Origin of the sequence: Pseudonocardia xishanensis (assembly GCF_039541715.1) — a bacterium.
Lineage (GTDB): Bacteria > Actinomycetota > Actinomycetes > Mycobacteriales > Pseudonocardiaceae > Pseudonocardia > Pseudonocardia xishanensis.
The window spans coordinates 1-50,559 of the sequence record NZ_BAABGT010000109.1; the positions used below are offsets into that span (position 1 = coordinate 1).

59 protein-coding genes and 1 pseudogene are annotated in these 50,559 nt (G+C 73.0%); 30 read left to right on the forward strand and 30 right to left on the reverse strand.

Annotated features, from left to right (window positions below):
- Nucleotides 1-57: 57 nt before the first annotated feature.
- The 3 genes from ABD993_RS32020 to ABD993_RS32030 form a co-directional block, all read right to left on the reverse strand.
- A complete protein-coding gene (locus ABD993_RS32020) occupies nucleotides 58-771 on the reverse strand; it encodes a hypothetical protein (RefSeq protein ID WP_345426651.1) in 714 nt (237 codons plus the stop codon).
- 14 nt (nucleotides 772-785) lie between these two features.
- The gene (locus ABD993_RS32025) at nucleotides 786-1,853 is read right to left on the reverse strand and encodes an IS110 family RNA-guided transposase (protein WP_345426653.1); all 1,068 of its coding nucleotides are present in this window, start codon (nucleotides 1,851-1,853) and stop codon (nucleotides 786-788) included.
- 240 nt (nucleotides 1,854-2,093) lie between these two features.
- Nucleotides 2,094-2,258, reverse strand: a complete 165-nt coding sequence (locus tag ABD993_RS32030) for a hypothetical protein (protein ID WP_345426655.1) — start codon at nucleotides 2,256-2,258, stop codon at nucleotides 2,094-2,096.
- Nucleotides 2,259-2,768: 510 nt separating this feature from the next.
- Between ABD993_RS32030 and ABD993_RS32035 the strand changes: the two genes are divergently transcribed.
- The gene (locus tag ABD993_RS32035) at nucleotides 2,769-3,989 is read left to right on the forward strand and encodes a PP2C family protein-serine/threonine phosphatase (protein ID WP_345426657.1); all 1,221 of its coding nucleotides are present in this window, start codon (nucleotides 2,769-2,771) and stop codon (nucleotides 3,987-3,989) included.
- Between the two features lie 140 nt (nucleotides 3,990-4,129).
- Entirely contained in the window at nucleotides 4,130-4,471 is a 342-nt protein-coding gene (locus tag ABD993_RS32040) for a hypothetical protein (protein ID WP_345426659.1), read from the forward strand.
- Nucleotides 4,472-4,484: 13 nt separating this feature from the next.
- On the opposite strand, the gene ABD993_RS32045 is transcribed toward ABD993_RS32040, so the two are convergent.
- The gene (locus ABD993_RS32045; RefSeq protein ID WP_345426661.1) at nucleotides 4,485-5,741 is read right to left on the reverse strand and encodes a sensor histidine kinase; all 1,257 of its coding nucleotides are present in this window, start codon (nucleotides 5,739-5,741) and stop codon (nucleotides 4,485-4,487) included.
- A 17-nt stretch (nucleotides 5,742-5,758) separates the two neighbouring features.
- Here ABD993_RS32045 and ABD993_RS32050 point away from each other — a divergent pair, with 17 nt between their 5' ends.
- From ABD993_RS32050 to ABD993_RS32060, 3 genes are all read left to right on the forward strand, one after another.
- A complete protein-coding gene (locus ABD993_RS32050; protein WP_345426663.1) occupies nucleotides 5,759-6,415 on the forward strand; it encodes a response regulator in 657 nt (218 codons plus the stop codon).
- A gap of 83 nt (nucleotides 6,416-6,498) precedes the next feature.
- The gene (locus ABD993_RS32055; protein WP_345426665.1) at nucleotides 6,499-6,870 is read left to right on the forward strand and encodes a serine hydrolase; all 372 of its coding nucleotides are present in this window, start codon (nucleotides 6,499-6,501) and stop codon (nucleotides 6,868-6,870) included.
- Nucleotides 6,871-7,100: 230 nt separating this feature from the next.
- Nucleotides 7,101-7,721, forward strand: coding sequence for a GIN domain-containing protein (locus ABD993_RS32060; protein WP_345426667.1), 621 nt, complete (start codon nucleotides 7,101-7,103; stop codon nucleotides 7,719-7,721).
- Nucleotides 7,722-7,813: 92 nt separating this feature from the next.
- Here ABD993_RS32060 and ABD993_RS32065 read toward each other — a convergent pair whose 3' ends face one another.
- The gene (locus tag ABD993_RS32065; RefSeq protein WP_345426669.1) at nucleotides 7,814-8,863 is read right to left on the reverse strand and encodes a hypothetical protein; all 1,050 of its coding nucleotides are present in this window, start codon (nucleotides 8,861-8,863) and stop codon (nucleotides 7,814-7,816) included.
- Nucleotides 8,864-9,042: 179 nt separating this feature from the next.
- Between ABD993_RS32065 and ABD993_RS32070 the strand changes: the two genes are divergently transcribed.
- Nucleotides 9,043-9,606, forward strand: coding sequence for a hypothetical protein (locus tag ABD993_RS32070; RefSeq protein ID WP_345426671.1), 564 nt, complete (start codon nucleotides 9,043-9,045; stop codon nucleotides 9,604-9,606).
- A gap of 3 nt (nucleotides 9,607-9,609) precedes the next feature.
- Nucleotides 9,610-10,866, forward strand: coding sequence for a cupin domain-containing protein (locus ABD993_RS32075; protein WP_345426673.1), 1,257 nt, complete (start codon nucleotides 9,610-9,612; stop codon nucleotides 10,864-10,866).
- Here the strand turns inward: ABD993_RS32075 and ABD993_RS32080 are convergent.
- From ABD993_RS32080 to ABD993_RS32090, 3 genes are all read right to left on the reverse strand, one after another.
- A complete protein-coding gene (locus tag ABD993_RS32080; RefSeq protein WP_345426675.1) occupies nucleotides 10,842-11,087 on the reverse strand; it encodes a hypothetical protein in 246 nt (81 codons plus the stop codon). The two genes, ABD993_RS32075 and ABD993_RS32080, sit on opposite strands and share 25 nt — an antisense overlap.
- A gap of 417 nt (nucleotides 11,088-11,504) precedes the next feature.
- On the reverse strand, nucleotides 11,505-11,738 hold the full coding sequence (locus ABD993_RS32085; protein ID WP_345426677.1) for a hypothetical protein: 234 nt from the start codon (nucleotides 11,736-11,738) through the stop codon (nucleotides 11,505-11,507).
- Between the two features lie 231 nt (nucleotides 11,739-11,969).
- A complete protein-coding gene (locus ABD993_RS32090; RefSeq protein WP_345426755.1) occupies nucleotides 11,970-12,110 on the reverse strand; it encodes a hypothetical protein in 141 nt (46 codons plus the stop codon).
- A 287-nt stretch (nucleotides 12,111-12,397) separates the two neighbouring features.
- Here ABD993_RS32090 and ABD993_RS32095 point away from each other — a divergent pair, with 287 nt between their 5' ends.
- Nucleotides 12,398-12,583, forward strand: a complete 186-nt coding sequence (locus tag ABD993_RS32095) for a hypothetical protein (protein ID WP_345426756.1) — start codon at nucleotides 12,398-12,400, stop codon at nucleotides 12,581-12,583.
- Here ABD993_RS32095 and ABD993_RS32100 read toward each other — a convergent pair.
- Nucleotides 12,505-12,825 (reverse strand): annotated as a pseudogene (locus ABD993_RS32100) (alpha/beta hydrolase); the annotation flags it as partial. The gene ABD993_RS32095 and the pseudogene ABD993_RS32100 overlap by 79 nt on opposite strands.
- Nucleotides 12,826-13,103: 278 nt before the next feature.
- Here ABD993_RS32100 and ABD993_RS32105 point away from each other — a divergent pair.
- Nucleotides 13,104-13,346, forward strand: coding sequence for a hypothetical protein (locus ABD993_RS32105; RefSeq protein ID WP_345426679.1), 243 nt, complete (start codon nucleotides 13,104-13,106; stop codon nucleotides 13,344-13,346).
- Nucleotides 13,347-13,452: 106 nt separating this feature from the next.
- On the opposite strand, the gene ABD993_RS32110 is transcribed toward ABD993_RS32105, so the two are convergent.
- Nucleotides 13,453-13,917 carry a phage tail protein gene (locus ABD993_RS32110; RefSeq protein ID WP_345426681.1) on the reverse strand — a complete coding sequence of 155 codons (465 nt, stop codon included), beginning with the start codon at nucleotides 13,915-13,917 and terminating at the stop codon, nucleotides 13,453-13,455.
- A gap of 182 nt (nucleotides 13,918-14,099) precedes the next feature.
- Between ABD993_RS32110 and ABD993_RS32115 the strand changes: the two genes are divergently transcribed.
- From ABD993_RS32115 to hypF, 3 genes are read left to right on the forward strand one after another with little or no spacing between them, the layout of a single operon-like run.
- Nucleotides 14,100-14,432, forward strand: coding sequence for a helix-turn-helix transcriptional regulator (locus ABD993_RS32115; protein WP_345426682.1), 333 nt, complete (start codon nucleotides 14,100-14,102; stop codon nucleotides 14,430-14,432).
- Complete coding sequence (locus ABD993_RS32120; RefSeq protein ID WP_345426684.1) at nucleotides 14,420-14,635, forward strand: HypC/HybG/HupF family hydrogenase formation chaperone; 216 nt, start codon at nucleotides 14,420-14,422, stop codon at nucleotides 14,633-14,635. The genes ABD993_RS32115 and ABD993_RS32120 overlap by 13 nt, the downstream gene beginning before the upstream one ends.
- Before the next feature lie 10 nt (nucleotides 14,636-14,645).
- Entirely contained in the window at nucleotides 14,646-16,904 is a 2,259-nt protein-coding gene (gene hypF / locus ABD993_RS32125; RefSeq protein ID WP_345426685.1) for a carbamoyltransferase HypF, read from the forward strand.
- 3 nt (nucleotides 16,905-16,907) lie between these two features.
- On the opposite strand, the gene hypB is transcribed toward hypF, so the two are convergent.
- The 14 genes from hypB to ABD993_RS32195 all read right to left on the reverse strand — a co-directional run bounded on the left by hypB (nucleotide 16,908) and on the right by ABD993_RS32195 (nucleotide 30,290).
- Nucleotides 16,908-17,657: a hydrogenase nickel incorporation protein HypB gene (gene hypB / locus ABD993_RS32130; protein WP_345426686.1), complete on the reverse strand. Its 750-nt coding sequence runs from the start codon at nucleotides 17,655-17,657 to the stop codon at nucleotides 16,908-16,910.
- Nucleotides 17,609-18,001: a hydrogenase maturation nickel metallochaperone HypA gene (locus ABD993_RS32135; protein ID WP_345426687.1), complete on the reverse strand. Its 393-nt coding sequence runs from the start codon at nucleotides 17,999-18,001 to the stop codon at nucleotides 17,609-17,611. Before ABD993_RS32135 ends, hypB begins: the two co-directional genes overlap by 49 nt.
- 4 nt (nucleotides 18,002-18,005) lie before the next feature.
- Nucleotides 18,006-19,082, reverse strand: coding sequence for a hydrogenase expression/formation protein HypE (hypE, locus tag ABD993_RS32140; protein ID WP_345426689.1), 1,077 nt, complete (start codon nucleotides 19,080-19,082; stop codon nucleotides 18,006-18,008).
- Nucleotides 19,079-20,206, reverse strand: a complete 1,128-nt coding sequence (gene hypD / locus ABD993_RS32145; protein WP_345426691.1) for a hydrogenase formation protein HypD — start codon at nucleotides 20,204-20,206, stop codon at nucleotides 19,079-19,081. Before hypD ends, hypE begins: the two co-directional genes overlap by 4 nt.
- A 10-nt stretch (nucleotides 20,207-20,216) precedes the next feature.
- Nucleotides 20,217-20,501, reverse strand: coding sequence for a HypC/HybG/HupF family hydrogenase formation chaperone (locus ABD993_RS32150; protein ID WP_345426693.1), 285 nt, complete (start codon nucleotides 20,499-20,501; stop codon nucleotides 20,217-20,219).
- A 116-nt stretch (nucleotides 20,502-20,617) separates the two neighbouring features.
- Nucleotides 20,618-21,121, reverse strand: coding sequence for a hydrogenase maturation protease (locus tag ABD993_RS32155; RefSeq protein ID WP_345426694.1), 504 nt, complete (start codon nucleotides 21,119-21,121; stop codon nucleotides 20,618-20,620).
- Nucleotides 21,118-22,335 (reverse strand): hypothetical protein, encoded by a 1,218-nt coding sequence (locus ABD993_RS32160; protein ID WP_345426696.1) that lies wholly within the window; start codon nucleotides 22,333-22,335, stop codon nucleotides 21,118-21,120. The genes ABD993_RS32155 and ABD993_RS32160 overlap by 4 nt, the downstream gene beginning before the upstream one ends.
- Nucleotides 22,328-22,957, reverse strand: coding sequence for a DUF6084 family protein (locus ABD993_RS32165; RefSeq protein WP_345426698.1), 630 nt, complete (start codon nucleotides 22,955-22,957; stop codon nucleotides 22,328-22,330). The genes ABD993_RS32160 and ABD993_RS32165 overlap by 8 nt, the downstream gene beginning before the upstream one ends.
- Complete coding sequence (locus ABD993_RS32170; RefSeq protein WP_345426700.1) at nucleotides 22,951-23,511, reverse strand: DUF5947 family protein; 561 nt, start codon at nucleotides 23,509-23,511, stop codon at nucleotides 22,951-22,953. The genes ABD993_RS32165 and ABD993_RS32170 overlap by 7 nt, the downstream gene beginning before the upstream one ends.
- Nucleotides 23,508-24,005: a hypothetical protein gene (locus ABD993_RS32175; RefSeq protein WP_345426702.1), complete on the reverse strand. Its 498-nt coding sequence runs from the start codon at nucleotides 24,003-24,005 to the stop codon at nucleotides 23,508-23,510. The genes ABD993_RS32170 and ABD993_RS32175 overlap by 4 nt, the downstream gene beginning before the upstream one ends.
- A complete protein-coding gene (locus ABD993_RS32180; RefSeq protein ID WP_345426704.1) occupies nucleotides 24,002-25,804 on the reverse strand; it encodes a nickel-dependent hydrogenase large subunit in 1,803 nt (600 codons plus the stop codon). The genes ABD993_RS32175 and ABD993_RS32180 overlap by 4 nt, the downstream gene beginning before the upstream one ends.
- A 4-nt stretch (nucleotides 25,805-25,808) precedes the next feature.
- Nucleotides 25,809-26,876 (reverse strand): NADH-quinone oxidoreductase subunit B family protein, encoded by a 1,068-nt coding sequence (locus tag ABD993_RS32185; protein ID WP_345426706.1) that lies wholly within the window; start codon nucleotides 26,874-26,876, stop codon nucleotides 25,809-25,811.
- Nucleotides 26,877-26,991: 115 nt separating this feature from the next.
- On the reverse strand, nucleotides 26,992-29,295 hold the full coding sequence (locus ABD993_RS32190) for a heavy metal translocating P-type ATPase (protein ID WP_345426708.1): 2,304 nt from the start codon (nucleotides 29,293-29,295) through the stop codon (nucleotides 26,992-26,994).
- Nucleotides 29,295-30,290, reverse strand: coding sequence for a hypothetical protein (locus tag ABD993_RS32195; protein WP_345426710.1), 996 nt, complete (start codon nucleotides 30,288-30,290; stop codon nucleotides 29,295-29,297). Before ABD993_RS32195 ends, ABD993_RS32190 begins: the two co-directional genes overlap by 1 nt.
- A gap of 274 nt (nucleotides 30,291-30,564) precedes the next feature.
- On the opposite strand from ABD993_RS32195, the gene ABD993_RS32200 reads away from it, so the two are divergent.
- The 3 genes from ABD993_RS32200 to ABD993_RS32210 all read left to right on the forward strand — a co-directional run bounded on the left by ABD993_RS32200 (nucleotide 30,565) and on the right by ABD993_RS32210 (nucleotide 32,291).
- Entirely contained in the window at nucleotides 30,565-31,062 is a 498-nt protein-coding gene (locus tag ABD993_RS32200) for a helix-turn-helix domain-containing protein (RefSeq protein ID WP_345426712.1), read from the forward strand.
- Between the two features lie 213 nt (nucleotides 31,063-31,275).
- On the forward strand, nucleotides 31,276-31,599 hold the full coding sequence (locus ABD993_RS32205; protein WP_345426714.1) for a hypothetical protein: 324 nt from the start codon (nucleotides 31,276-31,278) through the stop codon (nucleotides 31,597-31,599).
- A gap of 551 nt (nucleotides 31,600-32,150) precedes the next feature.
- Nucleotides 32,151-32,291 carry a hypothetical protein gene (locus tag ABD993_RS32210; protein ID WP_345426715.1) on the forward strand — a complete coding sequence of 47 codons (141 nt, stop codon included), beginning with the start codon at nucleotides 32,151-32,153 and terminating at the stop codon, nucleotides 32,289-32,291.
- A gap of 129 nt (nucleotides 32,292-32,420) precedes the next feature.
- On the opposite strand, the gene ABD993_RS32215 is transcribed toward ABD993_RS32210, so the two are convergent.
- Nucleotides 32,421-33,338, reverse strand: coding sequence for a CPBP family glutamic-type intramembrane protease (locus ABD993_RS32215; protein WP_345426717.1), 918 nt, complete (start codon nucleotides 33,336-33,338; stop codon nucleotides 32,421-32,423).
- Nucleotides 33,339-33,583: 245 nt separating this feature from the next.
- Between ABD993_RS32215 and ABD993_RS32220 the strand changes: the two genes are divergently transcribed.
- On the forward strand, nucleotides 33,584-34,126 hold the full coding sequence (locus tag ABD993_RS32220; RefSeq protein ID WP_345426719.1) for a hypothetical protein: 543 nt from the start codon (nucleotides 33,584-33,586) through the stop codon (nucleotides 34,124-34,126).
- Entirely contained in the window at nucleotides 34,123-34,401 is a 279-nt protein-coding gene (locus tag ABD993_RS32225) for a M23 family metallopeptidase (RefSeq protein ID WP_345426721.1), read from the forward strand. Before ABD993_RS32220 ends, ABD993_RS32225 begins: the two co-directional genes overlap by 4 nt.
- 11 nt (nucleotides 34,402-34,412) lie before the next feature.
- Here the strand turns inward: ABD993_RS32225 and ABD993_RS32230 are convergent, their stop codons facing one another.
- Both ABD993_RS32230 and ABD993_RS32235 read right to left on the reverse strand, forming a co-directional pair.
- Nucleotides 34,413-34,934 (reverse strand): TetR/AcrR family transcriptional regulator, encoded by a 522-nt coding sequence (locus ABD993_RS32230; RefSeq protein ID WP_345426723.1) that lies wholly within the window; start codon nucleotides 34,932-34,934, stop codon nucleotides 34,413-34,415.
- Entirely contained in the window at nucleotides 34,900-35,073 is a 174-nt protein-coding gene (locus tag ABD993_RS32235; protein WP_345426725.1) for a hypothetical protein, read from the reverse strand. Before ABD993_RS32235 ends, ABD993_RS32230 begins: the two co-directional genes overlap by 35 nt.
- Here ABD993_RS32235 and ABD993_RS32240 point away from each other — a divergent pair.
- The 7 genes from ABD993_RS32240 (at nucleotide 35,066) to ABD993_RS32270 (ending at nucleotide 41,769) form a co-directional block, all read left to right on the forward strand.
- Nucleotides 35,066-35,263: a fumarylacetoacetate hydrolase family protein gene (locus ABD993_RS32240; RefSeq protein WP_345426727.1), complete on the forward strand. Its 198-nt coding sequence runs from the start codon at nucleotides 35,066-35,068 to the stop codon at nucleotides 35,261-35,263. The two genes, ABD993_RS32235 and ABD993_RS32240, sit on opposite strands and share 8 nt — an antisense overlap.
- A 241-nt stretch (nucleotides 35,264-35,504) precedes the next feature.
- Nucleotides 35,505-36,911 (forward strand): amidohydrolase family protein, encoded by a 1,407-nt coding sequence (locus ABD993_RS32245; protein ID WP_345426729.1) that lies wholly within the window; start codon nucleotides 35,505-35,507, stop codon nucleotides 36,909-36,911.
- An 81-nt stretch (nucleotides 36,912-36,992) separates the two neighbouring features.
- Nucleotides 36,993-38,393 (forward strand): MFS transporter, encoded by a 1,401-nt coding sequence (locus ABD993_RS32250; RefSeq protein ID WP_345426731.1) that lies wholly within the window; start codon nucleotides 36,993-36,995, stop codon nucleotides 38,391-38,393.
- Nucleotides 38,390-39,337, forward strand: coding sequence for a fumarylacetoacetate hydrolase family protein (locus ABD993_RS32255; protein WP_345426733.1), 948 nt, complete (start codon nucleotides 38,390-38,392; stop codon nucleotides 39,335-39,337). The genes ABD993_RS32250 and ABD993_RS32255 overlap by 4 nt, the downstream gene beginning before the upstream one ends.
- Nucleotides 39,334-39,867 carry a cupin domain-containing protein gene (locus ABD993_RS32260; protein WP_345426735.1) on the forward strand — a complete coding sequence of 178 codons (534 nt, stop codon included), beginning with the start codon at nucleotides 39,334-39,336 and terminating at the stop codon, nucleotides 39,865-39,867. Before ABD993_RS32255 ends, ABD993_RS32260 begins: the two co-directional genes overlap by 4 nt.
- A complete protein-coding gene (locus ABD993_RS32265) occupies nucleotides 39,864-40,892 on the forward strand; it encodes an amidohydrolase family protein (RefSeq protein WP_345426737.1) in 1,029 nt (342 codons plus the stop codon). Before ABD993_RS32260 ends, ABD993_RS32265 begins: the two co-directional genes overlap by 4 nt.
- Nucleotides 40,849-41,769, forward strand: a complete 921-nt coding sequence (locus tag ABD993_RS32270) for a LysR family transcriptional regulator (protein ID WP_345426739.1) — start codon at nucleotides 40,849-40,851, stop codon at nucleotides 41,767-41,769. The genes ABD993_RS32265 and ABD993_RS32270 overlap by 44 nt, the downstream gene beginning before the upstream one ends.
- A gap of 57 nt (nucleotides 41,770-41,826) precedes the next feature.
- Here ABD993_RS32270 and ABD993_RS32275 read toward each other — a convergent pair whose 3' ends face one another.
- Genes ABD993_RS32275 through ABD993_RS32285 form a run of 3 tightly spaced genes read right to left on the reverse strand, consistent with a single transcriptional unit; the run spans nucleotide 41,827 to nucleotide 44,964 of the window.
- Entirely contained in the window at nucleotides 41,827-42,366 is a 540-nt protein-coding gene (locus ABD993_RS32275) for a GntR family transcriptional regulator (protein WP_345426741.1), read from the reverse strand.
- Nucleotides 42,339-43,505: an RsbRD N-terminal domain-containing protein gene (locus ABD993_RS32280; RefSeq protein WP_345426743.1), complete on the reverse strand. Its 1,167-nt coding sequence runs from the start codon at nucleotides 43,503-43,505 to the stop codon at nucleotides 42,339-42,341. Before ABD993_RS32280 ends, ABD993_RS32275 begins: the two co-directional genes overlap by 28 nt.
- A gap of 22 nt (nucleotides 43,506-43,527) precedes the next feature.
- The gene (locus tag ABD993_RS32285; protein ID WP_345426745.1) at nucleotides 43,528-44,964 is read right to left on the reverse strand and encodes an amidohydrolase family protein; all 1,437 of its coding nucleotides are present in this window, start codon (nucleotides 44,962-44,964) and stop codon (nucleotides 43,528-43,530) included.
- A 182-nt stretch (nucleotides 44,965-45,146) separates the two neighbouring features.
- Here ABD993_RS32285 and ABD993_RS32290 point away from each other — a divergent pair, with 182 nt between their 5' ends.
- From ABD993_RS32290 to ABD993_RS32315, 6 genes are all read left to right on the forward strand, one after another.
- Nucleotides 45,147-45,953 carry an IclR family transcriptional regulator domain-containing protein gene (locus ABD993_RS32290; protein ID WP_345426746.1) on the forward strand — a complete coding sequence of 269 codons (807 nt, stop codon included), beginning with the start codon at nucleotides 45,147-45,149 and terminating at the stop codon, nucleotides 45,951-45,953.
- Nucleotides 45,954-46,024: 71 nt separating this feature from the next.
- On the forward strand, nucleotides 46,025-47,209 hold the full coding sequence (locus ABD993_RS32295) for a CaiB/BaiF CoA transferase family protein (RefSeq protein WP_345426747.1): 1,185 nt from the start codon (nucleotides 46,025-46,027) through the stop codon (nucleotides 47,207-47,209).
- Entirely contained in the window at nucleotides 47,202-48,029 is an 828-nt protein-coding gene (locus ABD993_RS32300; RefSeq protein WP_345426748.1) for a citryl-CoA lyase, read from the forward strand. Before ABD993_RS32295 ends, ABD993_RS32300 begins: the two co-directional genes overlap by 8 nt.
- Complete coding sequence (locus tag ABD993_RS32305; protein WP_345426749.1) at nucleotides 48,022-48,885, forward strand: DODA-type extradiol aromatic ring-opening family dioxygenase; 864 nt, start codon at nucleotides 48,022-48,024, stop codon at nucleotides 48,883-48,885. Before ABD993_RS32300 ends, ABD993_RS32305 begins: the two co-directional genes overlap by 8 nt.
- On the forward strand, nucleotides 48,882-49,241 hold the full coding sequence (locus ABD993_RS32310; protein ID WP_345426751.1) for a hypothetical protein: 360 nt from the start codon (nucleotides 48,882-48,884) through the stop codon (nucleotides 49,239-49,241). Before ABD993_RS32305 ends, ABD993_RS32310 begins: the two co-directional genes overlap by 4 nt.
- Nucleotides 49,241-50,185, forward strand: coding sequence for a quinone oxidoreductase family protein (locus ABD993_RS32315; protein ID WP_345426754.1), 945 nt, complete (start codon nucleotides 49,241-49,243; stop codon nucleotides 50,183-50,185). The genes ABD993_RS32310 and ABD993_RS32315 overlap by 1 nt, the downstream gene beginning before the upstream one ends.
- Nucleotides 50,186-50,559 lie beyond the last annotated feature (374 nt).

A 50,559-nucleotide genomic window follows, 5' to 3' on the forward strand; every position in this document is an offset into this window, starting at 1 on the left:
GCACGAGGCATGGCCGGAAAACTACACCAGTGTCACTCTAACTGAACGGTATTGGCCCTAGCCCGCCCCCTCGGTCCGGGCGCGGAGGTGGGCGGCCATCGTGCGGGCACGGTGCGCGGCCTGCTCGTGGTCGGGGCGGTCGGCGGGATCGGCGGCCGCGGCGAGGTGCTCCTCGACCAGGGCCTCGCGTTCGACGAGGTCGAGGAGCTGCGCGGGGGGTGTCGCGCCGTCGTGCAGGGCGGCGAGCCTGCGCCGGACGGCCGCGAGGTGCATCAGCTCGTGGTGGGGGTCCATCCGTCCGAGCGCCGCGGACACGGGCCGGTCGTCCCCGGCCGGGTCGGGATCGCGGTGGTGGACGACCCAGGCGTCCAACGCGGCGAGCGTGTCCTCGACGGGGGTGTCGTCCCGGTCCCCGGGCACCGCGGCCTGCTCGACGGCCGCGTCCCACTGCCGGACCATCGGCTCCCAGCGCGCGCGGGCCTGCGCGGTCTCCTCGCCGGCGGCCGCCGCGATGTCGGCCCAGGGCGTCCCGTCCGCGCACTCGACGGCGACGGCCGCGGCCAGCGCCCGCCCGGCCAGCGCAGTGAGCTGGCGGGCCTCGGCGACCAGCGCCCCCGCGTAGGACTCCCGGACGGGCCCGACGGGAACCAGCGCGCGGGCGAGATCGGACATCTCGCGGGCGGCGACGGCCAGCGCGAGTTCCGCGCTCGCCCGGGTGGTGAGCGGGGCACCCGCGACGGGCTCGGGCCACACGTCGCTCGTCTCGGTCATGAGTTGCTCCTATGTCAAGCAGCGACCGGACGGCTGCCGGTCGTGCTGGTCGTGGGGGTGGTCAGGAGGGTGAACACGACGCGAGCGAGACGCCGTTTGAGGGCGCGCATGGCTTCCATCTTGGTGTTCCCCAGGGCGATTCGTCGTTGGTAGTAGGTGTGTCCGAGGGTGTTGGGCATGCGGGCCTGGGTGACCGCGATCCGATGCAGCGCGGCGTTGAGCTGCCTGTTTCCGCCGCGGGCCAGCCGGTGCCGGTTCGTGCGCCCGGATGAGGCCGGGATCGGCGCTACCCCGGCGTGCATGGCGAAACACGCCTCGGACCGGAACCGGGTCATGTTCGCGACCTCACCGACGATCTTCGCCGCGGTCAGCCCGGCGACCCCGGGCAAGGTCTGTAGGTGCGGAGCGACCCGCTCGACGCGTTGGGAGATCTCCCGCTCCAGGGCGTTGACCCGTACGGTCACCGCTCGGATGTCGGCCAGGAGCTCCGCGGCGATCCGCGCCACCATCTCCGACTCCGGGGCCGGGTGAAAGTCCTGCAGCCGGCTCTGCAGCCGGTCCAGAACGCGCAAGCGGTCCAGCCCGCGCGACGGGATGTCCAGATCGGGGTCGAGCTCGTGCAGGTGCCAGCGCACCCGACTCTGCATCCGGGTCCGCTCGGTCACGAGATCCTCACGATGGTCGACCAGCAGTTTGAGCTCCCGCGAGGTGCGGTCATGCTCGGCGACCGGCAGGTTCGGCTCACGCAGCGCCGCCCTGGCGATCGCCAACGCGTCGATCGGGTCGGACTTGCCCCGAGTGCGAGCCGAGGCCCGTGCGCCGGCCATCAGCTTCGGAGGGACCCGCACCACCCGCTCACCCGCAGCGAGCAACGCCCGCTCGAGACGGGTTGAGACGTGGCGGCAGTCCTCGATCGCCCACACTCGTTGTCCGTCCGCATGCTCGGCGCGGGCCCAGCGGACCAGCGCGGCGTGGCCCGCGTCGCGTGCCTTCACCGTCTTCTGTCCGACCTCGCGGCCCACCTGATCGACGGCGACCGTCGTGTGGGTGTCCTTGTGGACGTCGACTCCCAGCACCACCATGGTGGCGTCACCTCTTTCGTCGGAGGGACGGCTGGGCCGGCCGGCGGACACATCTCAGTGGGGGCGCGGCCACGCTCCTATCAAGTCACGCCGGTCGGCCCTGACCAGCGGTGACCGGCACAACTCATGAACTCCAGCCCCGCGAACGAGGCGGCACGGACGCTACGAGCCAGGTCACCACCAGCCAGGATCCCAACCACCGCAACAGCGGCGTCCTCACCCTGACACTGAGACACGACGCTAGCCCGCCCGAGACGATGGTGAGGGCGTCGCGGCCGGGCCGGGGCGGGTGGGTACGCCCTCGATGCGGGAGCGCACGGACCCGTCGCCGTCCGGCACGAGGATCCCGCCCTCGGTGAGGCGGTGGGCGAGCAGCTCGCCGACGGTGCCGATGTGGGCGGTCATGGCGTCACGCGCGGTGCACGATCGGCGGGCTCAGCTTCCGGGCCGGGTCCTGGGGGCGGCCGACGCTCCCGCCCTCGGGACCTCGCTCACCCCGCCCTCACCATCCCCGAGAGGGTGGTCGGCCGTGGTCGGTGCACGATGACGCCGCGCAGATTCCGGCCGGAGAGCAGGTCCTCGTCGCCCTCGTCGACCTGCTCGAGGATGGAGGTGCGGGTGATCAGCTCGTCGTCCGCCGATCCCGGCCGTGATCGCGGGAGGGCGGTAGGAATCCCTCGAGGAGTTCCTCGAGACGAAGGCCGTCCAGCTCCGAGGGCGCACCGCAGGAGATCATCTCTATCGTCGAGATAGTCGACGGCGGGACCATTCCGTGGGATCGGGCCCGCCCGGCCCGACGTGTCCGCGCCGCCCGGCCCGCTGGTCACATCGGGTCCCGGGTGAGAGGATCGCCGCGGACCGGTTGAGGTACCAGCCCTTCCCTGCTCGTGGTGTCGGTTTCTGAGGGGTCGGTGCATGGAGGACGACAGGTGGCCCGTCGGGCGGGTCCTGACCCGCGCCGTCGAGAGCGGCGCCGTCGCCATGGCCACCCTGGCCCCCCAACCCGCCGACGCGGTGCTGGCCGAGATCGTGGACCAGGCGCGGGACCTGCTCGGCGCGGACACCGCCGCGGTCCTGCTCGCCGATCCCTCCGCCCGGTGGCTCGTCGCCGCCGCCGCGCGCGGCATCGCGGGCGAGGTGCAGCAGGGCGTGCAGATCCCCGTCGGGCGCGGGTTCGCAGGCCGGGTGGCCGCCGAGCGGCGGCCGGTCTCGGTGGACCGCGTCGACCCGGACACGGTGCTGAACCCGCTGCTGTGGCAGGCGGGCATCCAGTCCCTGCTCGGGGCCCCACTGCTGGTCGAGGGCGAGCTGATCGGCGTGCTGCACGTCGGGAGCTTCGCCCCGCGGCGCTTCACCGCGGGGGACGAGGAGTACCTGCAGCTGATGGCGGACCGGGCCGCGCTCGCCATCCACGCCGAGCTGACGAAGGCCGAGCGGGAGACCGCGGTGATGCTGCAGCGGTCGTTCCTGCCGGAGCGGCCGGTGGAGCTCGAGGGCTTCGAGCTGGCCTCCCGTTACGTGGCGGGGGACCGGCGGGGGGTCGTGGGCGGCGACTGGCACGACACGGTCCTGCTGCCCTCCGGCGCCGTGCTCGCCGTCGTCGGGGACGTGATGGGCCGCGGCCTCGGCGCCGCCCAGACGATGATCGGGGTACGCACGGCCCTGCGCGCCCACGCGCTGGAGACGGACGACCCGGCCGAGCTGCTGACCCGGCTGGACCGCCACGTGCAGACCTTCCATCCCGGACAGCTGGCGACCGTGTGGTGCGCCGTGCTCACGGGCGACCGGCTGCGGATGTCCTCCGCCGGGCACCCGCCGCCGGTCCGCAGCCGCCGCGGGGCGGGCGCGAGGCTCGTCGACCTCCCGCCGGACGTGCCGGTGGGGGTGGCGTTCTCCGTCCCACGCCGGACGACCACGCTCACCGTCGAGCCGGGGGACGTGCTCTGCGCGTTCACCGACGGCCTCATCGAGCGCCGCGGCCACTCCCCGGACGTCGGGCTGGACCGCCTGGTCGGGGTGGTCGGCCAGGGCGGCGGCTCCGCCGACGGGCTCTGCGCGCGGATCATGGCCGAGATGGTCGGCACCACCCCGGCGGACGACGACATCGCCCTGCTGGTCGTCCAGCGGTCCGCGTAGCGGGAACGGGTCGGGCGATCGGGGGACACCCGTGTCCCCCGCAGCGTCCGCCGGTCACCCGATCCTGCCGCGACCCCGTCCGCGAGACGGTGCTCCCAGGCCGGACGGACCGGACCACAGACCGCGGGGAGATGTCGACGATGACGAGGAAGACGCTGGTCGCAGGCGGAGTGGCAGCACTGCTGGTGACCCTGTTCACGATCGTGACAGCGGGGACGGCGACGGCCGCCGAGGCCGCCGCCACGAAGGGGGTCATCACCCGGGACTCGCACTCCTTCTCGGCCCCGACGGTGTACAGCCCGCCGGTGTCGGCGCTGAAGAAGGACCAGGTCGTGGAGACGCTGTGCTTCCTGGAGGGCCAGCGGCACCCGGGTGACGGCAGCATCTACTGGTTCCGGATCCGGGACGACAACGGCTCGTCCTTCGTGCCGCGCATCGCCCTCAAGCCGCCGACCGACATCCGGCAGTGCCCGATCCCCTGAGGGGGTCGCGTGATCAGGCGCCGGGGTCGGGTCCGGTGGGGTGACCCGAGCCCGGCGTCGCGGTGGGCGGCACGGGCAGCACGACCGTCACCACCGTGCCGGGGCGACCGGGCGCGACGGTCATCCGCCCGCCCGCCGCCTCGATGCGGACCGCGTGCGAGGGCAGGCCGATGTGGCCGCCCGCCGGGCCCGCAGCGGCGGCATCGATGCCGACGCCGTCGTCGGCGACCACGAGCCGGGCCCGGCCGCCGACCCGCTCCAGCGTGACGTGCACGGTCTCGGCCCCGGCGTGCTCGGCCACGTTGGCCAGCAGCTCGCGGGCAGTGCGGTGCAGCAGCGGATCGAGCGGCGTGCGCGCAGGCCAGTCGGCCTCGACGTCCACGGCGAACCCGCCGCGGGCGGCCGCGGCGGTGGCGAGCTCACGCACCGCGGCGGCCAGCCCGGCCTTGTCGAGGACCGCGGGGTGCAGCTCGGCGACCGTGGAGCGGAGCAGCCGGGTGGTCTCGGTGAGGGCGTGGTCGAGGCGGTCGAAGACCTCGGGCCCGCCGCCCTCGCGGGCGTCCTCGAGGTCCATGCGGGCGGCGAGGACGTACTGCAGCGCGCCGTCGTGCAGGTGCTCGGAGATCCGGGTCCGCTCCCGTTCCTCGAGGGCGCCGAGCCTGCCGAGCAGGTCGCCGCGGACCCGGACCAGGGACCCGATCGTCGCCACGCGGGAGTGCTGGATGCGGGAGAGGCCGACGGCGCCCGCGGCGACCCCGGCGGCGATCGCGGTGCGGAGCAGCAGGGAGGCCCACGGCTCCTCGTTGGAGTCCTGGGTGGCGATCCCGGCGACCATATAGACGAGCGTCGTCGGGACCACCACGGCGGCGCACACGCGCGGCCGCAGCTGCGTCGCCGCGAGGACCGGCAGCAGCAGGAACCCCGTGGTGACGACGTCCGACGTCCAGCTGTCCGGGGTCCGCACGCCCGTGAGCAGGGTCAGGGCGGCGAGCACGGCGAGGTCGACGAACAACGCCGCCCACGCCCAGACGAGCGCGCGCGGACCGCTGTGGGTGGACCAGCGGCCCACCACCAGCGCGAACACCGCGTACCCGGCCGCGATCAGCGCGCACGCCACGCGATCGTGCGCGGGCGGGACGAACGCCACGGTCAGCGCGACGAACGCCACCAGCACCCAGCGCAGCGCCACCTGCAGCAGTACGCCGCGGCGCGCGTGGTCCCTCGCGACGGTCTCGACGTCCTGTGTGGTCGGTGCGGAGGATTCGCTCACGGGCCTATCCTCCCCCCGTGACCGCAGGCCGAGGAGGCGATCCGCGCGTCCGCGTGGTGATCGCCGACGACCACCCGTTCTTCCGCGACGGCGTGGCCCGCGGCCTCGAGCGCAGCGGCCGGATCGAGATCGTCGGCGAGGCCGCGGACGGCCGCGAGGCCCTCGCGGCGATCCGTTCCGCGTCACCGGCCGTGGCGCTGGTGGACTACGAGATGCCGGATCTGGACGGGCTCGACGTCGTCCGGGCCGTCGTGCGGGACGGGCTGCCGACCCGGGTGCTCCTGCTGTCCTCCCACACGGAGAGCGCGGTGGTCTACCGGGCGTTGCAGGAGGGGGCGGCCGGTTACCTGGCCAAGGACTCCCGCCGGTCGGAGATCGTCGAGGCGGTGGTGGACGTCGCCCGCGGCCGGACCGTCGTGCCGCCCGCCCTCGCCGAGGGCCTGGCGGGTGAGATCCGGCTGCGCGCGGTCGCCGAGGGCCCGGTGCTGTCCGACCGGGAACGCCAGGTGCTCGCCGGGTTCGCGCGCGGCCTGTCGATCCCGCAGGTGGCCGCCGAGCTGGTGATCGGGGTGTCGACGGTGAAGACCCACACCCAGCGCCTCTACGAGAAGCTCGGGGTGTCCGACCGGGCCGAGGCGGTCGCGGTGGCGATGCGTCGGGGCTGGGTGGAGTAGCCGGTCAGCGGGTGAGGTAGCGGACCACCGCGAGCACGCGGCGGTGGTCGTCCGCGTCCGCGGTGAGGCCGAGGGTGTCGTAGATGCGCCTCGTCACCGCGCTCACGGGCGCGGTCCTGGCCCTCGCCGCCTGCTCGACCGCCCCGGCCCCCGCCGCCACCGCCCCGGACTACGCCGCGGCCCTGGAACCGCACGTCACCGCCTTGATGGCGCAGCTGCAGATCCCCGGCGCGAGCCTCTACGTCGACGTCCCCGGGCGGGGGACCTGGCAGGCCGCGCTCGGGTCCACGACGGACCAGGGCCGCCCGGTGACCGTCGAGGACCACTTCACGATCGGTAGCGTGACGAAGACGCCGGCGGACCCGGTCACGAAGTACTCGAGCACCTCCTTCGCCGAGGCGCCGTCCGCCGAGCGGATCGCCGGGCTGATCCGGGAGGCGGTGATCTCGGAGTGAGAGTCCGGCGCACCGGCTCGGGGGTTGCGCGGGCGTCGTCGAACCCCTCCCGACCGATCGCGGCTGGAGGGGACGGGACCTCCGTCGCTGTCCGCGGCGAGCCCGATGTCCTATCTTCGGCCGCTGTCGACCCCCTGGATCGCTCCGGCGGTCGGCTCCGCACGTCCGTACCGGGAGGTCAGCGAATGCATCAGCCACGTCGACGCGGAGCATCGGCCGTCGTCGGAGCCGTGCTCCTGCTCCTGGCGGTGGGGGCGTGCGGCTCCGGAGTCGCGGCGTCGGGGTCCGTGAAGACCGAGGACCGCCACCTCCAGGGGTTCGACTCCGTGGAGTTCGCGTCCGCGGGGACACTGACGATCGAGCAGACCGGTACCGACTCCGTCGCGATCAGCGCGGACGAGGCGTACCTGTCCTCGCTGACCAGTGAGCTCGACGGCCGCACGCTCCGCCTCGGGGTGCGGCCGGGGACGAGCATCGACGGCGGCCGGGACATCCGCTACACGGTCACCGTCGCGTCGCTGACCGACCTCGAGGTGGCGGGGGCGGGCGACGTCACCGTCAGCGGCGTCGACACCCCGTCGCTCGCGGTCGTGCAGAGCGGGGCGGGCCGGATCACGATCACCGGCCGCACCACCTCGTCCACCGTCGAGCTCAGCGGGACCGGCGCCTACGACGGACGCGGGCTCGCGGCGGAGTCCGTCGACGTCTCGGTCAGCGGCGCGGGCAGCGCCGAGGTCACCGCGACGACGACGCTGAAGGCGCGGGTCAGCGGGGTCGGCGACATCGGGTACCTCGGCGACCCCGCCGTGACCCGAGAGGTCTCCGGGGTGGGTGAGATCAAGAAGCTCTGACCCGTGCTCAGGGGCGCGAGTGCGGGCCGAGGGTGCCTCTGCGTGTGGGGCTGACGACCATGCCCGGCGGAGATCATCAGTCCCTGACGCGACTACTGCGGCAGGGCTGCCACCACCTTCCGCAGGACGGGCTCGTACGCGGCGCCACCCAGCCGTTCGAAGCTGCTCATCGTGACGGTGAAGCCGTAGCGGGAGCCGATCACGACGGCCTCCGCCTGCAGGTCGCGGTAGGCGAGGTAGCCCTTGGGCGCGAGGTCGTCGACCGTGTCGTAGCTGCGCGTCGCGACGTCTCGGCTGTACTCGTAGGTGACCTCGCCCGAGGAGGCCGAGCTGCCGGTCACCGAGAGCTGGGCGACGCCGTTGCCGTCGCCGAACAGGCAGCTCCCGGAGTCCACCATGGGCTGGCCCACCAGCTGGGAGACCTGCGCGGCGGTGAACGGGCAGGGCGGCGGTGTGACCACGGCGGCGAAACCGGTGTCGTCCTCGCCGCCGGTCGCCGGGTCCGCCGCGGGGTCGGCGGCCTGGTCCGTGGTGGAGCCGCCGACGAGGCCGCCGAGCAGCGGCTGGAGCGGGCCGAGCGGGCCGCCGAACGCCACGTACGCCACCCCGCCCCCGATCACGAGGACGGCGGCGACGAGGACGGCGATCAGGGCCGTCGGCCGCTTCGGGCCTGCGGTCGACGGCGGCCCGAGCTGCGGTGGGGGTCGACGACCCGGGGGAGGGGTGGCCCCGTGGCCGGGATACGGGTCGGGTCCGACGCCCTGCTGCGGCACCCGGCCCCACTCCGGGTCGCCGCCCTGCTGAGGCCCGTACCCCTGCTGAGGTCCGTATCCCTGGGCGGGCCCGTACCCGTGCGGCGGTGGTCCCTGGTGCGGAGGCGCCTGCGACGGCCCGTAGCCCTGCGGCCCGTAGCCCTGCGGCCCGTAGCCCTGCGGTCCGTAGCCCTGCGGGGGCGGCCCGTAGCCGGGCGGGGGTCCCTGCGGGGGGCCGTACCCGGGCGGAGGTCCGTACCCCGGCCGGGGGTCCTGTCCCCGAGCAGGCCCGTATCCCTGCTCCGGGCTCTGCTGCGGACCGCGATCCCGCGGGTCGTACCCCGGTGGCGGCCCGGGGAAGTGCTCGGCCTGGTCCGGGTCGTCCGCCATCGGGCACTCCTTCTCGGGAGATCGCGGGCCGGGCCCGGCCGTCGTCGAGGACTCGACGGAGCTCGCACCGCCGTGACCAGGGTGTGATGCAGATCACATCTATCCGACGATCGGAGTATCACCGGTGCGGCGCCCGTGCTCCTGATGGTCGTCACCGCCGCCCCGTCACGGAGGTCCCCATGCTCGATGACTCCCCCCGACAGCTCACCGACGACCAGATCGACTCCACGTTCCTGCTCCCCGAGGACATCGCCCGCGAGGCCGTCGGGCTGGCCCGCGGGTTGGTCGAGACCGCCGACCGGGCGCCGGACGACGTCGTCGCGGTGCCCGCCGCCGAGTTCCGCACGCTGGTGCGCTCGCTCGGCATGATGCACAAGACGCTGATCGAGTCCCTGCGCACGCGGGTGGGCGAGCCCGGGACCGCCCCGCCGGACGGCTCCGCGGGCGGGGCCCTGAGCCTCGCGGGTCGGCTGCTCAAGGCTCAGAACGGCGCCGCCCTCACCCAGGCCAAGCTGCTCGTCGACGCGGTCGGGGAGACCGCCGCGCCCGCCGCCGTCGAGGTGCCCGCGCATGCCGCGAAGGCCATCGCGGACGCGGTGATCCTCACCTCGGGCCTGCTGGAGTCGACGACGTTCGCGCAGGGCATGCCCGGGGCGGCGGGCCCGATCGTGGTGGGCTACAGCGACACGGGCGACCGCGGCTTCATGTCCAACTGGTACAACTTCGGCAACATCAACGACTGAGCCGTGACGACCACCGCCACCCGCACCGCCCTCGCCGAGCTGCTCGCTCCCGTCCCGGTGTCGGAGTTCCTCGAGTCCCACTGGGAACGCGCCGCCCTCCACACAGGCGCTCCCGATCCCGACCGCTTCACCTCGCTGGTCTCGGTCGAGGACCTGGACCACCTGCTGACCGTCGTGCACGCAGCGGGCCTCGGCAATCCCGACGCCGTGCGGGTCAGCCGCGGCGGAGATCCCGTCCCGCCAAGGGAGTGGCTGCGCGAGCGCCCGGACGGGCACCACGAGCTGGACGTCCGCCGCGTCCTGTCCCTGCACCGCCACGGCGCGACCGTGGTGCTCAACGGGATCCAGCGCAGCGTCGCGCCCATCGACCGGCTGTGCGGCGAGCTGTCCGCGTTCTTCGGGGTGCAGGTGCTGGCGAACGCCTACCTCACGCCGGCGGGCGGGCAGGGCTTCCCGCCCCATCCGGACAACCACGACGTGCTGTTGCTTCAGCTCGCGGGGGCCAAACGCTGGCGGCTGCACGGGTCGCCGGTCCCGCTCACCACGACCGAGCCCGACCGCCCGCACCGCCCGACCGAGCCGCCGGAGCAGGAGCTGGTGCTGCGCGCGGGCGAGGTGCTCTATCTGCCGCGCGGCCTGGTCCACGCGGGCGTGGCCATCCCCGGCAAGGCGTCGGTGCACCTCACGATCGGCATCCACCCGTACACCTGGGCGCAGCTGCTCGGCGACGTCGTCGCGGAGCTGCGGGAGGACGACGTGCGCTTCCGCCGCTCGGTCTCACCGCGGCTCGGGGCGATCGAGGACGGCGCCGAGGCAGCGCTCACCGAGCTGACCGCGGCACTCGCGGATCCCGAGCGGGTCCGTCGGATCCGGCTGGCCCGGGCGGCCCGGGCGCTGGAGCCGGGCCGGACCGGGCAGCAGGGGAGGCTGGCGGAGCTGCTGCGACCGACGCCGGTCGCGGACACCACGCCGGTGCGGCCCACCGAACCGGGCCCGACACTGCGGCCGGTCCCCGGCTCGGTGGTGCTGGCGACGGTCGAGCGTGAGCTGACCTTCCCCGACTACGTCGAGCCCGCCCTGGCCGCGCTCCTCGACGGGACCGCCCCCTGCGCGGCCGCCCTCGCCGAGCTGCTGGACCCACCCGGCAGGCTCACCCTCGTCCGCAGGCTGGTCCGCGAAGGCGTGCTGGAGGTGTGCGGCCGACCCACCCCGTCCGCTGCATCCGGCCTGCCGGGTCAGCCGGTCTCGAAGCCCTTGTAGCCTGCGGCGGCGACCTCGGCGAGCTGCTGCCGGTAGGCCCCGATCCCGGCCATGTAGAACATCACGGCGTTCTTCCTGCCCGGGATGTTGGCGCCGAAGATCCAGGAGTCGGCCTGCGGGAAGAGCGTCATGTTCGCGATCTCCTCGCAGGTCGCCGTCCACCCCTCATCGGTCTCCGTGATCTCCGCGATGGGGTTCTCCCTGAGCGAGACCAGCTCCACGTTCTCGCGGTGGTAGGTCTCGTAGTAGCCCTCGTTGCACAGCGGGCGCTTGGCGTAGAGGTCGGTCGGGGTGAGCGCGCCGGCGGTCTCCGGGTCGTCGACGATCTCGGCGATCTCGGACCGGATGAACGCGGCGGCGGCGTTCGCCGTCGGGGTTCGTGGCGATGTCGCGGAACGTGCCGAACATGAACCGGAACCCGTTGCCCTCGTCCCGGTTCTCCTGGAACACCCGCTGCCGTTCCTCGGCGGACACGCTCATCGCCTCGGCGCCGCTCTCCTCGAACCCGAACCCCACGACCGAGTTGCGGACCTGGTGCCAGATCGCGTCGAAGCTCTCCTTCGTCCGGGCCACCTCGGCCGGGTCCACCGTGCCGTTGCCGGAGGGCACCCAGTACTGCGGGGAGCGCTGGAACACCGTCAGGTGCTCGGCGGCCTTCGCGGCGGCGATGATGAACTGCGTGCCGGTCGAGCCGGTGCCGATGACGCCGACGCGCGTGCCGCGATGTCGAGGTCGGCGGGCCAGGCGTTGGTGTGCACCAGCAGGCCCGCGAAGGAGTCCCGGCCGGGGATGTCGGGTACGTTGCTGCGCGCGAGGAGACCGAGTGCGTTGACGAGGTAGCGGCAGGTCAGCGTCCCGGTGGTCGTCCGCACGGTCCACAGGGCGGTCTCGTCGTCGAAGCTCGCGCCGGTGACCTCGGTGTTCAGCCCGATGTCCCGGCCGAGGTCGAACCGCTCGACGACGTGCTCGAGGTAGGCGAGGACATCCGGCTGGTCGAGGTAGCGGGTCGTCCAGTCACACTCCTGCAGCAGGTCGTCGTCGAAGGAGTAGCGGTAGACGAAGCCCTCGGTGTCCGACTTGGCGCCGGGGTAGCGCTTGAAGTATCACGTCCCGCCGACGCCGCCGCCCTTCTCGAACGCCTGCACGCGCAGGCTCAGCTCGTTGCGCAGCTTGTGCAGCGTGTCGATGCCGCCGAATCCGGCGCCGATCACCACGGCGTCGACGTCGGGGGTGGTGGCGCTCATCGGGACTCTCCTCGGTACCAGCCGGCGAGCGCGGCGATCTCCGCGTCGGCCTCGGGCGCGTTGCCCGCCATGAAGGGGAAGACGTGCTGCACGTCGTCGACGACGGACAGGGCCACCTCGACCCCGGCCGCCCGGGCCCGGTCCGCGAGCCGGTGGCGTTGTCGACCAGTGCCTCGACGGCGCCGGCGTTGACGTAGAGCGGCGGCAGGCCGGTGAGGTCGGCGTGCAAGGGGTTCGCCAACGGGGTGCGAGGGTCGATCCCGCCCTCGGCCAGGACGCCGGCGATCATGCCCTCCAACAGCGGCACGGTGATCAGGGCGTCGGTGGCGTCGTCGGTCACCAGGGCGAGGTCGGCGCCCGCGGAGTCCCCGATCGTCGTGATGTCGGTGATCCCGCGCTCGCGCAGCGCGGCGCACGCCGCGACCCGGTCCTCGACCTGCGTGGCGTGCGGGTGCTCGGGGGCCCGGCGGTAGTCGAGCACGAACGCGGTGGCGCCGGGCGCCTTGGCGACGTGTCCGGTGAGCTTGCGGTGGCCGGCCGCCGACCCGACCGCGAACCCGCCGCCGTGGGTGTGGGGCAGCACCCTCGCCGGGTAGGCGCCCAGCGGCAGCGCCCAGATCCCGGGCACGCCGCCGACGACGTCCTCCCGGTAGGTCACGTCCTCGGGCTCGCGGGTGGGCTGGTGCCACTCGTCGAAGATCATCGAGGACCGCATCCTCGGCGAGCACGCCCCGAGCCGCCTCGACCGGATGCCGGTGCCGTTGGCCGACGGGCTGCACGACGCGCTCGTCGAGCCGATCGACGAGGGCGGCAGGCGGGCGTTCAGCGTGCGCCCGCTGCCCGGGGGGACCCCCCGCCGGAGCGGACCGGCGGCACGCGCTCCGTCGCACACGGACCCATGCCCATCGCGGCGCAGCTGCAGGCGCTGGTCGACAGCGGCACCCCCTCGCGCTGACCGCGGACCTCGACGCGGCCGATGACGCCGCCCTCGCCGTGGTCCGCCGGGTCGCCACCACCGTGCGCCTGCCCTCGCTCGCGCAGCGCCGGGAGCGGATCCCCGCGCCGGTCCGGGCGATGCTGGCCGCCCTGCCCGCGCCGGACTCGGAGACGACGCTGTCCTCCGCCGCCCGGGAGCGGCTGGCGGCCAGGCACTGCCCGCGCAACGTGGCCGAGCTGGAGGCGACCGTGGCGCGGCTCGCCCGGCGGGCCGCGGGCGGCCCCACGCTCCTCGGATGAGCCCGATCACGGCCGGTTCACCGTCCGCTACCGGCACACCCCGCCGCTGGACCAGGGACACCGCGCCCACCGGGGTGCTGCACCCGGTGTGACCCGCTCCGGGCGGTCAGTGCTCCTTCTTGATGGTGAAGTACGACCCCCGGATGGTCCCGGCCAGCTTGGAGCGCTGGCGGGCGAACTTGAAGCGGGTCGCGAGCTCCTCCGGGACCTCCATCCCGTCGGACAGCTTGAAGCCGACGGCCCGCTTGCCGCTCTCGTCGAGGGCGTACATGACGTTGATCGACAGTCCGCTCTCGTAGAAGACGTACGCCATCCGGATGCCCTCGACCTCGAAGCTCGTCGCCTCCAGCGGCGGGGACGTGATCACGATGTCCCGCTCGTCCTTGAGGATGCCGTGCACCCACTCGATGGTCTCCTCGGCGTCGGCGGCGCGCTCCACCGTGAAGACGTGGTCGTACTTCGTCTTGAAGTAGCGGGCCTCGTTGGCGCGCAGGCCCGCGAGCGCCGCCGCGACCGGCGACAACTCCAGGCCCTCGGTGGACACGGTCTGGAAGTCCACGGTGTGGGTCACGGCTCAGGCTCCCTCGGTCGGCGGGACGTCCGGGCATTCTGCCCGCCCGAGGGCCCCTCGGTCAGTCCCCTGTCGGGTCCGGGGCGCGGACCGGTTGCTTGTCACGCAGATCACACTGGGCCACGATTGACGCCCGCACGCGCCACCACTGCCGACAACGGGGGCCGCTCATGGTCGTGCTCATGCCCCGCAACTTCCTGCAGCCCTGTCTCCTGCTGCTCCTGCGCGAGCGGGCGGACCACGGCTACGACCTGCTGTCCCGGCTGGCGTCGATGCACGACGGCGACCCCGACGGCGACTCGGGCGGGGTCTACCGCGCGCTGCGCAGCCTGGAGCGCCAGGGGCTGGTGCGCTCGCGCTGGTGCACCCCCAGCGCCGGTCCCGCCCGCCGCACCTACCAGCTCACGTCCGACGGCGAGGCGCTGCTCGACCGGCAGGCCGAGGAGCTGCGCCAGGTCGACGGGGCTCTGCACCTGTTCCTGGAGCGCTACGAGCAGAGCCGGTGCCCGCAGTGACCTGCTCCGGCCCCCACTGCGTGACGTGCTCGGACGCCGCGGTGCCGGTCACCGTGGTCTCCCTGCACGGCGACCTGCTCGCGATGGTCGATCCCGGGGACGGGGAGTGGGTGGAGGTCTCCGTCGCGCTCGTTGACGCGGCGGTCGGGGACGTCGTCCTCGTGCACGCGGGTGAGGCGATCGGTACCGCGGCCCGGTCGTGAGGGCGGGGCCGTGACGGAGCGGCGCGCGATCCGGGTGGCCGGGATCGTGCAGGGCGTCGGGTTTCGGCCGTTCGTGCACGTCCTCGCGGGTCGGCTGGGCCTGGCCGGGTTCGTCGGGAACGACGAGCGGGGGGTGCTCATCGAGGCGGAGGGCGGCGCCGCGGCCCTCGACGCGCTGGAGGCGGCACTCGTCGCCGAACCGCCACCCGCCGCGCTGGTCACCGCGGTCACGGCGCGGCGCGTGCCCGCGCGCGGGGACCACGGCTTCGTGATCGCCCCCAGCGTGGCCCGCAGCAGGGCGGCGACGCTGATCTCCCCGGACCTCGCGACCTGCCGGGACTGCGTGGCCGAGCTGTTCGACCCGGCGGACCGGCGGTTCCGGCACCCCTTCCTGAGCTGCACGAACTGCGGCCCGCGCTTCACGATCGTCACGGGCGTGCCCTACGACCGCGCCACCACCACGATGGCGGACTTCCCGATGTGCGCGGCCTGCGCGCGGGAGTACCGCGATCCCGCCGACCGCCGCTTCCACGCCCAGCCGATCTGCTGCCCGGACTGCGGACCGGTACTGCGGTTCCTCCCGGGGTGGACGGAGTCGGGGGAGACCGACCCGATCACCGCGGCGGCCGGGGCGCTGCGGGCCGGGGCCGTGGTCGCGGTGAAGGGCCTGGGCGGCTACCACCTCGCCGCACCGGCCGCGGACCCGCGCGCGGTCGGGGCGTTGCGGGCCCGCAAGCACCGGGAGGACAAGCCCTTCGCGGTGCTGGTCCCGGACGTCGCCGCCGCCCGCACGCTCTGCGAGGTCTCCCCGGAGGAGGAGGCGCTGCTGCGGTCCGTGCAGGCCCCGATCGTGCTGCTCCGCCGCCGCCCGGACGCGGACGTCGCGGCCGCCGTCGCCCCCGGGGACCGGCACCTCGGCCTGCTGCTGCCCTACACCCCGGTGCATCACCTGCTGAGCGCCGCGGTCGGTGCGCCCGTCGTGCTGACCAGCGGGAACGTCTCTGACGAGCCCATCGCCCACCGGGACGCCGACGCCCGCGCGCGGCTCGCCGGGATCGCCGACGCCGCCCTGGTCCACGACCGTCCGATCCGCACCCGGGCGGACGACTCGGTGGCCCGGATCGTCCGGTCGCAGCGCTACCTGGTCCGCCGCTCCCGGGGGTTCGCCCCCGCCCCACTGCCGCTCGCGGTCGGCGCGGGCCGGGTCGTCCTCGGCGTCGGCGCGGAGCTGAAGAACACGATCTGCCTGCTCCGCGGCGGCGAGGCGTTCGTGTCGCACCACGTCGGGGACCTGGAGAACGCCGAGACCCTGGCCGCGTTCACCGACGCGATCGCCCATCTCGGCAGGCTGCTGGAGGTCATCCCCGAGCTCGTGGCGCACGACCTGCACCCCGAGTACCTCTCCACGAAGTGGGCGCTCGACCAGGACCTGCCGCTGGTCGGCGTCCAGCACCACCACGCCCACCTCGCCGCCTGCCTGGCCGAGCACGGCGAGGCGGGCCCGGCGATCGGCGTCGCCTGCGACGGCCTGGGCCTCGGCACGGACGGCGCGCTCTGGGGCGGCGAGGTCCTGGACGTCTCGCTCACCGGCTTCACCCGCCTCGCCCACCTGGAGCCGGTCCCGCTGCCCGGTGGCGCCACGGCGATCCGCCAGCCCTGGCGCACCGCCGCGGCCTGGCTGCGCACCGCGGGGACCGAGCTCCCCGGCCTGCCGGACCGGATCGGCGCCCCCTGGCGCGCGGTGCAGGCGCTGCTGGACTCCCCGTTGGACCAGCCCGTGACGACGAGTGCGGGCCGGCTCTGCGACGCCGTCGCCGCCCTCTGCGGCGTCCGCGATCGCACGACCTACGAGGGCCAGGCGGCGATCGAGCTCGAACGCCTCGCCGACCCGGGGGTGACCGAGGCCTACCCGGCGCCCGTCCGGTACGCCCACATCGGCGAGGAACCCGCGGTGATCATGGCGTCGGAGCTGGTGCGGGCGGTGGTGGCCGACCTGAGGCGGGGGGAGGAGCCCGCCGCCGTGGCCGCGCGGTTCCACCACGGCCTGGCCGCGGGCCTGGCCGCCGCCGCGGTCGGGGCCGCGCGGGAGCGGGCCAGGGACACGGTGGCGCTGTCCGGCGGGGTGTTCCAGAACATGCTGCTGCTCCGCGGCGTGCGGGCCCGCCTGGAGCGCGCGGGCCTGCGCGTCCTGGTCCACTCCCGCCTGCCGTGCACCGACGGCGGGATCAGCCTCGGCCAGGTCGCCGTCGCCGCCGTCCGCTCGTCCTGATCCTCAGCTCGGGACCGGGGCCCGGAGGGTCCGGAGCAGGCCGAGCCAGGCTTCCAGGCCCGCGCCGGTCGTCGCGCTGACCCGGAGGATCTCCGCCTCGGGCCGGGCGCGGCGCACCGCCGCCTCCCACTCCGCGACCACGAAGTCCACATAGGGCAGCAGGTCGATCTTGTTGAGCAGCACCAGGTCCGCGGTGCGGAACATGTGCGGGTACTTCAGCGGCTTGTCCGCCCCCTCGGTCACCGACATGATCACGACGCGGACGTGCTCGCCCAACGCGAACAGCGCGGGACAGACCAGGTTGCCCACGTTCTCCACGAACAGCACCGCGCCCGGCCCCGGGTCCAGCGCGTCCACACCCCGGGCGACCATCGCGGCGTCCAGGTGGCACCCGGCGCCGGTGTTGATCTGCACGGCACGGGCGCCCGCGGCGGCGATCCGGTCCGCGTCCGCCGTGGTCTCCTGATCCCCCTCCAGCACCGCGCACGGCCCTTCCCACGCCCGCACCGTGCGTTCCAGCAGGGTGGTCTTCCCCGCACCGGGCGAGCTCATCAGGTTCACGGCCAGGATCCCGGCGGCGTCGAACCGCGCCCGGTTGCGCGCGGCCAGCGCGTCGTTGCCGGCGAGCAGGTCCACCTCCAGATCGACCCGGTGCCCGTGCCCGTGGCCCTGCCCGTTCCCACCGCCCGCCCCACCGATCTCGGTCAGCCGGACGCCGGGCCCGTCGTCCGCGCATCCGCAGGTTCCGCACATGGCTCCTCCACCTCCACCTCCATCTCCACCGCGAGGATCCGCAGCCCCGCCCCGCCCGTGACCTCGACGTCCGCGCTGCCGCACGGGCACAACGGCAGCACCTCCGCCGTCGAGAACCCGGCCCCGCAGGTCCGACAGCGCGCCGCGCCCTCCGGCTCGACGATCTCCAGCGCCGCCCCCTCGACGGTCGTGCCCGCGGTGACCAGCTCGAAGCAGAAGCGCATCGCGTCCGGCACCACCCCGGAGAGCCTCCCGACCTCCAGCCGGACCACGCGCACGCGCACCGGGCCGAGGCGCTCGGTGAGGGCGTCCACGACCGACTGGGTCAGCGAGAGCTCGTGCATCGGGTCAGCAGATCCGGGGCAGCGGATCGCCGACGAGCAGGTCGACGATCCGCGTCCCGCTGAAGCCGGTCCGCAGCAGCACCAGCCCGGGCGGGTCGTCCCCGACCACCCCGATCCGGGCCGCCCCCGCGCCGAGCGGGTGCCCGCGCAGCGCGGCCAGGGCCACGTCCGCCACCTCCGGCGAGACGACGGTGACGAACCGGCCCTCGCACGCCACGTAGAGCGGGTCGATGCCCAGCAGCTCGGCCGCGCCGTTCACCACCGGCCGCACCGGGATCGCCTTCTCCTCCAGCACGACCGCCACCCCCGAGGCCGTCGCGACCTCGTTGCAGATGGTCGCGACGCCGCCGCGGGTGGCGTCGCGGAGCAGCCGCACCCCCGGGCCCGCCGCGTCGAGCAGGGCGGCGGCGAGCCCGTGCAGCGGCGCGGTGTCCGACTCCAGGTCCGCCGAGATGTCCAGCTCGCCGCGAGCCAGCATCACCGTGATCCCGTGGTCCCCGATCGGGCCGCTGACCAGCACGACGTCTCCCGGGACGGCCCGCGCCGCGGACAGGGTGAGTGGGCGCTCCAGCAGGCCGACCCCGGCCGTCGTGACGTAACAGCCGTCCGCCTTGCCGCGCTGCACCACCTTGGTGTCGCCGGTGACGATGTCCACCCCGGCCGCCCTCGCGGCCGCGGCCATCGACGTCGCGATCCGGCGCAGGTCCGCGACCGGGAAGCCCTCCTCCAGGATGAACCCGGCCGAGAGCGACAGCGGTCGGGCACCGCACATCGCGAGGTCGTTGACGGTCCCGTTCACGGCCAGGTCCCCGATGTCGCCGCCCGGGAAGAACAGCGGCGACACGACGAACGAGTCCGTGGTGAAGGCCAGCCGCCCGGCCGGGGTGGCCAGGGTGGCGCCGTCCTCGAGCCGTTCGAGCTCGGGATTGCGGAAGGCGTCGAGGAACACGGCCTCGATCAGCGTGTGGGTGGCCTTGCCGCCGGCCCCGTGAGCCAGGGTGATCCGCTCCTCCCGCAGCCGCGGCCGGGCCGCGCGCACCCGCGCGATCCGCTCCAGGACCTGTTCCTCGGTGAGGCTCACGAGCCCGTCGCCTCCCGGACCCGGGACCGGCTGAAGCGGCCGAAGTTGTAGTACGCCGCGCAGGCGCCCTCGCTGGAGACCATGCAGGTCCCGATGGGGGTCTCGGGTGTGCAGGCGGTGCCGAACACCCCGCACTCCCACGGCTTGATCAGCCCGCGCAGCACCTCGCCGCACTGGCAGGCCGGGGGATCGGCGATCCGCAGGCCGGGCACGGTGAAGGTGCGCTCGGCGTCGAAGGCGGCGAACTCGTCCCGGAGCTTCATCGCGGACTCCGGGATCCAGCCCAGCCCGCGCCACTCGAAGGTGTCCCGCACCTCCATGACCTGGTCGATCACCGCCAGCGCCTTGGGGTTGCCCTCCCACGGGACGACGCGGGCGTACTCGTTCTCCACCTCGCACCGGCCCTCCGCGAGCTGCACCAGCAGCCGGCGGATCGAGTCGAGGATGTCCAGCGGCTCGAAGCCGGAGGTGACCAGCGGCTTACCGTAGTCCCGCGCCACGTACCGGTAGGGCTCGCAGCCGATCACGGTGGAGACGTGTCCCGGCCCGACGAACCCGTCGAGCCGCAGGTCGTCGGACTCCAGGATCGCGGTGATCGCCGGACAGACCCGCACGTGGTTGCAGAAGACCGAGAAGTTGGTGAGCCCCTCGGCGCGGGCCCGCAGGATCGTCATCGCGGTGGACGGGGTGGTGGTCTCGAAGCCGATCGCGAAGAACACCACCCGCTTGTCCGGGTTCTGCCGGGCGATCTTCAGCGAGTCCAGCGGGGAGTAGACCATCCGGATGTCCGCGCCCTCGGCCTTGGCGTCGAGGAACGAGCCGTTGCCGCCGGGGATCCGCAGCATGTCCCCGAACGAGGCCAGGATGACGTCCGGGTGCCGCGCCAGCGCGATGGCGTCGTCGACCCGGCCCATCGGGATCACGCAGACCGGGCAGCCCGGGCCGTGGACCAGGGTGATCTGCTCGGGGAGGTGGTCCTCGAGGCCATGCTTGTAGATGGTGTGGGTGTGCCCGCCGCAGATCTCCATGAAGGAGTAGCGGCGGCCCGGTTCGCAGAGCGCGGTGATCGCGGTGGAGAGCGCGCGGGCGGTGTCCGCGTCCCGGTACTCGTCGACGTATCTCACGGCCCCCGCCTCAGGTGATGTCCGACGCGGCCAGCGCGTCGAGCTCGTCGGTGTACGCGTCGCCGACCCCGGTGAGCCAGTTCAGCGACTTCTTGGCCTCCTGCTCGTCGATCTTCGAGAGGGCGAAGCCGACGTGGATCAGGACCCAGTCGCCCGGCCGCAGGTCCAGCGGGCCGTCCGCCTCCTCGCGCAGCAGCCCGATGTTCACCGCCCGCTGCACGCCCTCGACACTGACCATCGCGAGGTCGGTGTCCTCGAGGAAGGACACCACCTCACCGGGGATCCCGAGGCACATGGCCCCTCCTCACATGCGGCTCATCTCGCGGTAGCGGGCGATCTCGTGGCGGGACCCGACGGCGAGCGCGGCGGCGACCGCCGCCGCGGCACCCGCCAGCACCATCAGCACGACCTTCATCGGGCGGCTCCTTCCGGGAGGACCAGGGCGAGCAGCTCGTCGACGGCGGCGAGCGCGGGTTCGACGGCCGCGGCGACCGGCGGGGACAGCCCGATCCCGTCGCCGAGGTCCGCGGGCTCGCAGCCGAGCACCAGGACCCGGCCGACGGGATCGTGCACCCCGGTCGCCGCGGCGAGGTCGCGCAGCAGCCCCAGGACGACGTCCGGGCTCATGTCGTGCGCGTCGAGCGCCGGGGCGCCGGGGTCGCGCTCGGCCAGGGTGTGCTCCAGCCGGTAGAGGGTGCCCGGGGCCCGGTCGCGGTGCACCGCGTCGACCAGCAGGAGGCCCGCCCAGCCGTCGAGCAGCTGGTAGGCCAGGTGCACCCCCCGGATCCCGACGTCGGTGACCTCGACACCCGGCGGCAGTCCGCCGCGCGCGGCGAGCCTGCGGGCGACCTCGGGCCCGAAGCCGTCGTCGCGCCGCAGGACGTTCCCGACGCCCGCGATCAGCACCCTGGTCACGGCACCTCCAGCTCGTCCGGCCGGAAGTAGCGGAAGCGGCCGTGCGACAGTGCCGAGGCGGGGTCGTCGGGGACGGAGACGGCGACGTGCACGCCCCCGTCGACGTCGTGCACCACGGCCTCGACGGTCGCCCGCCGCCCGGTGAGGAAGGTGTCCTGGGCGTCCGTGCCCGGGCCGGGCCGCAGCACCACGGCGCTGCCCCGCGCCACCGGCACCCGCCCGACCAGCACCGAGTCGGTGTCCGGGTCGACCGACGCGTCGGCGGCCGGGTCCCACCAGGGGGTCTCGGGTGGGGTGTGGAGCGTCGGGACCTCCTGCACCGGGCGCAGCGACCGGACCGCCCCGTGCAGCCGCTCCAGGATCTCCGGGGGCAGCGCGTCCACCGCGTCGACGAGCGCGGCGGCGCGCGGGTCCCTGGCCCGGGCCTCGGCCTTCTCGGCGTCGGTGAGGACCATCGTGCGCAGGGTGAGGATCTCGTCGTTCTCGGTGCCGTCGAAGAGGTCGACCGGGCTCTCGGGCGCGATCCGGGCGTGGTCGCCGAGGATGATCGGGGCGGAGAGCAGGAGGTCGGAGCGGTCCTCGGCCCCGGCCGACGCGGGCCAGAGGTGCGCGCTGCGGCACTCGGCGACATCCGGCGCGGCCCATTCCGGCGGGTCGGTGGGGGAGACGAAGGAACCCGGCTCGACGGCGAGCATCAGGTGCGTGCCGATCAGGGACTGCCGCAGCGCGTCGTCCCGGGTGGCGGCGCGGGAGGGGGCGGTGTTGCGCACGTCGACCCGCAGCCGGACCACGTCGTACGGGCCGGGCGGCGCGGTCGCCGACACCGCCAGGACGGCGTGCAGCGGGAGCTGCCGCTCGCCGTCGCCGGGGAGCTCGACCGGGATCTCCGCGGGCAGGTCGGCCAGGGCCAGGGTGGCGTCGACCTCGCGGGGGACACCGCCGTCGTAGGGCTGCCCGTCCGGCCCGGACCCGCGGTCGAGCTGGAGGAAGCGCAGCCGCAGGTGGAGCAGGCAGTCCGGGCCCGGCTCCAGCAGCACCTCCGTGCGGTTGGCCGAGGTCTCACCGGAGTCCGCGCCGAACCCCGCCGGGACGAGCACACCCCACTGCCAGCGCACCCGGTTCTTCTGCGCCGAGGCACGATAGGGGTAGAGCAGGTACCCCTCGAACAGCACGGTGTCCGCCACCGCCGCCACTTCGGCGAACCGGTCACTCACGGCCCACCTCCTTCAGCAGCCGCTCCAGAGCGTCGTCCCAGCTGGGGAGGGTCTGCGCCGACCGGTAGGCCGCCAGCCGGTCCAGCACGTCCCGCCGCAGCCGGACCCAGCCGCCGCCGGGGAAGTGCGCGTCCATCGCGGCCCGCCACACCGCGACCGGCAGCCGGTGGTGGGCCTCCTCCTGCCACGACACGAGCCCAACCTGCACGCCGGTGTCCCCGGCGTAGAACAGCGTCCCCGAGAAGTGGAGGTCGAGCGGGACCTCGCCGGAGTCCAGCCCGTGCAGGTAGCGGGTGGCGGCGACGTCGAGGTCGTAGGTCAGCGGGACGCTCACCGCGACCGTGGTCTCCCCGGTGAAGGGCGGGGTGAGCACCGGGACCTCGGCGAGCTGCAGCGGCGTGAGGGTCGCGCCCCACCGGTCCGACTCGCCGAACAGGTCCCCGAGCCGCGCCGCCTCCGCCGCGGAGTACCGGCGGGGCCGCGGGTCGATCCGGACCTGGACGCGCAGCGCGACGGTGTGCACCCGACGCCCGGTGCCGTCGGAGATGCGCAGGTCCAGGCACACCGCGGGGCCCGCCGCCCGGGTGTCGGGGCGGGATCCGGTGCAGGCGAAGGTCAGCACGCGCGCGCCTCCAGCTCCGCGAAGAAGCCGTCGATCGCCGCGTGGGCCGCGGGGCCGCCGTCGAACCCGGTCCAGTGCCGCCGGACCAGCCCGACGAGCCGGTAGCACTCGTCGACGGGCACGAGGTAGCTCTCGGGCGGGTCCCGGCGCACGAGCAGCGCCTCGACGTCCGGGGCGAGCTCGGCGAGCAGCGGCAGCCCGGCCGGGACCGGCAGCTCGCTCTCGGTCGCCCCCGCCGGGCTCGGATAGCAGGCGATCAGCCTGTCCTGCACCGAGTTCCGCAGCACGAAGGCCGCTCCGACCGGGATCTGCAGTGCCTCCCAGGTGGCGTCGTCGAGGCCGTCGGCGCGCCGCACCCGGTCCGGGACCCGGGCGTAGCCGCCTGCCCCGGGGGCGTCGAAGAGGAAGGCGCAGGGCCCGCAGGCGCACACCAGCCGCCGGTCCGCCACGTGGACGAGGTGCGGGTGCTCGGCCGGGATGTCGGTGGCGCACAGCTCGCAGCGCTCGAGGACCGGGGCGGGCTCGGTCGCCAGGTACCGGCGCAGGCCCCTCACGGCCGCCGGACCCCGATCCGGAGCAGCGTCGGCCCCGGTTCACGCTCCACGAAGGCGAGGCCCGCGTCCGGCGCCGCCGCGGCCATCTGCTCGGCGACGATCTGCCGCACCGTCTCCGCGCCGCAGCCGCCCGCCGCCGTCTGTACCCGGATGGTGCCGTCGGGGTCGATCCCGAGCAGGGACACGTCCCCGGCGTGGCCGCCGAGCTTGCGGGCCGCGACCGCCATCGCGTGCTCCGCCCGGGTCCGCAGGTCCACCGGATGCAGGTCGTGCAGCGCGAGCACCGCACCCACCAGCGGATCCGCGGCCAGCCGGCGCACCAACCCCTCGCCGCCCGCGGCCCGGGCGACCGCCACCAGCTGCGCGAGCCCGGCCCCGTAGAACTGCATGAGCACCCGGACGAGCTCCTCGCCCGCCGGCCGGGTGCGGGGATCCAGCCGGTCGAGCACCTCCTCCAGCCGTTCGGCCACCCGCGCCGGGTCCACCTCGCTCACAGGAGGTTCAACCCGCCCGGCGTGTGCGTGGTGTGCAGCTCCCTGCCCTCGCCCAGGTACATGTGGACGCCGCAGGGCAGGCACGGGTCGAAGCTGCGGACCGCGCGCATGATGTCGATCCCCTTGAACCGCTCCCGCGGGTTCTCCTCGAAGATCGGCGTGTTCTGCACGGCGTCCTCGTAGGGCCCGGGGGTGCCGTGGGTGTCGCGGACGCTGCCGTTCCACGGCGTCGGCGGGTAGGGGTGGTAGTTCGCGATCCTCCCGCCGCGGATCACCATGTGGTGAGACAGCACCCCGCGGACCGCCTCGGTGAACCCGCAGCTGACGGCCTCGTCGGGGACGGTGAACTTCTCCCAGGTCCTGGTGTGGCCGCCGCGCACCTCGGCGAGGGCCTGCTCGATGAAGTGCAGCGCCACGGCCGCGGAGTAGGCCTGGAAGTAGGTCCGGGCCCGGTTGCGCTCGATCGCGTTGGACAGCGGGCTGCCCTGCTTGTCCGTCGGCGGCCGCCAGACGAAGTGCGCCTCCGGCTTGAGCACGGTCCGCGGCAGGTGGATCTCGACGCTGTCCCCGGTCGCCTTGACGAACCCGCAGTCGACGAGCCCGCCGAGCGCCGTGGCCCACAGCCGGGCCAGCGGGCCGCCGCCGGTGTCGAGGGGGAGGAAGTCCTGGCCGTCGAACCAGCGCGGGGACATCGTCCAGGAGTACTTCTCGTCGAAGTCCCGCTTCTGCGGCGCCGGGATCGTGTGCTGGTTCCAGGGGTGCCGCCGGTCCACCGGGTTGCCCAGTGGATCGTGCGTCACGAAGGTCTCCTGGTCCTCCCAGTCCCGGTAGAAGCTGTGCCCCAACAGGATCCGGATGCCCAGGTTGATCTCGACCAGGTCGTTGGTGACCAGCGTCCCGTCCACGACGACGCCGGGGCTCACGAACATCCGGCGGCCCCAGCTCGTCATGTTCTCGTAGTCGAAGTCGCAGTGCTCGGGATCGTTGAGCGAGCCCCAGCAGCCCAGCAGCACCCGCCGCCTGCCGACCTCCTCGTAGCCCGGCAGGGCCTCGTACATGAAGTCCCACAGGTCGTCGTGCATCGGGACGACCTTCTTCATGAACTCCACGTACCGCATGAGCCGGGTGTAGTAGTCGGTGAAGAGCTGGATCGTGGCGTGGGTGCCGACGCCGCCGGGGTACAGCGTGGACGGATGGACGTGCCGCCCCTCCATGAGACAGAACATCTCGCGGGTGTACCGGCTGACCTGCAGCGCCTCGCGGTAGAACTCGCCGGTGAACGGGTTGAGCGCCCGCATGATGTCGCCGATGGTCCGGTAGCCGTGGTCGGCGCCGTGCGGGGACTCCGTGCGGTTCGCGAGCTCGAGCACGCCGGGGTTGGTCTCCGAGATCATCTTCTCGCAGTAGTCCACCCCGACCAGGTTCTCCTGGAAGATGTTGTGGTCGAACATGTACTCCGCGGCCTCGCCCAGGTTGATGATCCACTCGCCCAGGTGCGGCGGGCGGACGCGAAAGGCCATGTTCTGGTTGTAGACCGAGCAGGTGGCGTGGTTGTCGCCGCAGATCCCGCAGATCCGGCTGGTGATGAAGTGCGCGTCGCGCGGGTCCTTGCCCTTCATGAAGATCGAGTAGCCCCGGAAGATCGACGACGTGGAGTGGCACTCCGCGACGCGGCCCTGCGAGAAGTCGATCTTCGTGTAGATCCCGAGGCTGCCCACGATCCGGGTGATCGGGTCCCAGGACATCTCGGTGAGGCCGGTCGTGTCGGTGGACGAGGTGCGGGGTTGCGTGGCGGTCATGTCCTCACCAGACCTTCGCGTAGCCGGTCTCGAGCTCGGAGCCCTTGTGGCGCCACCGCGGCTCGGCGTCGAGCTTGCGCGCGGTGATGGTGCGCAGCCGCCGGACCACGCCGCCGTAGGCCCGACTGGCGGTGCCGGAGACCAGGCTGCCGGGCGGGGGGTCCATGAACGGCATGAACTTGTCGGGGAAGCCGGGCATCGTGCAGCCGATGCAGATGCCGCCGACGTTCGGGCAGCCGCCGACGCCGTTGATCCAGCCGCGCTTGGGCACGTTGCACTTCACGACCGGGCCCCAGCAGCCCAGCTTGACCAGGCAGGTCGGCGAGCCGTACTCGGCGGCGAACTCGCCCTGCTCGTAGTACCCGCCGCGGTCGCAGCCCTCGTGCACGGTGGCGCCGAAGAGCCACTTCGGGCGCAGCGCCTCGTCGAGCGGGATCATCGGCGCGGCCCCGGTGGCCTGGTAGAGCAGGTAGAGGATGGTCTCCGAGAGGTTGTCCGGGTGGGTGGGACAGCCCGGCACGCAGACGATCGGGATGCCCGCCTTGGACTTCCAGCTCCACCCCAGATAGTCCGGGACGCCCATCGCGCCGGTCGGGTTCCCGGCCATCGCGTGGATGCCGCCGTAGGTGGCGCAGGTGCCCACGGCGAGGACGGCGAGCGCCTTGGGCGCCAGCCGGTCCAGCCACTCGCTGGTGGTCATCGGCTGACCGGTCATCGGGTCGTTGCCGAAGCCGCACCAGTAACCCTCGGCCTTGATCGCCTCGTTCGGGATCGAGCCCTCCACGACCAGCACGAAGGGCTCCAGCTCGCCGCGGTCGGCCTTGAAGAACCACTCGATGAAGTCGTTGGTGCCGCCGACGGGCCCGTTGTCGAAGTCGATCAGCGGCCAGTGCACGGCGATCTTCGGCAGCCCGGGCAGGGCGCCGAGGGCGATCTCCTCGATGCTCGGCTGGGTCGCGGCGGTGAGCGCCACCGAGTCGCCGTCGCAGCTCAGGCCCGCGTTGATCCACAGGATGTGGACCGTCGGATCCTCGGTGTCGGGCGGGTCCTGCCTGGTGGTCGGTGCTGACATGGCGGCGCCCCCCGGGCCGAGATGTGGTGGTGGTCCGGTTGTAGACCGACGGGCCGGGCGCGGTAAGTGTGCGGTGCAGCTACCGCCTCCACGCAGATATCGCGCCCGGTCCGCTCTATCGCGCGGCCGGGGTGAAGCGGCGCAGCCGCAGGCTGTTGCCGACGACGAACAGTGAGCTGAACGCCATCGCGGCACCCGCCAGCATCGGGTTGAGCAACCCGAGCGCGGCCAGGGGCAGGGCGGCGACGTTGTACGCGAACGCCCAGAACAGGTTGCCCTTGATCGTCGCGAGGGTGCGCCGGGACAGCCGGATCGCGTCGGCCGCGGTGCGGAGATCCCCGCGGACCAGGGTGATGTCGGCCGCCTCGATCGCCACGTCGGTGCCGGTGCCCATGGCGAGCCCGAGATCGGCCCGGGCGAGCGCGGCGGCGTCGTTGACCCCGTCGCCGACCATCGCCACGACCTTGCCCGCGGCCTGGAGCCTCTCGATCGCGGCGAGCTTGTCCTGCGGCAGCACCTCGGCGATCACCGTGTCCGGGCCCACGCCGATGCCCACCTCGCGCGCGACCGCCTCGGCCGCGGCCCGGTTGTCCCCGGTGAGCAGGATCGGGGTGAGGCCCAGACCCGTGAGCCGCGCGACGGCCTCGGCCGAGGTGTCCTTGACCGTGTCGGCGACGACGAGCACGGCGCGGGCCCGCCCGTCCCAGGCCACCGCGATCGCGGTGCGGCCGCGGGCGGCCTCGTCCTCCACGGCCTGCGCCAGGTCGTCGGTCAGTGGTCGGCTCCGGTCCCGAAGCAGGCCGGGCCTCCCGACGAGCACGGCGTGCCCGTCCACGACCCCCTGCACTCCGAGGCCCGCGTGGTTGGCGAACTCCGCGACCTCGGGCAGGGGGCCGACCCGGTCCCGGGCGGCGCGGGCGACCGCCGCGGCGATGGGGTGCTCGGAGGCGTCCTCCAGGGCTCCCGCCAGCCTCAGCACCTCCCGCTCGTCGACCCCGTCCGCTGTGTGCACGCCGACGAGGGTCATCCGCCCGGTGGTCACGGTGCCGGTCTTGTCCGGCACCACGGTGTCGATCCTGCGGGTCGACTCGAGCACCTCCGGGCCCTTGATCAGGATGCCCAGCTGGGCGCCGCGCCCGGTCCCGACCAGCAACGCGGTCGGGGTCGCCAGCCCCAGCGCGCACGGGCAGGCGATGATCAGCACCGCCACGGCGGCGGTGAACGCCGCCGCGGCCCCGGACCCCGTGCCCAGCCAGAACCCGAGCGTGGCCGCCGCCAGGGCGATCACGATCGGCACGAAGACCCCGGAGATCCGATCGGCCAGGCGTTGGACGTGTGCCTTCCCGGTCTGGGCGTCCTCGACCAGCCTCGCCATCCGGGCCAGCTGGGTGTCGGAGCCGATCCGGCGGGCCGCGACGACGAGCCGCCCGCCCGCGTTGACCGCGGCGCCGACGACCTCGTCGCCGACACCGACCTCGACCGGCACCGACTCCCCGGTCAGCATCGACACGTCGACGGCCGAGGAACCCTCGACCACGGTCCCGTCCGTGGCGATCTTCTCCCCGGGGCGGACGACGAACCGGTCGCCCACGGCGAGCCGCGCGACGGGGATCCGCTCCTCGCGGGTGGTCCCGTCGGCGTCCTCGCGCAGCACCGCGACGTCCTTAGCGCCGAGCTCGAGCAGCGCGCGCAGCGCCGCCCCGGCGCGGCGCTTGGCGCGGGCCTCGAAGTACCGCCCGGCCAGGATGAGCGTGGTCACCCCGGCGGCGACCTCGAGATAGATGTTCCCCGCCCCGTCCGACGGGCTGATCGTGAGCTCGAAGGGGTGTGTCATGCCCGGGATGCCCGCCGTCCCGAAGAGCAGGGCGTACAGCGACCACGCGAACGCCGCGAGGGTGCCGAGCGAGATCAGGGTGTCCATCGTCGCGGCGCCGTGGCGCAGGTTCGCCCACGCGGCGCGGTGGAACGGCGCCGCCGCCCACACGATCACCGGAGCGGCCAGGGTCAGCGAGATCCACTGCCAGTAGGTGAACTGCAGCGCGGGGACCATCGCGAGGGCGACGACCGGCACGGACAGCAGCAGCGAGATCCACAGCCGCTGTCGGACGCTGCGCAGCTCGTCGGGCTCGCCGTCGTCGGTACCGGCGCCTGCGGACGTCGGCGGCTCGGGCAGCCGGGCGTGGTACCCGGCGGCCTCGACGGTTGCGAGGAGCGTGTCGGCGGCGACCCCGCCCGGGGCGTGCACCTTGGCCTTCTCGGTCGCGTAGTTGACGGTGGCGCTCACCCCGTCGATCCGGTTGAGCGTGCGCTCGATCCGGTTGGCGCACGAGGCGCAGGTCATCCCGCTGATCGAGAGCTCGACCTCGGTCACCGTGCCCGTGCCCTCGGCGGGCGTGGCGGAGGTGTCGGTCGTGGGCATCAGTGCTCACCTCCCGCGCGGTCACCGGTGGCCGGGTGGCCGTGGTCGTCCTCCGGGGTACCCGCCGCGGGCGCGGTCGGCAACGCTCCGGGTTCGGGGGTGGGTCCGGCGGGCAGGGTGAACTCGGCGGTGCGGACCACGCTGGCGTGCTGGAAGTCCAGGAAGAGCCGGTAGGTCCCGGTCGAGGGGACCTCGGCGAGGAACCGGATCTGCGGGCCCGCCGCCGTGCGTCCGTCGTCGGGGCTGCGGTCGGGGTGCACGTGCAGGTAGGCCAGGTCCGTGGACCGGAGCGCGACGAGGTGTCCGTAGGCGCCGAGGTAGGGCTGCAGGTCGGTGACCGGCGCGCCGTCCCGGGTGACGGTCAGGGTCACCGGTGAGGACCGTCCCGGGCTCAGCTCGCCGTCGAGGCGGACCTCGTAGTCGTCTATCCGGGCGATCCGGCTCGGCGCGGGAGTGACCGGCTCGTAGGTGCCCGCGACCGAGAGGTCGACGCCGAGGGTGGTCGCCGGACCGCCGGTGGGCGTGAAGTCCGCGAAGACCCGGTGGACACCGCCCGTGGGCAGCCGCAGGCTCGTCCGCCAGGTGCCGTCGGGGTCCATGGTCGGGTGGAGGTGCTGGAACCCGGTGGTGTCGCGGCGGACGACGATCAGGTGCAGCCGCTTGGTGTGCTCCTCGTCGAACGCGGTGACGGGGGCCCCGTCGGGACCGATGATGTGGAAGGTGAGTTCGGTGGTGGTTCCGGCGGTCGGCGTCGAGGCGGTGGGCGCGAGGGTGTAGCCGCCCCTGCTCGACGCCGGCCCGGCGGGCTGGTCCGCGGTCCCTGTGACGGCGCTGCTGTGAGCGTCCCCGTGCCCCGCGCCCTCGGCGCCGGACGTGATCTCGCGCGCGGGGGCGGGGGATCGGAGAGGACCGACAGCGGATCCGGTCGCGTACGCCCCGAGACTGAGGAGGGCGAGCGCCGCGCCGTAGACGGAGAGCTTCGAGAGAGTGTTCACGGCGACCTCCTCCACGCCGCGCAACATACCCTAGGGGGGTACCCTATTCAAGGGTGCGACCGCTCGGGCACCGAGTCCCTGCTCGCGGCCGTTCGGCGGTCACCGGGACCTGGCCGGTACCGGTAGGTTGCGACCGAGTGATCGCCCCGTCGGCGTCATCTGCTGCTTGACAGTGCATATACTTCACCGTGCGTGTGAGGGCGCGAGCGGCGTGTCCCGCGGCGCAGGCCCCGGCGAGCTGTGCCCGTGTGAACCAGGACGAACGAGGCCATCCGTGACCGACTCGCAAGGACCCGGCGACCCCGCGCCGACCCTGCAGCAGCTCCTCCGCGCCCGCATGGACGAGCGCGGATGGTCCTACACCGACCTCGAGCGACGGTCCGATCGGGCGCTGAGCCGGGGCCGGTGGCAGCAGCTGGGCGCCGGAGCGCCACCGCGGAAGTTCCCGGACCCGAGTTCGCTGGTCGTCATCGCGCAGGTCCTGGAGGTCGACATCACGACGGTCGTCCTCGCCGCGGCGCGCAGCGTGGGCCTGGACGCGCGGACCCGGGACTCCGAGCTCTCGCGCCTGCTCCCCTCCGGCACCGAACGGCTCTCCGACCGGACCCGTGACGCCCTCCTCGCGACGATCCGGGCGGCCGTCGCCGACGCCGTGGAGCGGGAGCCCGCCGCGGAGAACGAGCACGTGCGCGGCCGCGCGCTCGAGTGGCCCAAGGCCGCGGCGCCCTCACGCCGGGACCCTGATGCCCCAGTCCGACACGAGCGGGCGTGATCAACGGTCACCGATAGTCGCCGGGAGCCGACATCGTTGGTCTGAACAGGTAGAACGTCCGTCGACGGGCAACGTCTGCGCACTCGCACGCGATGAAGACTGCACACGACGAGATCGCCTCCACCTCTCCCCGAGGTGATCCCGACAGTGCTGACGAGCCGTCCAGAACCCGCGACGAGGCAGCGCTCCCGGCGAGCAGGAAGAGGGCTGCGGGTGCGAGTCGGCCGAGACCCGGCGGTTCCGAACGCCACGGCGGACGACGCCGGCCCGCCGATCCACGACCTGCGGACCCGCCTGCTCGGGCTGGTGTCCATCGTGGAGGTCCCGATGCGGGACGCGGTGGCCCGGCTGGACACCTGCGGCCCCGAGCCGGTGCTGTACCTCGACGTGCACAGCCCGCCGGACGACCGGATGTGGGCGATGCGGGACGTGCTCAGGATCCTGCACGACGGCCCTGGTGCCGGTCGACATGCGATACCGACACCCAGCCTCCCGCTGAGCACGGGGGAGGGGTCGGGCCGTGGCAGCCGTCTCTGACAAGTCGTACTAGCCATTGTTGCTACTGCGACTTGACGGCGGGGGTGTGCACGGCGCACTCGGCCGGTACGCATCGACGTACCAGCGTGGGACGGGTCATCCGATCCCGAGCCACCACCGTGCGACGGATCCCGTCGGCGGCCCACCGTCCAACCGAGACACCGGGTGTTCCGCGGCGGCCGAAGCCGGAAGGTTCGGCTCGCCCGACGCGCCGCGGTGTGCACGGCGCCTCCAGAACGGGGGGCGAACGGTCCGCAGTCCCCGTCGGCATCCGGTCGGCTCCCCTTCTGCGCTCCGCCACGACACCGGCATCGCCAAGGGCTGACCTACACCGGTGCCTCCGCGGCTCGCGTCGCGGCATCGCCTGCAGACGTGCCGGACGAGGCGCCCACCGTGGACGAGGCTTCGGACCCGACACCGGCGATGGACGTCGGACACCCGTGACGGAGACCGAGACACCGGCACCCGTCGAGACACCGGCATCGGACGAGGCGACGGTCGGGACACCGGCTGACTCTCCGGTCGACACGATCGTCGAGAACGAGGCCGGCGTGGCTCTCACGGACGAGGACGAGACCGTCCTCCCCGACGAGGACCGCAACACCTCTCCCGAGGACTCGGCCACGACGCAGGACGAGGACGACGCGGACTCGATGGACGAGGGGGCGACCTCCCCCGCCGACGACCGGTAGGAGCGGACCGGCCGCCGAGTGAGTCGACTCGGGGAGCCCCAGCCGTGCAGTGGCCCCGACCTCCACCCCGGAGGTCGGGGCCACCGGCCGCTTCCGGTCGCGGTGGGCGCGTGCCCCGCGGCCGCGGTGTCAGGTCGGGACGACGGCCGGACCGGCCTCCGACGAGCCCCGCCCGCCGGTGTAGCTCAGTCGCCCTCTCGTCGCGACCACGACGACGACCGCTGCCACGCCGAAACCGACCAGCTCCGGCAGGAGCGCGTACTCGTCGAGCACGGGGGCGGGGAAGAGGGGGCCCACGACCTTGTCGGCGAAGGTGTTGAAGGAGGCGTGCATGAGCATGGTGATCAACAGGCTGCCCCCGACGTTGTTGTACACCCAGGTCATCAGGATGGTCAGCAGGGTGATCATCAGGATGAACATGACGACGTTCGGGACGCTGAGCGGGGTCCAGACTCCAGACCAGAACAGGGGCAGGTGCCACAGCGCCCACATCACGCCGAGCAGGCTTCCCCCGCCCAGCGGCCCGCAGACCGCCTGCAGGCGGGGCAGTGCGAAGCCGCGCCAGCCCGGCTCCTCGCCCAACGGTCCACCGAGGACGAAGGTCGTGACGAACGCCAGCGGGTAGCCGGCCGCCAGGCCGATCGTCAGCGGCTGGGCGGACGCCGCGACTCCGGGCAGGACGATCGCGCCGAGCACCTCGGTCGCCGGGAAGACGAGGAGGACGAACAGGTACCAGCGGACCTTGACCCGCCACATCACGTACCGGCGCAGGAGGCGTTTCGGGCCGTCCCTGCCCTCGGTGGCCCGAGCCATGACGAAGGCCGCCACGGTCGGGCCGGTGAAGGTCGCGGCGGCGATCAGCAGGACCACGACGAGCGGCGGGAGGGTGTAGGGCAGGAGGCCGGTGCCCGTCCGGGACAGGACCACCGGCGCCTCGACGATCCACGCGCCGGCGAAGGCGATGAGGAAGAACCACGTCAACGGCCGTCGAGCCAGGACACCGGGACGAGTGTTCTCCGGCCGCGCGCCGATTCCGGAGGTCACCATCGTGCTCTCCCCCCGAGGAGGCTGGAGGCCGTCGACGTGGCACCGCGGCCAGAGGAGCAGGAGCGTAGCCGGCGAGAGCCTGGGGGCGACCGCCTTCCATCCGATCGTGTCGCAACGGGACCTGGCCCAGGTCCGCTCCCGGACCGGGCCCAGGTCGATTCCGGGGCGGGCGATCACCGCACAGAATTCGGTCGTCCGCCGCGTCGCGGGGGGCCGTCGTGGGTAGCGACTCCGGAGGATCCGTCATGCCGACCATCAATGCCCGGGCAGGCTGCGCCGCCCTCCTGGCCGTTGTCCTCGCCCTGGCCGGCTGTGCCACCTCGGTGCCCGCGACGACGGTGCCGACCACGCAGTCCGCCCTCCCGACGAGCTCCGACGAGACGGCCACCCTCACCCCGGTCGCGATCCGGCCGCTGTCCCCGCAGGTCCACCCGGTCCTCGGTGCCGACGGCCGCATCCACCTCGCGTACGAGCTGCAGATCATCAACGTGACCGGTGGTCGGGTGGTCCTGGGCAGCGTCTCCGTCCTGGGTGACGGCGACGCCGTGATCACGACGGTCCAGCGGGCCGACCTGCTGCTCAGGCCTGCCGGGGGTGCGACCGGCGACGGACTCGGACCGGGCCAGGCCGGTGACCTGTTCCTCGACGCGACCCTCCCGGCCGACGCGACACCACCGCAGGCGCTCCGGCACACCGTCGCCCTGACGATGCCCGACGGGGCCGCGAAGAACCTCACCTTCACCGGCGTGCAACGCGGCACGGTCAGGGTCGAGGTCGTGATCAGGTGAAGACCAGGGATGTCCTCGGCATCCTCGGGAACAGCGGCAACACCGACGCGCCCCACCTGCACTTCCACATCATGGACGGCCCGTCACCGCTGCAGTCCAACGGACTGCCGTTCGTCTTCACCCGCTTCACCGGCACCGGCGTCGTCACCGACGAGGCCGCGCTCACCGCCCCGTTCGCGCCGCAGGCCCCCGTCGTCCCTGTGGACGCCGCGGGGCCGGCCGGGCCCCACCGGAACCAACTCCCGCTGAACCTGGAGGTCCTCGACGTCGGGTGAGCAGCGGGATCTCACGACCCGGACCGTCGGTCGGTCGCCTGTAGGCCGAGGGCGGCCATGGCGGCGCCCGACAGCCAGCGCTGCCATTCGGCGAGGGAGTCGGCCTGGACGCGGTCGAGGCGCTCACGGACGGCGTCGGGGAGGTAGAGGCGTTCGGTGAGCCACACGGCGAGCAGGTCGGTCGCGTGGAGCGCGGTGCGGACATGGCCCTCGACCAGCAGGCCGAGGACGGCCTCGCCGGGTACGGGGGCGTGAAACACGCGGGCGGTCTCCAGGGCCGGCCACTCGTGCCAGCGGCTCACAGCGGCGACGAGGATGTCCGCCTTGGTGTCGAAGTACCGGTAGAGGGCGGGGCCGACGACGTCGACCCGGCCACCGATGTCGTCGACCCCGACGCCCGCGAAGCCCTTGGCGCGGAACTCCTGCGCCGCGGCGGCGACGAGCTGTTCGCGGCGGGCGAGCGGTGCCCGGTCGGCGACCCGCCCTGAACCGCAGCCCTCACCTGCCCCGCCTGCGACGGGGGCGAGGATCACCCGCCTGCTCGCCGCCGCGAGCTCCTGCCCGAGGCTGGAAGTCCTCGGTGTCGAGGTGGCGGCCCTCGCGCTGCCACAGCAGCGACAGACGTCGGCTGTCCAGGGCGGCCTCGGTCAGGGCCGCGAGGGTGGTGTCCACGTCGCGGGTCGGCCACCCGGCCGCCGCCGTCGCCTGGCTCGTCCGCCGCCTCTCCGCCACGGACGAGGGCCTCACCGCGGGACAGGTCGTCCTCTCCGGCGGGCTCACCGCCGCCGTCCCGGTCGCCCCGGGCGACGTCGTCACCGCCACGATCGACCGCCTCGGCTCGATCGAGCTCGGGTGTCGCTGAGTCCCCCGCGCCCTCGAATGCGCCCGCCTCGTCGATCCGCTCGATCCGCATGGCAACGTGGCATCCGGCCACATATTCTTCATAGGAATAGCGTGCATTAACAAGTGGAATTTCTGCTCGCGCGCCGACGATGCTAGCGTCCCTCTGTCGCCGCATTCGTGGTCATGCTCCGGTGGTGACGATGTCCGCGGGCATGCATTGTGAGAACGGGGATGCGATGAGCGGTTCCGAGGGTGAAGCCGTGGGCGCGTCCGAGGGGCGGCGTCTCGCGGCGCTCCTCCAGGGTGACGCGGCAGGGCGGGTGGAGCCGGGTCGGCGGATTCTGCTCAAGGGTGGGTCCGTCCTGTCGATGGACGCGGCGGTGGGGGACTTCGCCGCGGGCGACGTGCTGGTGGTCGGGGACCGCATCGCCGAGGTCGGGCCCTCGCTCTCGGCGTCCGACGCCGTCGTCATCGACGCGCGGGACCACATCGTCATGCCCGGATTCTGTGATCCGCACATCCACTCCTGGGAGGGCGCTCTCGGGCGGATCATCCCCGAGAACGTCCCCCAGGACACGGAGGACGCGATCGGTGGCGCCCCGGTCTCGGGGCGTAGCTACATGTACGCCGCCCACCGTGCGTTCGCCCCGGCGTGTCGGCCCGAGGACATCTACGCGGGCACCCTGAACACCCTGCTGGCCGCTCTCAACGGCGGCATCACCACGGTCGTCGACAACATGCACAACGCGCGCTCGCCCGAGCACTCGGACGCCGCCGTCGAGGCGCTGCTCGCTTCGGGCGTTCGCGGTGTGCACGCCGTCGGGCGGCCGCGCGCGGGTGCGTGGGCCGAGACCTTCCCGTCGGACGTGCGGCGGCTGCGCGACCGGTACTTCTCCGCAGCGGACGCATTGTGCTCGATGCGCCTCTATGCGCCCGGATTCGACGACCTCACGGACCTGCTTCCGGTCCGGAAGGAACTCGACCTGTGGTTCTCCTTCGACAGCGGAATCGAGCGGCAGAATCTGGCGGAGCTGTATTCTGCAGGCGCTTTCGACGGCCGCGAGGCGATCAACCACGGCAACTTCCTCTCCGCGGAGCAGCGTCAGATCGTGATCGACAACGGGGCCCAGGTGAATGTCTGTCCGCGGATCGAGACGCAGTTCCGGTACGGACGGGTGCCGTACAACGAGTGGGTCGAGCAGGGGCTGCGTCCCGGCCTGAGCAACGACAACCCGATGACCTACGCCATCGACATGTTCGCCGAGATGCGCGCTCTCCACCTGGTGCACCGGGTCGACGCGCACCGCGACGGCAGCGCCTCGCCCACCCTGCGGGAGATCCTCGAGTCCGCGACCCGGAAGGGCGCGGACAACTGCGGCGTCGGCGAGATCGCCGGTTCCCTGACGCCCGGGAACAAGGCGGACGTCATCCTCATCGACACCTCGGCGCCGCACCTGTTCCCGCGCAACAACATCCTGGCCTCGGTCGTGCAGGGTGCGGGAGTCGAGTCCGTCGCCACCGTGATGGTGAACGGACGAATCGTCAAGTGGCAGGGCCGCCTGCTCGGAGTCGACCTGCCCGAGGTCCGACGCCGGGTCCAGGCCTCCCACGACCACCTCCTCGGCGCGGTCGACTGGCCCCACGCCTCCGTCGACTTCGACGACTAGTCGGACCCGATCCCCCACCTCCCACCCAGCGTGCGCAGCGGTCCTCCGACCGACACACGCCTCACGAAGGATGCCCCTGCAATGACGCAACCATCGGCGACCGACGCCGGACGGAGGGCCAGCCGGAACATCCGGCTGGGCTCGCTGGGCGCCGCGCTCGAGTACTACGACTTCGTCGTCTACCTCTATGTCGCGACCCTGATCGGCCAGGCGTTCTTCCCGGCGGACCTGTCGCCCACCCTGCGCCTGGTACAGACGCTCGCGATCTACTCGACCGGGCTGCTGATCAGGCCCGTGGCCGGCGTTCTCATCGCGCGGGTGGCCGACCGGGTCGGCCGCAAGCGGCTCTTCATCCTGACCGTCGTGGTCATGTCGGTGGCGACGCTGGGCATCGGCCTCCTGCCGACCTACGAGCAGGTGGGTTGGCCCGCACCGGCGCTGCTCCTGCTCCTGCGCGTGGCGCAGGGCTGCGCGGTCGGGGGTGAGATCCCCGCGGCGGCGGTGTTCGTGACCGAGCACGCCCGGCCCGACGGCGTCGCCCGAGCGGGCGCGTTCCAGCAGATGACGGCCTACAGCGGATTCCTGCTGGGGGCGGCGGCGGCCTTCGCGGCGGGGCTCGTCGCGACCCACCTCACACCTGATGTGCCGTCCCTCGCGTGGCGTCTGCCGTTCCTCGTCGGAGGGGTACTCGGCGCCGTGTCGATCTACCTGCGCCGTCGGATCGACGAGACGCCGGCGTTCGTCCGCGAGACGGGTGCCGGGGCGCACCCTCCGGCCACGCCGGTGCGCGAGGTGCTCGCGCGACACCGTTCTGCGGTCCTCTTCGCCGTCCTCGTGGCTGTCGCGCTCACGCTGGTCAACGTCACCTACTTCAACTTCTGGCCCACCTACCTGCAGACCTCGCTCGGCTTCTCCTCGACCTCGGCGCTCGTCGCGAGCCTGATCCTGATCGGGGGCGCGATGGCGGCCATGCCGGTGTGGGGCTACGTCGCCGACCGGTACGGCTGGAGCCGGATGCTGCAGTGGGCCGCAGGAGCGACCGCCGCGACCGTGCTCCTGCTCCTCGTGTTGCCGTCGCTCGCCCCCGGCTCCGCGCCGGCCGTCCTGATCCAGCTGCCGGTCGCACTGGCCGCGGCGGGCATCCCGGCCGCCGCCCCCGGGCTGATCGCGGCGATCTTCCCGACCCAGGTGCGGCAGACGGGCTTCTCGCTGCCCTACAACGTGGTCGTCGCGGTGCTGGGTGGCTTCCTGAACCTGATCCTGGTGTGGCTGGTCGCCACGGTCGGCCTCCGGGCCCCGATGTACACGGTGCTCGTGGCGTGCGTCCTCGTCGGGTCGGCGTCCGTCGCGGTGCTGCGCATCCGCACCTACCTCGGCCGCGGCGCACGACCCGTCCACGGGTTCGGTGGCGACCACCCCGTGGACGCCGTGCACACGGGCGAGGACGTGCGTGCGGCACAGGTCGAGGGAGGAACGGCATGAGGTGGGTGACCTACGAGGCATCTGCCGTCGTCCGTACGGGGGTCCTCGACGGAGGGTCCGTCCGCGGGCTCGCCACCGGAACGACCCTGGAGTACCTGCTCGCGACCGGGAGCCTGGAGGAAGCGGGAGCGGATGCGTGGCGCTCGCCCGCAGAGGTCCGCGAACTGGCCGAGGTCCGGGTGCTGGCCCCGCTCCGCCGCCCGCCGTCGGTCCGGGACGGGCTGTGCTTCCTCGATCATCTCCGTGGGTGCTACCGGGCGCTCGGCCGCGACACCGACCTGCCGGAGGTCTGGTCGCGGAGCCCCGCGTTCTACTTCGCCAACGCCGACGCGATCGTCGGGCCGTACGACGACGTGCCGATCTCACCGGGCTCGACGATGTTCGACCTCGAGCTCGAGGTCGGGGCCGTGATCGGGCGCGGTGGCCGTGACCTGCACCCTGACCGTGCCGAGGAGCACATCGTGGGCTTCACCCTCTACAACGACTGGACCGCGCGTGACCATCAGGTCGTCGACATGGCCCAGGGCATCGGGATGGCCAAGAGCAAGGACGGCGCCATCACACTCGGACCGACTCTGGTCACCGCCGACGAGCTCGAGCCGTTCCGACGGGACGGGCGGCTGGAGCTGACCGCCTCGGTCAACGGTGTCGAGCTGACCCGGGGCGAACTGGCCCGGATGGACTGGACGTTCGGGGAACTCCTCGCCTACGTCTCCCGGGGCGCGGACCTCACGCCGGGGGCCGTGATCGGGTCGGGGACGGTCCCCGGCGGCTGCCTGTTGGAACACGTCGACACCCCGGACCCGGGGGACTTCACGGGCTGGCTGCAACCGGGTGACGTGGTGAGCCTCGCCGGAACGGGGCTGGGGGAGACCCGGCAGGTGGTGACGCCGGCCGCTGCGGCGATCCCGCTCCGGTCGGTCGCTGCGAGGAGCGGCACATGAGCTTCCGATTCCGGCGGGTGGTCACCGGGCACGCTGCGGACGGGAAGGCGATCGTCAGGTCGGACGAGACCGTCGACTCGCAGCCGCGGCTGCCGGGTTACGAGGCGCGGGTCGTCTGGTGCACCGGGCGGTTCCCGGCCAGCAACGACGAGGACCTCTTCGACGACGGCGCACCCGGGCCGGCGGGTTCACGCGTGCTGTTCCGCATCGCGGAGTTCGACCCGGCCGAAGCGGAGCACACCAACATGCACCGCACCGAGACCCAGGACGTCGCCGTCGTGCTCTCCGGCCGGCTCGACATGGTCCTGGACAGCGGTGAGGTGGTCCGGCACCTCACGGCGGGTGACGTCCTCGTGCAGCGGGGCACCATGCATTCCTGGGTCGCCCGCGGCGACGAGCCGGTCCGGGTGCTCTTCGTGCTGATCGACGCGCTGCCGGTCACGATCGGCGACGTCGTCCTGGGTGAGGACCTCACAGCCCTGGGTGGTCGCATCTCGCCCATGCCGCAGGGTTCGGAGTCGTCCGCGTGACCGGGAGGCCGTACACGCTGGTGGACGTGCACGCTCATCACTGCGGCCCCGGACTTCCCGCGCTCGACGGGGCGCCGCGGCTCGTCGTGGACGACGGTGAGGGGAGGATCGTCGACGGCGAGGGTCGGCTCCGAGCGGTCCCGACCGCGCTCTGGGACGTGCCGACGCGGCTGACGGAGATGGATCGGGTGGGCCTGTCCCACCAGGTGATCTCACCGGTTCCGGAGGTCATGGAGCGGGCCTGGACGATCGACCCCGGGTACGCCCGCGCGGTCAACGACCAGATCGCGCAGGCGTGCCGAGAGTCGGGAGGACGGCTGATCGGGCTCGGTTGTCTGCCCCGCGTCGACCCGCGAGCCGAGCTCCAACGGTGCTTGACCCTCGGCCTGCGCGGCGTCGAGACCGGCACCCGGATGGCCGGACGCGATCTCGACGGGGAGGAGACGGCGGAGATCTGGGCGGCCTGCGCGGACGCGGGCGCCGGGGTTCTCGTCCACCCGGTGCAGCGCGGACGCGGGGTGCTGGGTCGCGCCGGTGGGCCGCTCGAGATCGGGCTCGGGATGCCCACGGACACCGCGGCTGCGGCGTTCGCTCTCGTCGCCGGTGGTGTGCTGGATCGCCATCCGGAGCTGCGGGTGGCGCTCACACACGGCGGAGGCACGTTCTCCTGGGTCGCGCCGCGGCTGCGTGCGGCGTCGGGCGGCGACGAGCGGTGGGACCGCGCGGTCCGCCGGCTGTTCGTCGACACCCTGGTCCAGGACCCTGCGCTGCTGCCGGTGCTCGCCGCCCGGTTCGGGCCGGATCGACTGCTCCTGGGCACGGACAGCCCGTTCATGCCCGACCACGTCACCCGGGCGGTGCACAGCGTCGACGTCCTTCCGGACCGGTCACGGCGGGCCGCGCAGGTGGACAACGCCCTCGCCTTTCTGGGCTTGCATCCAGTCGGTATTCCCACGGGGAATGGAGGGCTAGGATCGCCCGGTGGACCTGCGGCAGCTCCAGTACTTCACGGTGATCGTCCGTGAAGGGAGCCTCAGCCGGGCGGCCCACAAGCTCCACGTCGGCCAACCGGCACTGAGCAAACAGATCCAGGCGCTCGAACGTGAGCTGGGCGTCGAGCTGCTGGTGCGCATGCCCGGCGGGGTCCGCCCGACCGTGCCCGGGGCCCGGCTGATGGAGATGTCGCAGACCCTGCTGACCTACGTCGAGGACATCAGGTCGGCGGTGCGTGCTGCTGCCTCGACGCTCACCGGGACCGTCCGGCTCGGGCTCTCACCGTCACTCGTGCCCGCGCTCGCGGGCTACCTGGAGGGTCGGTTCGCGGAACGACACCCGCAGGCCAGGATCGAGATCGTCGAGGCCCTGCCGATGTTCCTGGAGGAGTGGATCGAGGAGGGCCGCCTCGAGCTCGGCGTCTTCACCCACCAGGCGGGCCCGCCCAACCCACTGTTGTCCACGGTCGTCGTCGGCACGGACGCGATGCTCCTGGTCGCACGGCGCGGGACCGTTCCGGCTCTTCCCGACCCCGCCACGGCGGACGCGCTCCACGCGCTCCGGCTGGTCATGACGCCCGGCTTCCGCGACTTCCTGCGGGCCAGTACCGACCTGGTGAGCGACACCGACGACACGGGGTCCCGCACGGACTCCATCCACAGGGTCCGGGACCTCGTGGCGCGCGGGGAGTACTGCTCGATCCTGCCGTTCACGTTCGTCCGCGAGGACCTCGAGGCGGGGGTGCTCGTCGCGGCCCGGCTACAGCCCGCCGTGGAGCGGGAGCTCCTCGCGGCGACCCGTGCGGGCCGCAGGCCTTCGCCGGCGGCGAACGCCGTCATCGCCCTGGCCCGGGTCCGGCTCACCGAGCTCGCCGCACTGCGGGCGGTGGCGGGGTGCGGCCCGGCTTGAGCGGGTCCGCCGTCCCGATCTCGGGGTCGTGGGCGCGGCTCGCCGTCGTCGGCCGGCTCAGGCGGAGTCCTGAGCACCCACGTCTCGGCGGTGCGGGTCCAGGCCTTCGATCCGCTCCACCATCTCCTCCTCGTTGTGTCGCAGGTGGTCGTCGACGGCCTGCCGGGTCGCGTGGGCGTCGCCCGACTGCACCGCGTCGAGAATCGTGCTGTGGATGCGCTCGCGGCGGGTCCGCTCCGTTCGAGCGATCTCGGCGAAGTCGTACACGAGTCGGGTGTAGCGCTCCGCAGCGGCCCACAGCTGGTCGAGCGTCCGGAGATCCCAGGCCGAGGCGGCCGGACGGACCAGCCGCAGGTGGAAGTCCTGGTGTGCCTGCCAGACGACCTCCGAGTCGGTGTTCTCGAAGTCGTCGATGTGGGAGCGCAACAACCGGAGGTCGGCCTCTCCGTGACCGGGCACCGACCGCGCCGCCAGCTCCGGCTCGATCATCCGGCGGAGACCGTAGATCCCCGTGATGTCCTCGGCGGAGAGCGGGACGACGGTCGCGCTCCGCCCGTGCGCGAGCTCGATCAGGCCCTGGCCCTCGAGCCTGCGCAATGCTTCACGGACCGGGAGCGCAGGAGCGTCTCGCGCAGGGTCGGCATCGCGCTGGTCCGCGTCGCCAGCGGGCCGAGCTCGCGTGCGACGAAGTCGCGGGCGCTCGGGAGGTCCTCGGCGAGCAGGGTGATCGCGGAGACGTCGGCGTAGTCCGTGGAGCGCGCGGCGCGGTCGCCCGCGAGCCGGGCGAGACGTTCGGCTCGCGCGGCCTGCTGGTGGCTGCGCCGGAAGCCCTCCACCCCGCGGCCGGGAAGTCCTCGTGCGACGTGGACGTCGGTGTCGCGCACGACTGGGGCGGGGGACGGTGTCGCGGTCGGCCCGGATCCGGGCAGGACACCCCACGCCCACAGGGCGGAGCTGCCGACCGGCATCATCAGAGTGGACGTGGCCCCACATGCTGCGAGCTCGGCGGCTGCGACCCGACCGAGGTCGGAGGCCTCACTCTCGCGGCCGACCCAGGCGATCAGGGCGAGGTGCCTGCGGTGAAGGTCGTAGGACAGCACCGATGTCGCCGCGCGGACGTCGATGTCGTCACCGCTGAGGACGTGGCGGACCGTCTCGTCCCGCGCGGCCGCGGCGCTCGTGATCCATCTGTCGCGCTCGGCCAGGAACTCGACGACCATCGAGTCCGAGAAGCTGTCGATGTAGCGGAAGAGGTCCTCGGAGACCGCCTTCATCTCGTCGGCGAGCCGGTCTCCCGCGACGAGGTCCTCGCAGGCGCCGAGGAACGCCTGAGCCATCCCCGCATGGCCGAGCCTGATCCCGCGCAGCACCTTGTCCAGGGCGATGCCGCGACGGACGAAGTCGCGGTCGCCCTCGAGCGCCTCCTCGGTGATCGGCTGAAGCTCCGCTGCCGGGAAGGCCAGGAGGACCAGCGAACGCAACGTCGAGGACTCGGTCCCCTTGCGCAGCATCTGGAAGGGGCCGTCGCCGCCGCCGAACACCGGGATCTCGCGGGTGATCGTGACGGCCATGGCGTGGCCGACCTCGATGGCACAGCGCACCGGCTCCTCCCCGACGTGGGCGATCGTCTCGGCGACCCTCGGCGAGGAGCTGGCGGCCGAGTCGAGCGCGATCGGTCCGCGCGGCCTGAGCTCGAGGAGCCACTCGCGACCGGGCGCGGTGGGCAGCTGCGTCATCGGAGATCTGCCGTCCGGTCCGTCAGCGGTGCGTCGCGTCGCTCCGGTAGTCGGTGTAGGTGTACGGGTTGTCGAGCACCTCGGTCTCCGGGATCTCGGGGTTCATGCCCTTCTCCCAGGCCTCGTCGCCGAGCGTGGAACGCAGGTGCTCCACGCTCTCCTCGGCGGTGCGGCGCAACGCGGTCAGGTCGACGTCGACCAGCCTGCCGTCCCGCTTCACGATGCGGCCGTCGACCAGCACGGTGTGGACATCGCCGCGCTGCGCTTGGAAGGCGACGTGTCCGTAGGGGTTGAGCAGGGGGAACGAGACGGGGGAGTGGTCGTTCTTGATCAGGATGAGATCGGCCTTCTTGCCGACCTCGATGCTGCCGAGCTCCGAGTCCATGCCCAGCGCGCGGGCGCCGCCGAGGGTGGCCCATTCGACGACCTGCTCGGCGCGCAACGAGGAGTGGGTCACCGTGTCGCCCTTGGCGTGCGCCTCGAGGTGTTCGCGGGAGCGGTCGGCGCCGAGCGTGCTGCGCATGGCGGAGAACAGGTCCCCGCTCCACCAGACCGTGGTGTCCATCGACAGGGAGACGGGGATGCCGTGGGCACGCAGCGCCCAGGTGGGCGGGTAGCCCTGGCCCGCGCTCTGCTCGCTCTCAGTGGAGACCGACACCGACCCGCCGGTCGCGGCGATGCGGTGGTAGCTGTCGGCGGACAGCGAGGCGCTGTGCACGTAGACGGTCTCGGGGGCCATGAAGCCGTGGTCGTGCATCAGCGTGATGCCGTCGTCGCCCGTGGCGCCCCAGACCCCGGCATGGGTGGTGACCGCGAGCCCGAGGTCGCGCGCGACCTCGAAGGCGGGCTTCTCGGGGAAGGCGGGGTCGCCGGTGACGTCGAACGCGAGCTGGAAGCCCAGCCGCCCGCCGGAGCGGCGGGAGACGAAGTCCCGGAAGTCGGGCGTGCCGGTCCAGGTCGCCGGCGCGTCCTGGATGTTGCCGTAGGCCAGCACGAACCGGCCGGGCAGCGACTCCAGCGCGTCGGCGGCGGCCTCGGCGTGGGCGGTGGTCTGCAGGCCGTGGGACCAGTCGACGGTCGTGGTGACGCCGGCCTCGAGCGCCTCGACGCCGCCGAGCAGGTTGCCCGCGTGCACGTCCTCGGGGCGGAAGACCCTGCCCCACTCCAGGTAGTACCAGACGAAGTACTGGGTCAGCGTCCAGTCGGCGCCGTACCCGCGCATGACGGTCTGCCACATGTGCCGGTGGGTGTCGATCATCCCGGGCATCACGATGCCGCCCGCGGCGTCGATCTCGTCGGTGCCCGCGGGGACCTCGAGCCCGACGCCGATCTCGGTGATCCGCCCGTCGACCACGAGGACGTCGTGCCCCGGGAGCACGCGGCGGACGCCGTCGATGGTCAGCACGGTGCCGTTGCGCAGCACTACCGGACGCCCGTGGCCGGCTTGCCCCTGAGTCATGACACGGTCATCCCTTCGGCGCGGACGTCTGTCCGTATCGCGGTCATTGCTTGTCGATCGCAGCTTCGACTCGGGGCACGCGGCCGTCAAGTGTAGGTTTCGCGCCGGGCGGAACAGCGGATCGGGTCAGCTGTCCGTCAGGCGGTCCCGGGCAACCTCGGGACGAGAGCGAGGGGATCGGGATGCCGCGCGAGGGAACCGGGCCGGACTTCATCGAAGCGCTGGCCAGAGGGCTGGAGGTCATCGCGGCGTTCCGCCCGGCCCGGCCCGTGCTCAGCCTCGCCGAGGTGGCCGAGGCGACGGACCTGGCGCGCCCGACCGCCCGTCGCATCCTGCTCACGCTCGCTGAGCTCGGCTATGTCCGTGCCGAACGGTCCGGATTCGCGCTGACCCCGCGGGTGCTGGAGCTCGGGGTGGCCTACGTCCGGTCGATGGGGCTGTGGGACGTGGCGCGCCCGCACCTCGAGCGCCTGGTGGAGCGGACCGGAGAGTCCTGCTCGATCGCCCAGCTCGACGGCTCGGACATCGTCTACGTGGCCCGGGTGTCCGTTCCGAAGATCGTGTCCCTCGCGGTGCAGATCGGCACGCGGTTCCCGGCGCTGCCGACGTCGTTGGGCAAGGTGCAGCTCGCGGCACTGCCGGTCGACGAGCTCGAGCGCGTGTTGGCCGAGCCGACCCGGTCCGGTCTCACCGCCCGCTGGCAACCCGACCGGACCGAGCGCGACGCCGTCCTGCGCGAGGTCCGGGCCCGTGGCTGGGCGCTGACCGACGAGCAACTCGCCCTCGGCATCCGGTCGGTCGCCGCGCCCCTGCGTGACGGCTCCGGCCGGGTGTTCGCCGGCGTCAACGTCAACTGCCACGCCGCGGAGACCTCGGTCGAGTACCTCCTCGACCACCACCTGCCGCTTTTGCTGCAGGCCGCGGGAGACATCAGTGCGGACTACGCGCGGCTCGCCGAGGTTCCCCACATCACCGCCTCAGCGGGTTGACGACGACGACGGTGCCGCACCAGACTCGCGCTGACGGACACATGTCCGTAGTGCGGACACGGAGGCGCGACATGACCGCGAGCACCGCGGACACAACCCGCGGGGGCCCACTCCACGGCCTACTGGTGGCCGACTTCTCCCGAATCCTCGCCGGTCCGTACGCCACGATGCTGTTGGCGGACATGGGCGCCGAGGTGGTGAAGGTCGAGGGCCCGCGCGGGGACGACACCCGGACGTGGATGCCGCCGGTGCGCGGCGAGGTGTCGACCTACTACCTCGGGATCAACCGGGGGAAGCGATCCATCGCGCTGGATCTGCGGGACGAGGCCGACGCCGCGGTCGCCCGTGAGCTCGCCCGCCGCGCGGACGTGGTGATCGAGAACCTCAAGCCCGGCGGCATGGCCAAGTACGGCCTGGACTTCGAGTCCGTCCGCGTCGACAACCCGGGAGTCATCTACGCCTCGATCAGCGGGTTCGGGTCCGGCGCAGGGCGGAACGTGCCCGGCTACGACCTCATGGTCCAGGCCATGTCCGGTCTGATGAGCCTGACCGGCGACCCGGACGGGCCGCCCTACCGCGCTGGGATCTCGGTGTTCGACGTGATGGCGGGCAACCACGCCACCATCGGCATCCTGGCCGCCCTGCACCACCGCGACGCGACGGGCGAGGGGCAGCACGTCGAGGTCAACCTGCTCTCCTCGGCGTTGACCGGGCTGGTCAACCACAGCTCGGCCTGGGCTGCGGGCGGGGTTGTGCCGTTCCGGATGGGCAACGCGCACCCGAGCCTGTTCCCCTACGAGCCGCTTCCGACCGCGGACAACGAGCTGATCATCACCGCCGGGAACGACGAGCAGTTCCGCAAGCTGTGCGGGGTCCTCGGGATCCCCGAGGTCGCCGAGGACCCCCGGTTCGCAGGCAACGCCGACCGCACCGAACGCCGCGAGGAGCTCCGCCCGCTGCTCACCGAGCAGCTCGCCAGGCGGGGAGCGCTGGAGTGGTTCGAGCTGCTCACCGAGGCAGGCGTGCCCAGCGGGCCGATCAACACCATCGACGGCGGGTTCGCGATGGCCGAGCGTTTCGAGCTCGACCCGATCGTCGAGGTCGGCGAGGGTGACCGCGCCGTGCCGACCACACGCCACCCGATCCGGTTCTCCGAGACTCCCGCGGTGTATCGGCTCCCACCCCCCGAGCTCGACGAGCACGGTGTCGAGCTGCGCAGGTGGCTGACCGCCCCGCAGGAGGCCGACCATGCCTGAGTACGAGACCGCCTTGGGCGCCTCCAGCCTGAAGGACATCACGCTGCTCGGCCGGGACCTGGCCGAGGACGTCATGGGATCGGTCGGGTTCGGCGAGCTGGCGTTCTGGCTGGCGACCCAGCGCCGCCCGACACCGGGCGAGACCAGGGTGTTCGAGGCGGTGCTGGCCGCGCTCGCCGACCACGGGTTCACCCCGACGGCGATCGTCTCCCGGCTGACCCTGCTGTCCGCGCCGGACTCCATCCAGGGCGCGCTGGCCGCGGGCCTGCTCGGGGGCGGCTCGCGCTTCCTCGGGGTCACCGAGGACTGCGGCCGCTTCCTGCACGCCCAGCTGCCCGCGGACCTCCCCACGGACGACGCAGGCTGGGACGAGCTGGCCCTGGCCGTGGTCACGGCGCAGCGGGAGGCGCAGCGGTTCGTCCCCGGCCTCGGCCACCACGTCCACAAGGAGGGGGACCCCCGCACGCCGCGGCTGTTCCAGATCGCCGCCGAGGAGAACCTCTACGGCCCCCACCTCCAGCTCTTCGCCGCGATCGGCCGCGTCCACCCGCGCATACTGGGGAAGACGTTGCCGCTCAACGGCGCCGGTGTCTGCGGGGCCGCTCTCGCGGATCTCGGACTGCCCCTGGAGCTGCTGCGCGGGTTCGCGCTGCTCGCCCGCACCGCGGGGCTGATGGGACAGCTCGCCGAGGAACTGCGCCACCCGGTGGGGAACGAGATCTTCCTGTCGGTCGACCTCCACAACAGGTCCGTCGCCCCGGACCCCTACGAACCTCCTGCCCAGCACTCGTCGGACGCCGAGGGAGGCCGTCATGGCTGAGCTGGTTGCGGTCATCGCATCCACCCACCACCCGTTCTACTACCGCGCCAGTACCTCGGTGGGCGAGGACCGCCCGCCTTTCGCGGACGAGTGGGTGCGCAAGATCGAGTCGTTCCGGGAGACCCTGACCCGCGCCCGCCCTGACGTGTTGGTGATGGTGGGCTCGGACCACTTCCACCAGCTGTGGCTGGACAACATGCCGCAGTTCCTCGTCGGCAAGGCGCCCTCCTACGACGCCAACTGGTACAACGAGGAACGCGAGTTCGGCCTGCCGCGCATGCTTCTCAAGGGCCATGAGGACCTCTCGGCGTACGTGCTGCGCAAGGGCCTCGACGCCGGCTTCGACCTGGCCTTCTCCAACGAGCTGCGGATCGACCACTCCATCACCTGCCCGATCATCACCCTCCGCCCCGAGGCGGACCTGCCGATCGTGCCGATCTACACGAACATCTTCGCGCCGCCGCTGCCGCAGCCGAAGCGCTTCGTCCAGCTCGGACGCACCATCCGGGAGCTGATCGAGTCCTGGCCCTCCGACAAGCGGGTCGCCGTGATCGGGACCGGGCACCTGTCCCTGGAGCTGGGCGGGCCGCGGCAGTTCGGACCGCACGGGCCCGATCCTCAGTTCGACCAGAAGGCGGTCGGCTGGATCGCGGGCGGCGACGTCGAGGAGTGCCTCGCCGAGGTCAGCCTCGACAGCTTGCACCTGCCCGGCAACGCCACCCACGGCTTCATGGACTTCATGCTCATGATGGGGGTGGCGGGGGAGGGCCGGAAGGCCGACTACGTCGACACCTACGACCTCTTCCACACCATGGAGGCCTACTTCACCTGGTACCCGAACGGAGGCCCCGCGTGAGCAGGTACCTGCTGAACAAGTTCCTCTTCACCATCGACCGGGACCCCGCGCTGGTCGAGCGGTACCGGGAGGAGCCACGGGAGACCGTCGCCTGGTGGGAGGCCACCGAGGCCAACCGGGTGCTGAACTGCATCGACGACGAGCGCTCCACCTGGCTCGCTTTCGACGCGGCCGAGCGCGAGGCACTGTCCACCCACGACTATCCGACGCTGTTCGACATGGGCGCACATCCGTTCCTCACCCTCACCCTGTTCATCGCCATGTTCGAGCGGGACCACGAACCCATGGGCTTTCAGACCGAGTACGCGCGCAGGCTCGCCGACCGGACCCTGCCGTACCCGGACATCGCCACCTGATGCGCGCCGCGGCCGTCACGACCTGCGGCGAGCCTCCGGTCCTGGTGGACCGTGGGGATGCTGCGCCGGGTTCGGACGAGGTGCTGATCGAGGTGGTCACGGCGCCGATCACACCGCTGGACCTGTTGTGCGCCAGTGGGACCAGCTACTTCGGGCGGCCCGCTACGCCGTACGTCCCGGGGGTCCAGGGTGTCGGTCGGCACGAGAACCGCCTGGTGTGGTTCCCCACCACCGCCGGGATGAGGCCCGGGGACGGGAGCATGGCCGAGCGGGCGGTCGCGCGCCGCGACGAGCTGGTCGCACTCCCGGAGGGCGTCGATCCGGTGCTGATGGCGGCCACCGGGCTGTCCGCGGTCGCCGCGTTCGGCGCGTTGCACCGGACCGGTGGGCTGCAGGCGGGCGAGTCGGTGATCGTCCTCGGCGGCGGTGGAGTGGTCGGGCAGGCCGCGATCCAGCTGGCCCGCGCTGCGGGTGCCGGGCGAGTCGTGGCGGGGGCCCGGTCGGGGGCGGCGCAGGAACGGGCCCGCGAGGTGGGTGCGGACGTCGTCGTCGAGCTGGACGACGATCTCGACGGCATGACCGCCCGATTCCGTGCCGCAGGCCCCGCGGACCTCGTGGTCGACCCGCTCTACGGGGTCCCCGCCGCGGCGGCCGCGGGCGCCCTGCGGCCCGAGGGCAGGCTCGTCAACCTCGGCGGGAGCGCAGGGGAGACCAGCCCGCTGGACTCGTCCACGATCCGCAGCCGGTCGCTGCGGATCCTGGGCTACACCAACAACGCACTCACCGCGGACCAGCGGCGGGCGGCGATCGGCGAGGTCGCCGAGGCCGTCCGGCGCGGCGCGCTCACCGTCGCCCACGAGTCCGTCCCCCTCGACGACGTGACGGCGGCGTGGCAGCGTCAGGCCGCAGGCTGCGCCGGGGGCCGCATCGTCCTCCGACCCTGAACGAGCCTGGAGACACCGTGCGACTCCTCCGCTGCTCCCGACCTCGCTGGTCGGCGGCGTCGCCCAGCCGGACCGGCTGATCGACCGGTCCGGGCCGGCCGTCGCCTCCCGCCGCGAGCGTGCGGGCCCCGGGAAGTGGGGGCCCGCACCCCACCGCGTGTGTCCCGGGGCCCCTCACACCGCGACACGACCGGGACGTGCGCTCTTGTTCACAGTTGCTCCACGCTACGCAGCATCGGCGCTGCCAGGCTCGCACCCATGACAGCGGACATCGGTTATGTGCTCGGCCACCGCGATCCAGAGGTCGAGAGGCTGCTGCTGCAGGGCAGGCTCTATGCGAGCCACACCGCGCAAGCGCTGCGCCTGGCCGGGCT

What these genes read in the sequence shown, in the direction of transcription:
- ABD993_RS32255 (WP_345426733.1), top strand. Translation starts at nt 38,390, where the DNA reads ATGAGGTGGGTGACCTACGAGGCATCTGCCGTCGTCCGTACGGGGGTC.
- ABD993_RS32185 (WP_345426706.1), bottom strand. Translation starts at nt 26,876, where the DNA reads ATGTCAGCACCGACCACCAGGCAGGACCCGCCCGACACCGAGGATCCG.
- ABD993_RS32135 (WP_345426687.1), bottom strand. Translation starts at nt 18,001, where the DNA reads ATGCACGAGCTCTCGCTGACCCAGTCGGTCGTGGACGCCCTCACCGAG.
- ABD993_RS32025 (WP_345426653.1), bottom strand. Translation starts at nt 1,853, where the DNA reads ATGGTGGTGCTGGGAGTCGACGTCCACAAGGACACCCACACGACGGTC.
- ABD993_RS32095 (WP_345426756.1), top strand. Translation starts at nt 12,398, where the DNA reads ATGCCCTCCAACAGCGGCACGGTGATCAGGGCGTCGGTGGCGTCGTCG.
- ABD993_RS32285 (WP_345426745.1), bottom strand. Translation starts at nt 44,964, where the DNA reads ATGACTCAGGGGCAAGCCGGCCACGGGCGTCCGGTAGTGCTGCGCAAC.
- ABD993_RS32295 (WP_345426747.1), top strand. Translation starts at nt 46,025, where the DNA reads ATGACCGCGAGCACCGCGGACACAACCCGCGGGGGCCCACTCCACGGC.
- ABD993_RS32305 (WP_345426749.1), top strand. Translation starts at nt 48,022, where the DNA reads ATGGCTGAGCTGGTTGCGGTCATCGCATCCACCCACCACCCGTTCTAC.
- ABD993_RS32020 (WP_345426651.1), bottom strand. Translation starts at nt 771, where the DNA reads ATGACCGAGACGAGCGACGTGTGGCCCGAGCCCGTCGCGGGTGCCCCG.
- ABD993_RS32090 (WP_345426755.1), bottom strand. Translation starts at nt 12,110, where the DNA reads ATGAGCGCCACCACCCCCGACGTCGACGCCGTGGTGATCGGCGCCGGA.
- ABD993_RS32180 (WP_345426704.1), bottom strand. Translation starts at nt 25,804, where the DNA reads ATGACCGCCACGCAACCCCGCACCTCGTCCACCGACACGACCGGCCTC.
- ABD993_RS32030 (WP_345426655.1), bottom strand. Translation starts at nt 2,258, where the DNA reads ATGACCGCCCACATCGGCACCGTCGGCGAGCTGCTCGCCCACCGCCTC.
- ABD993_RS32290 (WP_345426746.1), top strand. Translation starts at nt 45,147, where the DNA reads ATGCCGCGCGAGGGAACCGGGCCGGACTTCATCGAAGCGCTGGCCAGA.
- ABD993_RS32215 (WP_345426717.1), bottom strand. Translation starts at nt 33,338, where the DNA reads ATGGTGACCTCCGGAATCGGCGCGCGGCCGGAGAACACTCGTCCCGGT.
- ABD993_RS32220 (WP_345426719.1), top strand. Translation starts at nt 33,584, where the DNA reads ATGCCGACCATCAATGCCCGGGCAGGCTGCGCCGCCCTCCTGGCCGTT.
- ABD993_RS32260 (WP_345426735.1), top strand. Translation starts at nt 39,334, where the DNA reads ATGAGCTTCCGATTCCGGCGGGTGGTCACCGGGCACGCTGCGGACGGG.
- hypB (WP_345426686.1), bottom strand. Translation starts at nt 17,657, where the DNA reads ATGTGCGGAACCTGCGGATGCGCGGACGACGGGCCCGGCGTCCGGCTG.
- ABD993_RS32070 (WP_345426671.1), top strand. Translation starts at nt 9,043, where the DNA reads ATGCTCGATGACTCCCCCCGACAGCTCACCGACGACCAGATCGACTCC.
- ABD993_RS32065 (WP_345426669.1), bottom strand. Translation starts at nt 8,863, where the DNA reads ATGGCGGACGACCCGGACCAGGCCGAGCACTTCCCCGGGCCGCCACCG.
- ABD993_RS32055 (WP_345426665.1), top strand. Translation starts at nt 6,499, where the DNA reads ATGCGCCTCGTCACCGCGCTCACGGGCGCGGTCCTGGCCCTCGCCGCC.
- ABD993_RS32150 (WP_345426693.1), bottom strand. Translation starts at nt 20,501, where the DNA reads ATGTGCCTCGGGATCCCCGGTGAGGTGGTGTCCTTCCTCGAGGACACC.
- ABD993_RS32300 (WP_345426748.1), top strand. Translation starts at nt 47,202, where the DNA reads ATGCCTGAGTACGAGACCGCCTTGGGCGCCTCCAGCCTGAAGGACATC.
- ABD993_RS32250 (WP_345426731.1), top strand. Translation starts at nt 36,993, where the DNA reads ATGACGCAACCATCGGCGACCGACGCCGGACGGAGGGCCAGCCGGAAC.
- ABD993_RS32280 (WP_345426743.1), bottom strand. Translation starts at nt 43,505, where the DNA reads ATGACGCAGCTGCCCACCGCGCCCGGTCGCGAGTGGCTCCTCGAGCTC.
- ABD993_RS32040 (WP_345426659.1), top strand. Translation starts at nt 4,130, where the DNA reads ATGACGAGGAAGACGCTGGTCGCAGGCGGAGTGGCAGCACTGCTGGTG.
- ABD993_RS32315 (WP_345426754.1), top strand. Translation starts at nt 49,241, where the DNA reads ATGCGCGCCGCGGCCGTCACGACCTGCGGCGAGCCTCCGGTCCTGGTG.
- ABD993_RS32035 (WP_345426657.1), top strand. Translation starts at nt 2,769, where the DNA reads ATGGAGGACGACAGGTGGCCCGTCGGGCGGGTCCTGACCCGCGCCGTC.
- ABD993_RS32190 (WP_345426708.1), bottom strand. Translation starts at nt 29,295, where the DNA reads ATGCCCACGACCGACACCTCCGCCACGCCCGCCGAGGGCACGGGCACG.
- ABD993_RS32115 (WP_345426682.1), top strand. Translation starts at nt 14,100, where the DNA reads ATGCCCCGCAACTTCCTGCAGCCCTGTCTCCTGCTGCTCCTGCGCGAG.